This is a genomic window from Dyadobacter beijingensis DSM 21582, assembly GCF_000382205.1.
GTDB lineage: Bacteria > Bacteroidota > Bacteroidia > Cytophagales > Spirosomataceae > Dyadobacter > Dyadobacter beijingensis.
In genome coordinates this window covers 979232-1036902 of sequence record NZ_KB907787.1, presented here as the reverse complement: position 1 = coordinate 1036902, position 57671 = coordinate 979232, and the positions used below count along the sequence as shown (strand labels likewise).

The following is a 57671-nucleotide window of genomic DNA, read 5'->3' as shown; positions in this document are numbered from 1 at the left end:
AAATGCCCGCCGTGAGCGACTTCTCCACCGTCACTTCCAGCCCGTAACTCCGGCCTTTGCCGTCGCTCGTGAGTGAATCGCTGACAAAACCGCTGATCTCGTTCAGCTGCGAGTTGTGCAGCAAATAGGGCGTCGTGGTATTGGCTGGGCCGATCGGGATGTTATAATGGTGCTGGTAGTAACTTTCCGTGAGTATACGCCAGCTGGCCGACGGCCGGAATTCGTAGCCCGCCACCAAATGCGCGGATTTGGTCAGTTTCAGGTTTTTGTTAAGCAAATCCGTCTGATTATCCGACACTTTCACCTGGGCAAAATACGTCGAAATGGACTCCGTCTTGCTATGCAGCCCCGCCCCAAAACTTACCGTCGAACGCGGTGCAACCGCCCACCGCAACCCTACCCGCGGCTCGATCGACGAGCGGTTGTTCAATGCGAGTAGCATCCCGTGCAGGCCGGCATTCAAGGTAACGGTAGGTGTTAAACGCGACTTCCACTGCGCATAGGCCTGAAACAGCTGCGTGCTGCCGTTCCGGTTTACGTTGATCTCGTACGGACCGTCCTCATTGTCCTTATCGAATAAATTGAAATCCAGGTGATTGATGATCACGCCGAGCCGCACGGTATTGCGTGCATTGAGCTTGTAATTATATAAAGAGGAGAGCCTTAATGCCTGATTCACAAACTTTTGCTGGTACGTCGCGTCGATGTTTTTATCGTAAAAATCACCGGTCTGACTCGTTGCCGAATAAGAAACAATGTGCTCCATGTACGACTTGTTATTGATATACCGCAGGTAGTTCACGCCGATTATGCCCCGGTTCGATTTGAATGTTTCCTTCCAATCGTCGTCATCGACTTTCGAGGTGCTCATGCCGCCTAATCCCCAGACGCTCACCACGACCTTGTCGTCGTAAGGGATATATACTTTAAAAGCGCCATCCTGAAAATCGATCGAAGCATCGCCATTAAGATTAACCCCGATTTTATTAAGAACGGAAAGCGTAGAATAGCGATAATTGGCCAGATAAGAAGCGCCGCCTTTGGGGCCAATAGGCCCTTCGGCCGCGAAATCGAGCCCGAGAATGCCCGCCTGCATCGCATATTCGCGTTTTTCATTATTCCCTTTTCTGAGTTTGAGATCGAAAACACCCGACGTGGCATTGCCATATTCGGCGGGAAAAGCGCCGGTGAGGAAGTCGGAATTACCAAGCACGTTGGCGCTTAGCGCGCTGATCCCGCCGCCGCTCGCCCCCTCCTGCGCGAAGTGGTTGGGATTAGGAATTTCGACGCCTTCCATGCGCCATAGCATGCCCTTCGGGCTGTTACCCCTGATAATGAGCTGGTTGCTGCCATCGTCCGTAGCGGCTACGCCGGCAAACGACATCGCCATCCGCGCCGGGTCGTTCACGGAAGCTGCGAAGCGTTTCGTCTGGTCCACGGTAAAGGAGCGACCGCTCACGCTCACCATATCGTTCAGCGGCGCGCCACTCTCCTTCTGCGCTTTCACAACAACCTCATTCAAAGCACGAAACGACTCCGTAAGCTTGATATTCAGCTCCACTTCCTTCCCGGAGCCGACATTGATCTCCTGTAAAAAAGCATCGTCATAACCTACGCTGGTAATTCTGAATGAATGCCGGCCGACGGGTACTTTTTCAATGCGGAAATTCCCTTCGGTGTCGGTCACACCACCTAGAATAGGCGTCACGGAAGTAATGATCACATTCGCCCCGATCACCGGCTGCTGCGATTCGGCATCGACGACGCGTCCTTTGATGGTCTGCGCCGGCTGGGCAAAGGCCAGGGCGCTCACGGCCCCGGCCATCAAGGTCAAGATAAATTTTTTCATGGCTGGTTGTTTTGTACAATTCTGACAACTCAGCCGGGGGGTACCCTAAACTTTTGGGGGGAAATTTTTAGACGGGGGATTTTGACGACTGACGGCCGGCGCTCAGCGGTCGGCCGTCAAGCTCAAACCGCCCATCCTTCCGACCGGTAAGCACTATCCCAAAACACATATTCCAGTCTCGAAGCCGTCACATACGCCTCTGTCATCTTCTTGCGCGTAGCTTCCGAAGCTTGTCCGGCGAGTTGGTCGCAAATTTCGAGGGCTTTCTGTACGGAGTACGCGAAATCTTCTCCGGCGTAGGCGTTAATCCAGTTTTGATAGGGATTTGGCGTGGATTGATTGGCGTAAATGTAGTCGCCAACCTGCTTGTAAATCCAGAAACAGGGCAGCAATGCGGCTACGGTCACTTCGTAGGATTCGAAAGCGCTCGTCGCCATCAGGTAATTGGTATAGGCAAAACAACCCGGCGCTTTGCCCGATTGATAATCGATCACGTATTCTTTGAAATAGCTCAGATGCAATGCGCGCTCCACGAGAATGGCGTTCTGCGCAAATTGCAGGAAATCGAGCAGTTCATGGCTGTTGCCGGCCTTCGTACCCGCTACCGCGAGCGCACGGGCGAAATCGGCGAGGTAAAGAGAGTCCTGGTAAATGTAAAATTTAAACTTTTCGAGCGGTAATGTCCCTGTTTTCAATTCCTGATTGAACGGGTGCAGCTTGATTTGTTCGAATATCGGCAACGCTTCTGCCCAGAGCAGTTCGGTAAATTTCATGATAAAACTTGCATGGAAAGTGGTGAAAACGAGTGGTTCAATGGCCCCGGACCGTGCCCCGTCACCACATCGGCGCCGCAGCGAATGGCGCCGGCAATGTATTCCTTCGCGAATATGATCGACTCGGCGAGCGAGTTGCCCTTGGCTACGAATGTGGCAATGGCCGACGACAGTGTGCAGCCCGTGCCGTGCACATTCCGGCTGTCGATATAATCCGATTCGAGGATCAATGCCTCCTGCTCCCGTTGGGCAAGCACGTCGTAGATCGTCGGGCCGAGCAGATGCCCGCCTTTGAGCAGCACGGCCTTGCAGCCCCTTTCGGTCATTTCAAGGGCCGCCGCTTTCATGGCTTCCGCTGTCCGGATCTCGCCGCCAATGAGTATTTCGCCTTCGTCGAGGTTGGGCGTAATGAGGTTCACCCGCGGGAAAAGCTCGCTCCAGAGTACGGAAACGGTTTCGTCCTGGATCAGTTTCGATCCGCTGGTAGACACCATAACCGGGTCAAAAACGACGAAACGGGGCCTGAAACGATCGAGTACCTGCGCGATGATCTGCGCCACTTCCACGGTGTTCACCATCCCGATTTTCACGGCATCGATGGTAATGTCCTCGAAAACAGCTTCCAACTGTTCCTGCAAAAATGCCGGCGGTACCGGGTGGATCGCCCGCACGCCCTGCGTGTTCTGCGCCGTCAGCGCGGTAATGGCCGAGGTTCCGAAAGCGCCCAGCGCGGCGATCGTTTTGAGGTCGGCCTGGATGCCCGCGCCACCTCCGCTGTCGGAACCGGCAATGGTCAATACGGTTGGGTAACGGTTCATAGGTCAGTTATTAAGCGTTTTGAATGGTTCGGGAGTAGTAATAATGGTTTTGAGCTGCTGCGCCGCTTCCCGGGGCGACGGCGCGCTGCAAATGGCCGACACGACGGCAATGCCGCTGGCACCGTGCTGCAAGGCTTCCCGCGCGTTACCCGTGTGCAGCCCGCCGATCACTACCAACGGATGCCGGCTGTTCATCTCCGCCCATTGCAAGCCTTCCAGCTCCCAGGGCTGTTCGGTATCGGTCTTGGTGGGCGTCGCAAACAAGGGGCTCACGGCCAGGTACGACAGGTTCCAATGCTCCGCTTCGAGCACGTCCGACTGCTTTTCAGCCGACAATCCGATGATTTTACCCTCTCCCAACAACCGGTGGGCCGCTTGAAAGGGCATATCGCTTTGCCCGATATGCACACCGTCCGCATCCACGGCCAGGGCTACGTCGATGCGGTCATTAATGATCAAAGGGACATTATAAGTTTCCAAAAGGTCTTTCAAACGTTTCGCACGATCGATGAATGCACGGGTCGAAAGCGACTTCTCGCGCAGCTGAACCATCGTGACGCCGCCTTTAACGGCCTCTTCCACTACCCAGTAAAAGTCGCGACCGAGGCAGGAAGCCTCGTCGGTAACCAGGTAGAGTCCGAGGTTTGAATTCGTATGCATTTTGGTAGTTGTTACCATTATTCCAATCTGATTTTACTCAATTCGGCCAAATGTGCCGGGCTAATGTCCGCCAGGGTATCCAGAAAAGCGATCTGAAACGACCCGGGCAGCTTTGCATTCCGGTAGGCCAGCTCGCCGCAAACACCCATCGTAGCCGCCGCCGACACCGCCGCTTCGAACGGATCCGCACAAATCGCCGCAAATGCGCCGGCAATGGCAGTCGCCGAGCAACCCATCCCGGTTACCTTCGTCATCAGCGGCACGCCATTGGAAACCCAGCCGGTGCGGTTTCCCTGCACGATCACGTCCACGGCACCGCTTACGCTCACCACCGAACCGAAACGCTCGCTCAATGCGTGCGCAGCCCCGATGCTGCCGGTACTATCGGCCGTGCTGTCGACGCCCTTCGTTTGAATGCTGGCGCCTGCCAGGGCGAGGATTTCGGAGCCATTCCCACGGATAATCGTCGGCGGGGCCGTTTCCAGTAATTCGGCAAGCACGCGGTTGCGGTAAGGGGTCGCGCCGGCCCCTACGGGGTCCAGGATAATGGGCGTGCCCGATTCGGCAGCCTTTTTCATAGCCAATTTCATGCCATCGACCCACTGTGGCGACAATGTACCAATATTGACCACCAGCGCACCGGCAATCGTTACCATATCTTCCACCTCCTCTGCCGCATGCGCCATCACGGGCGACGCGCCTACCGCGAGCAATGCATTGGCCGTAAAATTCATCACCACGAAATTGGTAATGTTGTGCACCAGCGGTGCCGAGGCACGTAGTTTTTCGAGGTTTGCTTCTAATTGAATTACCATCTCTGTTTTTTTGGGAGAAAAAGAGGAAAGGGATCACCGACGAAAGTAGTAGTTTTGAATGGTTATCAAAAATCCATACACCACCCAAATCATGATCAAAGCAGCGATTTTCGACATGGACGGCCTGCTCATCGACTCCGAACCGATGTGGACCGAAGCCGCCCGTTCTGTCATGCAAAAAGTTAATTTCGAACTAACCGAAGCACTTCGTCTCCAGACTACCGGACTGTCCATCAAGCTTTTCCTCGATTTCTGCCACCAGGTCCAGCCCTGGAACACGCCTTCATTCGAAGAACTTGAAACTGAAATACTTGTAAAGGCGCACCATGCTATTCTGGCTAATGCGGAAGCCATGCCGGGTGCCATTGCGCTGGTGCAGGAGCTCAAAAAACAGGGCCTGAAACTGGCCGTGGCATCGGCGTCGCATATGGAGCTGATCGAGGGCGTATTAAAAAGACTGGAAATTATTGACTATTTTGACACCTGGCATTCCGGCGAACTGGAAAAATACACGAAACCACACCCGGCGGTGTACCTTACCACGGCCCAAAAGCTCGGTGTTTTGCCCAAGGAATGCATTGCCTTCGAAGATTCTCACGCGGGCCTGCGTGCGGCGCATGCGGCGGGCATGATCACCATATCGGTGCCGGCGGCGGAAGTATTTGAAGATAAAAAGTTTGATATGGCACATTACAAGATCCCGTCGCTCGAAAAATACATTTTGAGCGAGATGTCGGGTGTGCCGCAAAGTGTGATCGAAAACTAAACCTCGACCCTATCCCCGCTGACCCCGCATGATCGGACTCCGGCATTTCAGTATTATGATTATGATCAGGATCACAGTGATTGTCCTGAGCGTGATCGCCCTCGCCTGGCTGGCTTCCAGGCACACCAATGAAACGCTGGTGTACATTCTCGGCACCATTTTCATATTCGTGCAGGGCTCGCTGCTATACCAGTACGTGACCAATGTAAACCGGAAGCTCACCTACTTCCTGGAATCGGTAAGGTATTCGGATTTCACGATCAATTTCCGTTCGGACAACAAAATGGGCCGGACGTTCAAGGAACTCAACCAACAGTTCAACGAAGTATTGCACGCTTTCCGGCAGGCCCGTGCGGAGAAGGAAGCAAACCTGCAATACCTCAATACCATCGTCCAGCACATCGGTACCGGCCTCATTACTTTCGACGCCAACGGGCAGGTGAACCTGATCAACAATGCCGCATTGCGCATGCTGGGCATTTACCGCCTGCACCAGCTCTCCGAGCTCAAGGAAAAGCACCCGCGCCTGTACGAGCTGCTGTCCGACCTCGACAGCGGTGTACGGGACTTGTACCGCACGCCCAGCGACCAGCCGCTGGCATTGCAGGCGGCGGCCATCCAGCTGCGGGGAATGTGGGTCAAAATCGTCGTTTTACAAAATATCCAAACCGAGTTGCAGCAGCAGGAGATCGAATCCTGGCAAAATCTCACACGCGTACTCCGGCACGAGATCATGAACTCGATGACGCCCATCGTCTCGCTCGTAGGCACCATGCGCCTGATCGTGAATGAGGACATTGAGAAATCTACGAATGACCAGGAGGCAGTCAACGACCTGAAAGAGGCATTATCGACCCTCGAAAAGCGCAGCAAGGGCATGATGCAGTTCGTGAATGCCTACCGCGATTTTACCACCTTACCCAAACCCGTTTTTGCCAACCTGGAAGTAGCGGAGCTGTTGCAGGAAGTAATCCAGCTGCTCCAAACCGACCTCATGCAATCGGGGGTTCTCTGGAAACTATCGGTAAAACCGGAAACCCTCACCGTAAAAGCCGACGCCAGCCAGATCCAGCAGGTACTGATTAACCTCGTCAAAAACGCTTCGGAAGCATTCTCCAACCAAACCGACCGCCTCATTACCCTCTCGGCCTACCAGGTCGACGGGACGGTGATGATCGAAGTAGGTGATAATGGCGACGGTATCGAGCCCGAAGCATTGGAGAACATTTTCATTCCCTTTTACACCACTAAAAAGACCGGCTCAGGCATCGGGTTAAGCCTTTCGCGGCAGATTTTGCAGCAGCATAACGGCCAGCTGAACGTGGAGTCGCAGGTAGGAAAAGGGACGGTGTTTACGCTGGTGTTTTAAGATATAATGACGGCCGACGGCTGACCGCCGATCCGGATCACCACATCCCGGCGGTCATCGGTCGGCCGTCAGCCGTCAGCGGTCAGCCGTCATCGGCCAAAAACTACTTCCCCGCCAGCTTACTGCGCTTGTACCCGTAGCTGAAATAAATCACCAAGCCGATTGCGAGCCAGATGACGAAAATCAGCCAGTTGGAAGCGCCGAGTTCGGTCATCAGGTAAAGGTTTGTGAGGATACCGGCCACGGGCAGCAGGGAGAAATTATGCTGGTAGCTCAATATCGAAAGCGTACACCAGGTGATCCAGAAAATGATCGTCAGCAGCTTGTGCTCCATGATTTCGGCAAAGCTCATCAGCCGCCATTCCAGGATAATGGCCTCGCCGTAAGTCAGCAAGCCCACAACCGCCAGACAAAACAGCGCTCCTACCAGGAACTTGCCATTGATATAAGGCACCCGGAATTTCGATCGCGCAGAAATGCCTTTATGATCGAGGTAGAGCACGCCGCCGCACACGAGGATGAAGGCGAAGAATGTACCCACGCTCGTCAGGTCGACGAAGAAATCCATCTTGAAGAACAAGGCAGGGATACCTACCACGAAACCCGTAACGATAGTCGCAAATGAAGGGGTCTGGTATTTGGGGTGGACTTTTGAGAAACGCTTCCAGAGCAGGCCGTCGCGGCTCATGGTCATCCAGATGCGCGGCTGGCCCAACTGATACACCAGCAATGCACTCGTGATCGCAATCACCGAGCTGACGGAAATTACACCTGCCATAAAATCCAGGCCGTTCTTTTGGAATACAAATGCCAGCGGGTCGCTCACTTTCAGCTCCTTGTAATTCACCATCCCGGTGAGTACCAATGTGATAAGCACATATAATACCGTACAAATGACGAGACAGTAAATCATCGCCTTGGGCATATCCTGCTGCGGGTTGCGGCATTCTTCGGCGGTGGTGGAAATGGAGTCGAAGCCGATGAACGCGAAGAATACGGCCGCGACGCCGCTCAAAACGCCTTTCATACCGTTGGGTGCGAAGGGCGACCAGTTTTCAGGTTTTACATAAAATGCGCCGGCGAGAATGACCAGCAAAACCACCCCTACCTTCAAAACCACCATAATATTGCTGGCCGTCCGCGACTCGCGGATACCAATGTAGACCAGCGCCGTGATGAGCAATGTCACGAGCCCGGCAGGGAGATTGAGCAGGATATGCAAATCACCGATCGTGGGCGCGGACTCGTAAGCAGAAGCCGCAAAACGCTCGTAATCCGACAGGCTGGCAGCGCCCGATGCCTGCAATTTCAGAAATGCTTCCCGCGCCGATTCGCCGTTGATCGTCAGCCAGCCGGGCAGGGTAATACCGAAGCCTTTCAGCATGCTCACGAAATATTCCGACCACGAAATGGCCACCACCATATTGGAAACGGCATATTCGAGGATAAGGGCCCAGCCGATGATCCACGCGAACAGCTCGCCGAACGCTACGTACGCGTAGGTGTATGCGCTGCCCGACACGGGCACCGTACTGGCAAACTGCGCGTACGACAACGCTGTAAATACGCAGGCAATGGCCGTGAAGATGAACAGCAGCGAGACCGCCGGTCCGCCGTTAAAACTCGCCAGCCCGATGGTACTGAAAATCCCCGCGCCCACAATGGCCGCGATCCCGAGCGACACAAGATCGCGCACCCCCAGCACCTTGGCAAGTTCCCCCTCACCTCCCGAATGGGCATCTTTCAGAATCTGGTCGACGGTTTTTTTTCGGAAAAGAGGAGAATTTTGGCTCATGCAGGCGTCTGTTTAATGAGATGTCGGTTTGTGATATGTCGGGCTAAAAATAATGATATTCTAAAATCATCCCGGCATCGCTTGAAATTTTGTTCCTTTAATCCCAAAAAATCCGTAGAAAATTCTCCGATCGAGAAATCAAACCACCAAAGATTGCGTTATCGAACTGATTCCCCGTCAGAACACCACCGATCTCGTCCATGAAAAAATTTACCTTTTTCTTCATTAGTACTATTCTGTCCATTCAATTCGTTGCGGCCCAAAGCGTTAAGTCCTACTCCACCGCCCAGGCGCATTCCCACAATGATTATGAACGGGCACGTCCTTTTGAAGAGGCGTACGAGCAGCAGTTCGGATCGGTGGAGGCAGATGTTTTCCTCGTCGACGACTCGCTTTTTGTAGCCCATAACCTCAAAGACATTCGCCCTGGCCGCACGTTTACAACATTATACCTGCTTCCTATTCTCCAAAAAACCGAAAAAAACAACGGCAGTATTTACCCGCAGGACAATGTGCCGCTGCAATTGCTGATCGACCTCAAAACGGAAGGCGAAGCGACACTGGCCGCGTTGATCAAGGTTTTGGAACCGCATAAAAAAATACTCGCACCTGCCGGCAGCATCAGGATCGTCGTCAGCGGCAATGTGCCCGACGCTTCGTCTTTCGAGAAATATCCCAATTTCATTTACTTCGACGGCCGCCCCGAAAACGTGTATACACCTGCCCAAATGGGACATATAGGGCTCATTAGCCAGGCATTTCAGCATTATTCCAAATGGAACGGCGAAGGGCCAATGCTGGAAAAAGACAAAAAGAAGATCCAGAAGATGATCAACGACATGCACGACCTCGGCAAAAAGGTGCGTATCTGGGCCACACCCGACAATATCAACTCATGGAAAACCATGATGACGCTCGGCGTGGATTACCTCAATACCGACAAAGTACCCCAGCTTGGCGACTACCTCCGTACTGCGCCCAGGTAATTTTACAAAACAAAATACGGCTGGCGATATTTTTTCAATAGTATCAAATGGCTTTGGGACAGTTATAGACTATATTGTACTGCCATCAATTAGTCAAACCAATCCTGCATGTCTGCCGAAAACACCGCTGCGCTCAAAAAAGTCCTCAAACCGATCCACCTTTGGGCCATTGCCGTCGGGCTTGTTATTTCGGGGGAATATTTCGGCTGGAACTACGGCTGGGGCGTTTCGGGGACGATAGGCTTCCTCATCGCCACGCTGGTGGTGACGGTCATGTACGTGACATTCATATTCAGTTTCACGGAACTTACCACGTCCATTCCGCAAGCGGGCGGGCCGTTTTCGTACGCCTACCGCGCATTCGGCTGGTGGGGCGGACTCATTGCGGGCTACGCCACGCTCGTGGAATTCCTCGTAACCCCGCCGGCCATCGCGTTCGCGCTGGGCAGTTATACCCATTTTTTGTATCCCAATTTGCAGGTGCTGGAAGTCGCATTCGCCTGCTATGCGATATTCATTGTCATTAATTTACTGGGAATCAAAGAGTCGGCCACATTTTCGTTGGTGGTAACCATCCTGGCGGTGGTGGAGCTGCTGATTTACATCGGCATTGTAGCGCCGCATTTCTCCTATGAAACTTTCACCGCCGACCCGATGCCGTTCGGCTGGGCGGGCGTCTTCGCGGCATTGCCGTTCGCGATCTGGTTCTACCTCGCCATCGAGGGCGTGGCGATGGTGGCCGAGGAGGTCGAAGATCCCAAACGAACCATTTCGCGGGGATATATTTACGGCATCCTCACGCTCGTGGTACTCGCATTGGCTGTGATGATTTTTACGGGCGGCATTGCACCCTGGACGCAGCTCAGCGACATCGATTATCCCCTGCCCGCCGCGCTCGGCATCGTGCTCGGCCGCGACAGCGGGCTTACCCAGCTCTTCGCCAGCCTGGGCCTGTTCGGGCTTATCGCTTCCTTCCACGGAACGGTGATTGGGTATTCAAGACAAATTTTCGCGCTCGCGCGGGAAGGTTACCTCCCTTCTTTCCTCGGCAATGTGAATGCACGCTTCCAAACGCCGCACTGGGCATTGGTGGCCGGGGGCATCGCAGGGTGCATCGCATTGTCGCTCGGCACTACCGACCAGGTGATCATCCTCGCTGCATTGGGCGCCGTGGTAATGTATATGATCAGCATGGTGGCGCTCTTTGCCTTGCGGAGTAAGGAACCACAGCTCGAACGCCCGTTTACCGTGCCCTTATTCCCCTATTTTCCTGCCATCGCATTAGGCATATCAGGACTTTGCCTCATCGCGATCATTTATTACAATCTTACCCTCAGCCTCTGGTTTTTCGGCGGACTGGCGCTTGTGGCTATCTTTTTCGGGCTTACCGGTCGCCACAAAAACACCGAACCTACACCCCAATCAGAAGAAGAGCGTCACGCCTAGCTTGGCAAAGAACGGCGTGCCGGGCGTGAAATGGATTTCCTCTACCGGCTCGGTTTCGTTTTTCAGGCGGCTTTCCGTGGCGAACTGCGTTTCTTTCCATTTGGTATTGAGCAGGTTCTGTACGGAGAGGCCGATATTGTAGCGGCTTTGGGTGTAATTCAATTGCAGGTCGTTCACGAAATAACCCTTTGCGACAATCGAGTTATCCTCGTTCGCAGGCCGGTTAGCCATGTAGCGGTAACGGAGCGAACCGTTCAGACCATTCGGCATTTGCAGCGACAAGCCTCCGGCAGAGGTAAATACCGGCGCCAGTGGCAGGTAATTCGCACCCTCCATTTCACCGATCGCACGCGGTTTGGCGGTATTGAAGTCGGCGTCGAAATAGAGCGTTTTGGTGAGTTGGTAACGTACCGAAAGGTCGATACCCTGCCGCCGCGATTTGCCGCTCGGCTCGATCACGCCCGCGTCGCCCACGTACACGAACTCCTGTGCGAGCCATAGGTACCACGCCGCCGCATTGACCACCATTTTGGGAAACGGCTTGAAAATCACGCCCAGATCCGAGCCATACGCACCGGGCAGGATCTGTTTTCCGCCCTGCGGCACCACCACGCGCGTATCGTTGGAATGAAACCCTTTTCCGCTGTTCAGGTACAGTTGCAGGCGCGGGTTGAAGGTGTAGTACAAATTGAGTTTCGGCGAAACGATGGCGTCGCCCGCGTGCTGTTTCGTCACCGGCAGCGCCAGCAAATCCTCGTACTGGTCCCGGAAATAATCGACGCGAACGCCCGCATTCACTGAAAACCGGTCGGTCAGCCGCACCAGCTCGTCCAGATATACGGCTGCATTCAGCTCGTTGATATTCCCGAGTTTATATGGTTCGAGGGTTTCCGTGCGGTTCCTGGTGTGCGAAAGCTCCGTACCCTTGGTAAGATCGTGACGGTATTGTACGCCCAGCGTCGTGGTCCAGCTGGTTTTACCCATGAAAGATTCCTTTGAAATACTGCCGTTGTAACCGAAAAGGTTACGCCGTTCTTTCTGGCGGATCTGGTCGCCATTGAGCGAATCTTCGAGGAAAAACGTAAAGTTCGAATAGAGTTCGAAGTTGTAATTGCTGTAAAATACCTGGTTTTTAATAACATAATTACGCGGGGTGACCGTCACAAACTGCGCGTTGAAATTGGTACGGCTCGTTTCGCCGCCCTCGGTGGGGTCCACAGAACCATAGAAACCGACCAGCCCCGACTCCACCGCGCGATCCGGGATTTGTCCTGAGTGGTTCCATTTGCTCCAAAATGTCGAGGCCGTCAATGTCAGGTTGGTATTCGGCGTAATGTGCCCGTGGTATTTGCCGACGAGGTTCAGGCGATTGAAATTCTGCGGGTTGTCGAAGTAGGAATTAGTGAATGAATATTCCGAAGCAATGTACGCCGACTGGTTTTTGTCCCGCCCTTTTTGTCCCAGTAAATCAATGCCCGCCACCGCACGATAAGTATCAAACTGTCCGGCTTCCAGCTTCACGAACGACTTTTCGAGTGCGTCCTTCGTGCGGAAATCGGCCCAGCCGGCGGTGGAAAAGTTGCCTTTATCCGTTGTATAAGGTCCTTTTTTGAAATCCACTGCATTCACCAGCTCCGGGATCACGAAATGCAGGTCGGCATAACCCTGCCCGTGCGCGTGCGACACCATATTCACCGGCATACCGTCCACCGTGAGGCGAATGTCCGTCCCGTGGTCGATGTCGAAGCCGCGGAGGAACAGCTGCTCTGCCTTACCGCCACCTGCGTGCTGCCCGATAAACAAACCCGGTACAATACGCAGGATTTCCTGGGAGTTCACAATGGGCCGGAGCCGGATATCGAGGTTGCTGATCAGCTGCTGGTCATGTGCGCGCTGCGCTGAAACGGTAACTTCGCTGAGCTCGACATTGGCTGTGGCGAGGTCTGTTTTCAGGAAGGCCGTTTCATCGTCGGTCACTGTCACTTCCAGCACCTGTGCGCGGAAACTTACGTGCGAGAGTTCCACCTTGTACTTCGATGCAATGAGGTCGTCGAAGCGGTATTGGCCCAGCTCATTGGTGATAGTCGCCTTGCCCGTCCCCGAGAGCTGCACGGTGACGCCTTTCAGCGGCAGCCTCGTGGATTGGTCGTACACCACTCCCGAAATGCCGCCCAGGTGCGCATAGGCGTGCAGCCCGGCAAGCATCAGAACGAACAACAGTATAACTCTTTTCATATTCGTCAAATCATGGCGTGAAGGTTGTTTCAAAGCACAAATCTAGGGTTCGTTTTCTTAGCTTGTGCTAAAAGCCGGTTTCCCTGCACCTTGTCGCCGGTTGCGAGCGCAATGGCACCGGCCACCTGCAGCAGTTCCGGATCACGGCTACCGGTACGTAATGCCACCTCGATATGCTGTTTGGCCTTTTCATTATTTTTCTGTCCGAAGTAAGCCTCGGCCAATGCGTGGTTTACATCGATATTGTTGGGCCGGTGCGCATATTCCTTTAATCCATAAGCAATTGCGGAATCGAGCTGACCGGATTTGGTGTAGAGTTTACAAAGTTCGAGGTCCACGGCATGGCCGGAGCGGGCGTCTTCGTCCAGCATTTTTACTACTTCCCGGTACTTGTCGGCCGCCTCCTGTTTTTTGCCTTGCAGCAAATAGATATCCGCCATTTCTTCATGAAAAGAAAATTCCGGCATGATCTTCGCCGCATTTTCCAGGTTTTTCAAAGCGGCATCGTATTGTTTGGATTCCTTTTCAACCTGCGCAAGCCCGCGCAATGCGAATGCGTAGCTCGGGCGCATGGCGAGGATTTCCTTATATTGAATTTCAGCCTCTTTCAGCTGACCGGTAGTTTCGTATAAATGGCCCAGCGTCGTTTTTGCCCAGCATTGGGGTTCCGATCCGGGAAGGCCCGCCTCCACGGCCAGCTTCATGGCCGAGATCGCGCCGGGGTAATTTCCATGTATCTCACGCAGATACGAAGCGCGCGAATAGGCTTCGAGCGAAGGCTTCAAGGCCTGCATTTTGTCGGACATCGCCACCGCTTCGGCGTAGTTGCCCAACTCTACATTCGCATCCACGAGCACGCCGTACACATAGGCGTTGTTCGGATTGATTTTCAATGCTTTTTGCGCCAGCTCCCGTGCTTCGGCGAATTGGTGCTGCGACATTTTCACCGATGCCTTGAATGTGGTCGCCTCGAAATTCTGCGGCTCGATCGCCAGCACGTCGTCCAATATCTTCAGCACGGCAGGATAATAGTAGGGATGCTCGCCGGTAATGCGGGCTTCGGAGAGGTAAATGACGGCCACCTGCAGGCGCGGTTTCACGTCGGAAGGGTTTTCGGCAATTTTCTGCTTTAATTCTTTTACTTTTTCTTTGGTTTTGGGCCATTCTGCCGCATTGGCGAGTTCGCCCTGGCGCTCGTACAACGCCGGTATCTGGCTGGTAGCGACCTGTTTTTCTGATGTTTGCGCATTTTCCTTCTTTTCACCACAGCCGCACAGCAATGCCACCAGCGCCACAAGCATTATCGATTGAGAGATTTTCATGATTTGATCAGGTTTAATGCGGAAGGATTGATAAAAGCCGGGGCACTTGTCCCCGGCTTCGGGTTTTACCTATTTTCTCAAAACTTTTACTGTGTAACGGTCATTCGCCGTAGTGATCCGCACGAAGTAAATGCCCGGCTGGCCACTCAGCTTCACAACGCGCCTTTCATTGGCACTGGCTTTCGCGATCGACTGATGACCGATCACCTGGCCTTTGTTGTTTGCCAGATCGAGGCGGACGGATTTTCCGCCGGCACCGCGAATTTCGATCACCACTTCATCGCTCGTGCTGGGGTTACCCATCACGACCGCACTCAATGGCACGGCCTGCTCGTCGGCTTCCGACACGCCCTGGCGCCATGTTTTGCTGCCGCAATAAGCGCGGAAGTCGAATTTCATCGTCACTTCCGACGATGGGTCGCCTACGTAGCGTGCTTTGAGCCACAGTACACCGCTGCTATTGTTATCTTTGAACAGCTCCGGCTCCACCTTACGGCTCACCATCGTGCTCCAACCGCCATTTACGACGCCAGCCGCGGAATATTCCACCGTATTACCCGGTACGCCTCCTGTGTGGCCGAACATGAAGCTGCCGGTGAGACAGTCGAAATTGTTGATCGTCACAGCCAATGGCTCCATCGAAACCGGGCCGGGGCCTTCGTAGCTCGGGCCACGGAAACCTGGCCATGGGTTTTGCAGGTACGGGAAGCTGGATTTCAGCGTTGTGTCGTTTTTGGTCACACCTGCATTGAACGAAAGCACATTCACCAGTTGCGGCGTTACCGGGCTGGTGCTGGTCCCCGGCACGAAGTCGTCGTACCAGAGGCCCACGGCTGCGAGTACTACCCCGCCTACCGCTTGCAGCTCGATCGTCGTCACATCGTCTTCCAGGCGGCGTCCATTGGGGAAGCCGTCCATGTTGGGAATCCATTGCAGATCTTTGTTGCCATTGTAAGCCGGGTCGGTGAGGCCGAGTGCCGCTGCCTGTACAAGGCCCAGAGAGCTGAATTTCGGATCGTTACGCGGCGTGGCGGGAACGGCCATATTCAGCCGCAGCCAGTCGCCCAATGTCGGTAAAAAATTGTGAATGAATGGCTTACCTGCTGCCAACGGGTTTCCTGCCTTGCCGGTTGCCAACTGGTATGGCGGCAGGTTGGGCACGCCGGTGTAGAAGATCGGCAGGATATCCACGGCCCGCGGGCTGGTAGCGTCAGGCAGCAGCACGCTACCGAATGCGGCTTCCGACAATGCGGTACCGTCCAGCGCCGGGCTGCCTTTTAACCCATACAAACCTGCTTTACCATTGCGGAAGTCGAACGAACCCAGGGATTTGCTTTGAATACGCAAAGGGGCCAGGCCCGGTACGGCGCCGCCGAACTGCGAGTCGTCCATATACAATGCCAGCTCGGGGTTGGTGAAGTATTTGGCAAATTGCAGGTCATTAGCCGGCGAGGTCGCATTCCATTTGTCTTTCATGCCGATGGGGATCACCGCTTCGTTCGTCAGCGGCATGCCGAGGCGCGATACTTGTACCCATTCGCCATCGTAGCCCACGTCGCCGCCGCCGTAAAGTGTCGTAATTTTCTTCCGGCTCGAAGAAGCATATACGCCGATCACATAGTCGGGATCGAGGATATTGCTCGCTTCGGCGACGGTTTTATGGCTTTTTTGCAAAGTAGCCACCGGCACTTCGATCACGATCGAGTGACAGTTGAATTTGGCCACACCATCCCGCGCACCGCTTTTACGCACATTACCGAGGTCGAAAATACCGCCCAGGTCCACAAAGAACGGGTCGTCTACCGGACCGGCAAATATCTTCTCGCCCGTACTGGCGGTCATGATCGCCTTGTCCACCAATGCATTATACTCCGAACCCAATCCTACCGGTGTGCTCTTGATCGACCGGGGACCGATATTCGGCGGTGGTACAATGCCGTTGGACACGATGGTGGAGAAGCTGTGGCCGCCGTCGGTGCTGCGTTCGCAGGTGTAGGTGGTTTTCAGGTTTTCCTTGCCCAAACGGATCAGGAAGAATGTCGACGGATCTTCATTCATCTTCTTGAAAGTAAAGCGGTAGATAATATCCGCTCCGGGCGTGCCTGCATTGTTATCCACATGGATTTCGTAGCGGATGTTTTCACCGAACGAATACCAGTTGGGACCGCCTGCCGGGTGCTCGAACGGAATGTAGTTCGCCACGAGCACGATGTTTTCCTTGTTGACCGGGCTTTTGAAAGCGTACACGTCGGTGTTATCCGCCAACGGGTCGGTCGAAATAAGCGGGGCTTCCCGGTGCGACGATGCCATGGATTGCGTGCTCACGCCGCACATGATCGCCAGGACCCCTATCAGATACAGAAGATTTTTCATGTTGTTTTTCGATAAAAGTGTGGGATCAGAAGCGGGCTTTTTCGGGATAATCATATCCTCTCCACGGGTTCGCCAGGTACGGGAAGCTGCCTTTCAAAGGCGCGTCGTTTTTGGTAGGTCCGGCGGTGAATGTGAGTACATTCAGCAGCTGTTGCGAAACCGGTGCCTGCGGGGTAGCGTCGTCGTAAAAGAGCCCTACCGCTGCCAGTACCACGCCCGATACGGCTTGCAGCTCGATCGTGGTCACATCGTCTTCCAGCCTCCGCCCGTTGGGGAAACCATCCATGTTCGGTATCCATTGCAGGTCGGTGTTGCCGTTGTAGGCCGGGTCGGTAATGCCGAGCACCGCCGCCTGTACCAGCCCCAGCGGACTGAATTTCGGATCGTTACGCGGCGTGGCGGGCACTGCCATGTTCAGCCGCAGCATATCGCCGAGCGTCGGCAGGAAGTTGTGAATGAATGGCTTGCCTTTCGCCAGCGGATTATTTCCTTTTCCTGTCGCCAGTTGATAAGGGATGACGTTGGGCACGCCGGTAAAGAATATCGGCAACAAATCCACTGCCCTCGGGCTTGCATTGTCAGGCAGCAGCAGCGTACCGAATACGGCGTCGTCCAGCGCGGTGCCAGTCAACGCCGAGCTGCCTTTCAACCCATACAAACCGGGTTTGCCGTTCCGGAAATCGAATGCGCCGAGCGAGTTGGCCTGAATGCGCAATGCGCTCAGAGACGGCACCGCGGTACCGAACTGCGAGTCGTCCATGTATAATGCCAGCTCGGGGTTTTTGAAGTATGGGGCAAATTGCAGATCGTTACCGCCGTAAGGGGTTACCGAGTTCCACTTGTCCTTCATGCCCAGCGGGATCACGGCCTCATTGGTGAGCGGCATGCCCAGGCGAGACACCTGCACATACTGACCGTCGTAACCCACGTCACCGCCGTTGTAAAGCGTCTTGATCATCTGCCGGCTGGCCGATGCCCACACGCCGATCACGTAGTCGGGGTCGAGGATGCTGGAAGCCTGGCCTACGTTTTTGCCGTCTTTTTGCAGGAGGTTAACGGGGATTTTTAATGCGATTGTGTGCACATTGAAGCGGGCAAGGCCGTCTTTGGGGGCATTGGTACTGTTGCCTTCCGGCCGGAAATTACCCGCGTCGAACGCGCCCGCCAGGTCTACGAAAAACGGATCGTCGACAGGCCCGCAGAACACCTTTTCACCGCTGGAAGCCGTCGCGATGGCATTCTCCACGAGCGAATTGTAGTCCGGTGCTTCCAATCCCACCGTTTTTCCCTCGATCGAACGCGGCCCGATGTTGTTCGGAGGCACTACGCCGCTGGCGATGATAGTGGTGAAAGTCTGGCCGCCGTCCGTACTTTTCTCGCATTTATAGGTGGTTTTGAGGTTCTGCTTGCCCAGCCGGATGTTGAAAAACGTGGTTGGGTCTTCGTTGGTGCTGGAAAACGTAAAGCGGTAGGTAATATCATCGCCAGGCGTTCCTGCCTTGTTTTTGATGTGGATCTCGTAACGGACATTGGGCCCGAAATTGAAATAGTTGGGCCCACCCTCGGGCGATTCGAACGGGATGTAATTGGCGATAATCGTAATGGAATTGGGGTCATCGGGGCTCTTGAACGCGTATAAATCCGTGTTGTCGGCAAGCGGATCATTGGAAATAAGCGGTGCCTCCCGGTGACTCGAGGCCAGACTGCCCAGCGCGCAGGGCAGCATTAACAGGCACAGGAACAGGGTCCTGAACCTGCAAGGGTCCAACATAGAAACTTGCATGTGGTAGAAGTTTAAAACAGTAGCGTTAAACTGAAAAAGTGATCGTAAAAGCGAGAAAAACATCGATGCAAACCCCGTCGTGAAAAGACGGAATCCCGGGAAAAGCTGACCGCTGCCGGAAGTACGGCAGATTACAAGCAACTATTAACGAAGGGCACTGGTGGTGTTAACAACCATTCGGACAGATATACGACGGCCGGAGTGTGGCCGGATGTCTCAGAAGGAAAAAAAACATACAGGTAACAAAAGCGCCTCTATATCACTATCCGAATATTAAATTAAATATTTCAAATTAAAAACAAATTGTCGCAGTTAATGGATATAGATAAAACTATTGCTACAATTGCACAAACATTTGTGGAAGAGCCTATTTTGCCTTTAATTTAAAGCCTGGTTACTCCTATACCCTCTTCACAGCAGATAATTCGACACAGTCCCTCAATCGCTCTTTGCAATTAATTCGTATATTATCTTATTATTTGTATACCAAAATCGGACCGGTGCCGGAAATGCTCCTAAGCATTAACCATTTCACATCTCAATTAAAGGCGGGCAAGGCTGACTATTTATACCTAAAATGAACATTCTAATCGTTGAAGACGACTTTATCATTGCGAAACATCTCCAATTTCTGCTAAACGGCTTTGGCTACGAGGCAAATGATATCGCAACAGACTATACGGCTGCAACCGAAATACTGAACAGCAAGGTGTTTCACCTGGCCGTGCTGGACATCAACCTGAACGGCTACCAAACCGGCATCGACCTGGCGGATTACATTCGTGAGAATTTCAAAATCCCATTCCTGTTCCTTTCCGCCCACGAGGACATTGCGGTCGTGAATGCGGCGCTGCAGGCGGCCCCGCACGCATTTTTACAAAAACCTTTCCAGAAAATCACCGTGTACACGGCTGTGAAACTGGCTTTGAAGAACTATCGCCTGGCTGCATTGGCAGGTGAAACTACTTCGGAGGAAAAAGAGGACACGACGGTGATCAAGGACGCCCTGTTCATCAAAGAAAAACACCTGTTTACCAAGATCATGCTGACGGACATTCTCTATATCCGCAGCGACGACAACTACCTGGAACTGCATACCACCAAGAAAAAATATACCATCCGCGAGACGCTCAAAAACATGCTCCAGCAGCTCCCGAGCAACTACTTCTTCCGCGTCCACAAATCGTTTATCATCAACCTGAATGCCATTACGGGCATTGATTACGTGCATGTGATGATCAACGACATCGAAATTCCCATCACGAACGACAACCGGGCCGAGCTACTTAGTCGCATCAAAACTTTCTCCTGATAACTCGAACCGACCGCTAAAAAACGGTTACTTACACTTTCCCGGACTTCACCCCAAAAAACTTACAGTTCACCCCTTAGATTTGCCGAGGACCCACGTGCGAAGTAATTTTATAACACGTAAACACCCTCTTCTATTTAGTAACTATATATTTTACCCCGACAGAAAGCCTGGGCTTCATTCAATTTTGAGAAATTTTTCTGAGGTCCAGGCATCTGTTTTATCGCGACAAACGTAATTACGGTCGAATGAGCATTTGGCATGATACTGAGCATTATGCACACATCTGTTCCTCAGGCGCACACGACATAAAGAGTACAAACCTAAACTAAATCGCGTACCAGTTTTTAATTAAATATCGTTGAGAATAATTGAACATCCCCGGGAATTATCCCTGGGATGTTTTGTTTTCGGCCGCGATTAGTCAATTGTTGTCATTAATTGTTACTTGTAGTCAGGAGTGGTCAGCGGTCAGGGGTAGAGCAGATATTTCTTTCGCATTTCCTTGTACTGCCCCAGACCGGGCTCCCAGCTTTTGCGGATCTCTTCTTCGGAGGCACCGGCGATGATCTGCTTTTTAAGGTTTTCGGTGCCGGAAAGTTTGTCGAAGTTGCCCATTTGCTTGCTTTGGCTCATATCGAAAAACTTCTCCTTGTCGGGATAGGCATTGTAGAGTTCGATGAGCCATTTCAGGTTCAGTTTCCCCGATTTACGGATGTCCTTCAAATCGTATTTACGCAAATCGAGGCCGTAGCATTCCTTGTCCTGGTGCAGCGGCGTTTCACTCATGCCTTTGATGCTGTGCGGGGTAAATGAGAAGTCGTATTTCCCTTTCAGGAGCGGCGCGCCAAGTACTGTAAAAGGCATGTACGTGCCGCGTCCCTGGCTGAGAATGGTGCCTTCGAACGGGCAGATATGCGGGTAAAGCATCACTGATTGCTGCGTGTTAAGGTTCGGCGACGGCATGACGGGCAGCACGTAAGGCGTATCGTGGGTGTAATTCGCTACCTTGATGATCTTCAGTCTGCATTGCATCTTGTTGGGCAGCCAGCCTTCGCCGTTGATCATCCGGGCGAATTCAGCTATCGTGAGACCGTGTGAAATGGGGATTTTGTACATTCCGATCCCTGAATGCAAATGGTCTTCCAGCACCGGGCCGTCGACGAGGAAACCGTTCGGGTTGGGTCGGTCGAGGATGAGCATTTCCTTGTTGTTCTCCGCGCAGGCTTCCATCACGTGCCCGAGCGTGTTAATGTACGTGTAGAAGCGCGCACCCACATCCTGAATGTCGAAAATCATCAGATCGATAGCCGCCATTTGCTCTTTGGTGGGCTTTTTCAACTTGCCGTACAGCGAAATGGCCGGAATGCCGGTTTTCGGATCGACGCTGTCGCCGACCTTATCGCCATTGCTCGCCGTGCCACGGAAACCGTGCTCGGGGCCGAAAATGGTGACGATGTTCACGCCGAGTGCCACGAGGCTGTCCACGATCGGTTTGGTACCGATAATGGAGGTCTGGTTGACCAAAATACCTACTTTTTTCCCTTTCAGATAGTCGAGATATTGCGACGTTTGATCAGCACCGGTGGTCGGGCCTTTGGCTTTCAGCAGGTCTTCGGGCGCTGCCGACAGCGAATCGGCCATGGCCGGGCTTTTCTGGGAAGTGGTGTTAACGCAGTTGCTATTGAGGCCTAATGCGGCTGTAAGGCCTATGGCCAGGGCTATTGTTTTCATGGAGTCAGATTTAGGAATGGCAAATTAGGGTTTTAATGCCACGAAGGCACCGCAGCGGCATTAAAAACTAGAAAAGCCGCATCTGCCCGGCCCGCATAAACTGCGAAGTATCCAAAGGCGGCAGCTCCCGGCCGGCGAGGTATTTGCGGCAGCAATGATCGTGCAGCTGCCGGATATGCTCCGCGAAACTGCCCTCTCCTACCATTCGAATGCCAAACCGCGAATCGTTCACCGCCCCGCCGTGGCATTCTTTGATCTGGTTCAAAACCTTCGCCGCGCGATCGGGGAAATGGTGGTTAATCCACTCTTCGAACAAGGTTGAAATAGCCCCATTCAGCCGCACAACCGTGTAATGCGACCATAATGCCCCGTTTTCGGCAATGGCCTGGATGAGTGCGGGTATTTCCTGGTCGTTCAGGCCGGGGATGATCGGAGCCGTCATAACGCCTGTGGGAATTCCGGCTTCGCTGAGCGTCTTAAGTACCTGCAAGCGGCGTTTGCCCGTCACCGTCCGAGGTTCCAATGCGCTGCGCAATTCCTCATTCAGAGAAGTGATTGATAATGCCGCGTGTACGAGGTTTAGTCTGGCCATTTTTTCCAGTATATCCAGGTCACGGAGTATCAATGCATTTTTGGTGAGAATGCTGACAGGGTTCCGGTAGCGCAGGCATATTTCCAGCAGCTGGCGCGTGATGCGGTATTTTTTTTCGCCGGGTTGGTAGCAATCCGTATTTCCTGAAATGTGAATATGGTGCGGCACCCACTTTTTGGAATTGAAAAGCTTTTCCAGAAGCTGTGGTGCATTCTTTTTCACGACAATTTTGGTTTCGAAATCCAGCCCCGCCGAAAAGCCCCAGTACTCGTGGGAGTTGCGGGCATAGCAGTAAATGCAGCCGTGTTCGCAACCCCGGTAGGGATTGATCGAATGAAAATCAGGCAGATCGGGGCTGTCCGAAACGCTCATGAGCGTCTTGGATTCCTCTTCGATAAATTGCGTTTTGGGATTGACCTCCGGATCTTCCCACTGCTGCCAGTCTTCGGAGGTGTATTCGATTTCGTGCTTGAAGAATTTGTTGCGCGTGTTGATAGCGGCCCCGCGCCCGCGTGCCCTGTTGTCCATTGTTTTCCAGTAAGTTGATGAAGTTATGAAGTATCCTAACGAAAGGTGTGTGTTTAGCGGAGCTGCCATAACAGCCCCGCTAGTGCATTACTTAATGTAACGGAAATCCTCCCCGCCTTTCAGCGAAAGGAGTACGTCGTACATGAGTTGTATCACATTCTGCACGTCGTCCTTGGAAACCATTTCCACGGTCGTGTGCATGTATTTTAATGGTAATGAGATCAATGCGGATGCAATGCCTTCCGTTGAGTAAGCAAATGAATCCGTATCGGTACCGGTCGAGCGGCTTACTGCCTGGCGCTGGAACGGGATGTTTTTCTCCTCCGCCACGCGGATCAGCAGGTCGCGGACATTGTTTTGTACCGCCGGACCGTAGCAGATCACCGGACCATTGCCGCATTTTAGGTCGCCTTGTTCCTTTTTGTTATACATCGGCGACTGCGTGTCGTGCGTCACGTCGGTACAGATCGCCAAATCGGGTTTCAGTCGGCGGGAGATCATTTCCGCGCCGCGCAGGCCGATTTCTTCCTGCACCGCATTCACCACGTATAATGTAAACGGCAACTTCACATTGTTCTCGTGCAGCATACGCGCCACCTCCGCGATCATGTATCCGCCCATGCGGTTGTCGAGCGCGCGGCCGAGGTAATATTTGTCATTCAGCTCATCGAGGCCGTCGGCGAAAGTCACCACCGTGCCTACGTGAATGCCCATTTCGAGGACTTCATCCTTTTTGGCGGCCCCCACGTCGATAAACAGCTCGTGCACTTTGGGCACCTGGTCCTTGGCGGTGTCGCGCACGTGGATGGCCGGCCAGCCGAATACACCTTTCACCACGCCTTTGGCGGTATGCAGGTTCACACGCATGGATGGCGCAATGGCCGCATCGGAGCCGCCATTGCGGCGAACATGAATGTAGCCATCCTCCGAAATGTAGTTCACAAACCATGAAATCTCGTCGGAATGCGCCTCGATCACCACTTTGTAATCCTGGCCCGGGCCGATCACGCCCACGGCGGTTCCGTAGACGTCGATAATCTGTTCTTCAATATATGGCTTGATATAGTCGAGCCATATCTGCTGACCGGTTGATTCAAAGCCGGTAGGGGAAGCATTGTTGAGGTACTTATAAAGAAACTCTGTGCGCTGATCTGACATACTTTTAATTTAAATAACCACTAAAAAATGCGTCGTCAAAGGTACTTCCACCACGCACAAAAACGCCGTTTACGGAGGTAATCCAGGTCGCTTTCGTGGGTATAGGCCTCCCTTTCAAACGAAATATGAAGATATGCTAAATAATGGTTCCTGTATTGCAGGTACCGGATTAAATATTCGGTCAGATACCATACATAAAAGATAATCAGGCCCATTTCAAGCTGTTGCTTCAAATGAATACGCTCGTGATTGAGGAACACCGGCGAGGGCCCTTTTCGCTTGGCCAGAATGAACGGAAAGAGGGCAATACCATCCACGCGCAGCGACGGGACGGTGAGCAGGATGCCTTTGATTTTCATAGTATGTGTGGTGTTAAAAAAGTTGGGTTGCGGAGCACACTTTGCCCCGCAACCCAACCTGTGAATCTATCACTTGTTATTCTCCGTTGAAACGGCTGATATCCAGTACTTCGAACTCCATCATCCCGGCCGGAACCTTGATTTCTGTCGTTTCCCCCACTTTCTTACCCAGCAAACCTTTGCCGATCGGCGAGCCTACGGAGATTTTGCCGGTTTTCAGGTCCGCTTCTTCTTCGGATACCAGCGTGTAGGTCACTTCCATTCCATTCTTACGGTTTTTGATCTTCACTTTGGAAAGAACGGAAACCTGGGAAGTGTCCATTGTCGACTCGTCGATCACGCGCGCGTTCGACAGGATTTCTTCCAGTTTGGCGATTTTCATTTCGTGCATGCCCTGCGCGTCCTTGGCCGCGTCGTACTCTGCATTTTCACTTAAATCACCTTTATCCCGCGCTTCTGCAATTTGTCGTGCAATCTCCGTGCGGCCTTTGGTTTTCATCTCATTCAGCTCGTTCCTCAGCTTGTTTAGTCCTTCTTCCGTGTAGTATGAAATTTTAGCCATGACCTTAATAATGTTTTTAAGTCTTTTGATTTTTGAAATTCTGCATAAAAAAAAAGAACGGCTCGAAGACCGCTCTACAGGAGTTAACGATACTCTCGTAGAAGGCTAGAAAACCTTTTCTTTTCGGTTGCGATATGATTTTGTGTTCACCATAATTTGCTGTAAGGAACGACAAAAATAACAATATTTGTGAATGGTAACACCATTTTTATCCAAAAGCGACATCTTCTTATGTCAAATCCGTTGAGAATTATTTTTATGGGGACACCCGAATTTGCGGTCCCGAGTTTACAAAGTCTGGTCGAGAACAATTCTAATGTTGTGGCCGTCGTAACTGTTCCCGACAAGCCTGCGGGCCGGGGCCAGAAGCAGACGGCATCACCTGTGAAAATATACGCAGAATCGCGTGGTATCCCAGTTTTACAACCCGAAAAATTAAAAAATCCGGAGTTTCTGGAACAGCTCAGATCCTACAACGCCGACTTGCAGGTGGTGGTCGCATTTCGCATGCTGCCCGAGGTTGTGTGGAGTATGCCCTCGAAAGGGACTTTCAACCTTCACAGCTCGCTGCTGCCCCAATACCGCGGCGCGGCGCCTATCAACTGGGCCGTGATCAACGGCGAAACCGAAACCGGCGTCACCACCTTTTTCATTGAAAAAGACATCGACACCGGTAAGATCATCTTCCAGGACCGCGAACCCATTTTCCCCGACGACAATGCGGGCACATTGTACGAGCGCCTGATGCGCAAAGGCGCGAGCCTTGTCGTGAAAACCGTGCAAGCCATTGAAGCGGGCAGCTATCCTCAAGAACCCCAATCCGAGCCTGCAGATATCAAAGCCGCGCCGAAAATCTTCCGCGAAACCTGCGAAATCGACTGGGCCCGCCCGGCCGGAGACATTCACAATTTCGTACGCGGCTTATCACCCTATCCCGCGGCGTGGACGACGCTGAATGGTCTTTCGTGTAAGGTTTTCAAAACAAAACAGGTTGATTTTGAAGGCAATGCCGAGCCGGGTGCCTATGCAACGGACAACAAATCCTACCTGCATTTCCGCGCGGGCGATGGCTGGCTGGCGGTGGAGGAATTGCAGATTGAAGGGAAAAAGCGGATGGCGATCGGGGATTTTTTGAGAGGGTATAAATTGTAAGTGAGAGCAATGAAAATATCAATCATCGTAGCCGCCGCCGGCAATGGCGCGATCGGCAAGGACAATCAGCTTCTGTGGCGGCTACCGGACGACCTGAAACGCTTTAAACAACTGACACTCGGCCACCCGATGATCATGGGACGCAAAACGTTCGAATCGATCGGCAAACCCTTGCCCGGGCGTACGTCGATCGTGATTACACGGAATGCGGATTTTGCGTTTGAAGGTGTCGTGGTCGTGCATTCACTGGAAGAGGCGCTCGAAAAGGCGGAAGCAATTGACCCGGAAGAAGTTTGCATTGTGGGCGGCGGCGAGATCTACCGGCAGGCACAGGCTATCGCTACCGACATTTACCTGACCAAAGTGCATACGGACATCGAGGGCGATACCTTCTTCGAGATCGACCAACCAGGTGCGTGGGAAGAGACGGAACGCGTCACCCACGAGGCTGACGAACGTCATATTTTTCGATTCGAATTCATAAATTATGTCAAAAAAAGCTGATAAATAAGTACTTTTGTGGCCGTAACCCATAGTGACTCAATGAAAGTACAAGAGTAGAATGCAAGTAGAAGTTGACACCCTTACCATTGAACTAAGTACCACAACCCACGATAGCCGACCGGTTTTCATCACTGGCAATTTCTGCAAGTGGCTGCCCGACCTGGAAGCATATCGGATGACAATGGTAAGTCCGGGCAATTACCGGTACCAGTTCCCCGAAGACCTGGAATTGCCCGATCCCATCGAATACAAATATACCCGCGGCGGCTGGAACCAGGTGGAACTCGACCTCGCCGGCCGACCTTATGGCAACCGCCTGATCAAGGCAGGCGAGACTTTGGTGAAAGACCATGTGATCCGTTGGCAAACCGACATTTCGACCAAGGCGGACCTTTCCCCCATCGTCGAAACCGTTGCAGAAGCTTTTGAGATAGCGCAGTTCAGCCGTACCCGTCGTGTGCGCGTGCTGCTGCCGCAGGATTACTACGAAAATCCCGACCAGCGATACCCGGTATTATACATGACCGACGGCCAAAACCTCTTCGGCGAAGGCTCGGAATATGGTAACTGGGAGATCGACAAAAGCCTTGCGGAACTTGCGAAGGCGCACAAGGCAGGCGTGATCGTCGTCGCCGTAGACCACGGCGAGGAAGACCGCGTGCAGGAGCTTTCGCCTTATGACAACACGAAGCTGGGCAAAGGCCACGGCGCCAAATTCCTTCAATTCATCGCCGGACCGCTCAAAACGCATATCGATCAGAAATACCGCACCAAACCCGACCGCCTTAATACCGGTATCGGGGGCAGTTCGGTCGGTGGTTTGCTAAGCATGTACGCCGCGCTGATGTTCCCGCAGACATTCGGCAAATTCATGGTATTCTCGCCGGCGCTATGGATTTCAGAAAAAGTCTATTTCGACGCGATCCACTTCTTCGAGCCGTTCGAAACGCGCATTTACCTGTACGCGGGCGGGAAGGAAGGCACACACATGATCCCGAACGTGAACAAGCTCAAAGATACGCTCGAAACGCAAAGCTTCGGATATAGCCGCGTCAGGATCAAATCCGCCGTCGACGCCAAAGGCGAGCACGACGAAAAGCAATGGAGCAAGGAGTTCCCGAAGGCTTTTGAATGGCTGTTTTTTGAATAGAGGAGGAAAGGGAAGAAACTTTCCTCCCTTTCCTCCTTCCTCCCTTTACAAAATATACTGGCTCAAATCTCTGTTTTTCACGAGCGCCGACAGTTTTTCCTGCACCATTTCGGCGGTGACGGCTAGTTGGGAACCGTCGCCGATCACGTCGGGGATATCGAACATGAAGTCGTTGAGCAGGGAGCTCATCACGGTTTGCAGGCGGCGGGCACCGATGTTTTCCACTTCGCTGTTTACTTCGAATGCAATGCGGGCGATCTCGCGCAATGCACCGTCTTCAAATTCCAGCTCTACACCTTCGGACGCCATCATGGCGCTGTATTGCTTGGTCAATGCGTTTTTAGGGGCTTTCAGGATCTGGTAAAAATCACCTTCTGTGAGGCTGTTCAGCTCTACCCGGATCGGGAAACGACCCTGGAGCTCGGGAATGAGATCCGACGGCTTCGACACGTGAAATGCACCGGCCGCGATGAAGAGAATATGGTCGGTCTGGATCACGCCGTGCTTGGTATTCACGGAGCTTCCCTCCACGATTGGCAGCAAATCGCGCTGCACGCCTTCGCGGCTTACATCGGGGCCGCTGCTGCTCGACCGGCTCGATGCCACCTTGTCGATTTCGTCGATGAATATAATGCCGAGGTTTTCCGCTTTTTTAATGGCTTCGAGCTTCACCTCGTCCATATCGATGAGCTTGGACGCCTCCTCGTCGAGCAGCAGCTTGCGTGCTTCCTCAACGGTAACCTTGCGTTTTTTTCCGCGCCGGGGCATCATATTACCGATCATTTCCTGGATATTCATCATGGAAACGTCGTCGACCGCCCCGCCGATCATGCCTACATTCGGCATCTGGTTTTGCTGTACTTCGATTTCGATTTTACGACCGTCGAGCTCGCCGTTGCGGATTTTCTCGCGGAAGCGCTCGCGGGTACGCTGGTTCAGCTCGGCATCGCTGTGGGGCATTTCCTCGGAACCATTATCGGTAAGTGGCTTCGACGGTCCCGAACCATGCACGGGAGGGATCAACGCGTCGAGGATAATGTCCTCCACGGCCTGTTCGGCTTTGATTTTCACTTCCTCCTTTTTCTGCGTCCGTACCATCGCCACGGCCTGTTCCACGAGGTCGCGTACCATGCTTTCGACGTCACGGCCCACATAACCTACTTCGGTAAATTTGGAAGCTTCCACTTTCACGAACGGCGCGTCGGCAATTTTGGCCAGCCGGCGGGCGATCTCGGTTTTGCCGACACCCGTAGCGCCGATCATTAATATATTGTTCGGGATAATTTCCCGTTGAATGTCCTCGGGACTATTCATTCGCCTCCACCGGTTTCTCAAAGCGATCGCTACGTTGCGCTTTGCGTCATTTTGTCCGATGATATATTGATCGAGCTCGAAAACGATCTGACGGGGTGTTAGGCGGTTCAGGTGTTCTGTCATAGTGGATTGATATAGATTCGGAACTTAACCTCAAAAAGAATTATGCCGGTACAAAATGGCAGGGAATCGTACCGTTGGGAAATCTTTGGGGCTATTCCTTTTTGTTCTCTGGCCTTCGATTACTTTTGTCCCTGCATTTCATTTCCCAGATTCAATATATAAAAGAATTGTCCCCAAGATGAAAAAAATCCTTTCCTGCTTTTTTACCCTTGTTTTTGCCGCACAATTATCCTACGGGCAAGGCAACGGTAATCCCGTCGATTATGTAAACACGCTGATGGGTACGCAATCGAAATTCAGCCTGTCGGCCGGTAATACCTACCCGGCCATCGCCCTGCCCTGGGGAATGAATTTCTGGATGCCGCAAACCGGCAAAATGGGCGACGGATGGGCTTATATGTACGATGCCGAAAAAATCCGCGGCTTCAAGCAAACCCACCAGCCGAGCCCCTGGATCAACGATTACGGCCAGTTCGCGATCATGCCCATTACCGGCAAACTGAAAATTGACGAGGAAGCACGCGCCAGCTGGTTCTCCCACAAAGCCGAAACCGCAAAGCCGCATTATTATAAGGTATACCTGGCCGATTACGACGTAACTACCGAAATCACGCCGACCGAGCGCGCCGCGCAGTTTCGCATTACCTTCCCACAAGCCGATACTTCCTATGTACTGCTCGACGCATTCGACAGGGGTTCTTATGTAAAAGTCCTGCCGAAAGAGCGCAAGATCATTGGTTATACTACCAAAAACAGCGGCGGCGTACCGGCCAACTTCAAGAACTATTTTGTACTGGTTTTTGACAAAGCATTTACATTCTCGTCTGCATTCCACGGCAAAACGCTGGCAAAAGACACGCTGGAACTCAGCGCTGCGCACGTAGGCGCAGTGGTGGGCTTTAAAACCAAAAGAGGCGAACAGGTGGGCATCAAGGTAGCCTCCTCCTTTATCAGCCCCGAGCAAGCGGAGCTGAACCTCCAACGCGAGCTGGGCAACGACTCTTTCGACGCCACCAAGGCAAAGGGCGAGCAGGCCTGGAATACCGAGCTGTCGCGCATTAAAGTGGAAGGCGACGATATCGACCAGATCCGCACATTCTACTCCTGCCTTTACCGCGTGCTGCTGTTCCCACGCAAGTTTTATGAAATGGACAAAGCCAACAAAGTGGTACATTACAGCCCTTACAATGGCGAAGTGCGGCCGGGATATATGTTTACGGACAACGGCTTCTGGGATACCTTCCGCGCCGTGTTCCCCTTCTTTACGCTCATGTACCCGACCTTGAATGCGCACATTATGGAAGGCCTCGCCAACGCATACGACGAAAGCGGCTTCCTCCCCGAATGGGCCAGTCCGGGCCACCGCGATTGTATGATCGGCTCCAACTCCGCGTCGTTGATCGCCGATTCGTACATCAAAGGCATCCGCGGCTACGATATCAACAAACTGTATGAAGCCGTTTTGAAAAATACCCAGAATGCGGGCCCGGTAAGCTCGGTAGGCCGTTTCGGTCACGAGTATTACAATGAGCTGGGCTATGTTCCCTATGATGTAAAAATCAATGAAAATGCGGCCCGCACGCTGGAATACGCCTACGCCGACTTCTGTATCGGCCAACTGGCAAAGGAGCTGAAAAGGCCGCAATCGGAAGTGGATTTGTATTTAAAAAGAAGCCAGAACTACAAAAACCTGTTCGACCCGGAAACCAAATGGATGCGCGGCAAGAACAAGGACGGTCAATTCCAGAAGCCATTCAACCCTTTCAAATGGGGCGATGCATTTACAGAAGGGAACAGCATTCACTACACCTGGTCGGTGTTCCAGGATGTGAAAGGGCTTATCAACCTCGTGGGCGGACGTGAGAAATTCGTGCAAAAACTCGACACCGTGTTCACATTACCGCCGGTATTCGACGACAGCTACTACGGCTTCCCGATCCACGAAATCCGCGAAATGCAGATCATGAACATGGGCAACTACGCGCACGGCAACCAGCCGATCCAACACATGATTTACCTGTACAACTACGCCGGTGCGCCGGATAAGGCCCAATACTGGACCCGCCAGGTGATGAAAAGGCTGTACCAGGCCACGCCGGACGGCTATTGCGGCGACGAGGACAATGGACAGACTTCGGCCTGGTATGTATTCTCCTCGCTGGGCTTCTACCCCGTTACGCCGGGCACGACGCAGTACGTAATCGGCTCACCATTATTCAAAAAAGCGACTTTGACGATGGAAGACGGCAAGAAATTCACCATCGAAGCACCTGCCAGCAGCGATACCAACCTGTACATCCAGGGTGCAAAGCTGAACGGCAAGGCTTACGACAAGACGTACCTCGAACACGCCGACATTCAAAAAGGCGGAACAGTACAGTTTGACCTGACCGGCAAGCCTTCGAAAAGCTGGGGAACAAAGCCGGAAGCCGTACCATTCTCGCTCACGAAATAATGCCATGAAACGATTACTCACATTCCTCTCAGCCGCCATCTTCTGCGCCGCGATTCCGCGCGCGCAGGACGACGAGCTAGCGAAAAGCATCGAGCGCGGTAAGATGATCTATTCCGAAAACTGCATTAGCTGCCACATGGGCGAAGGTGAGGGTATCCCGGCCACATTCCCGCCGCTGGCAAAGTCGGATTACCTGATGAAAACGCCGGAAAACGCCATCCAGGCCATCAAATTCGGGCTCATCGGCAAGGTTACCGTGAATGGCGTCACGTACGACAATATGATGCCCGAGCCCGGCCTCGAGAACGAGAAGATCGCCGACGTGATGAACTACATCATGAACTCCTGGGGCAATTCTTCTGAGAAAAAGATGATCACCGTTAAAATGGTGGAAGAAGTGAAGGCGAAAGAATAGCCGTTTTTAAAGATCAGTTTCAGGCCGCATTGTCCGAATGGACGGTGCGGCTTTTTTTGTGGTAATGGTTTGAGTATAACCGGCTATACAATACTATTTTAAATAAATCTAAATAAAACCTTGCCTGATAAGAATTACAGCATGATATTTGCGGCTCGTTAACTATTTAGTCCAATTTTAAACAAAATGAAGAAATTTTATATTTTCATCCTATTCTTGCTGGCAGGCGCCTCCGCATTTGCGCAAAACGGCAGAATATCAGGACAAATACTGAGCTCGGATGGACAACCGGCAGAGCAGGTTTCCGTCGGAATCAAAGGAACCGCACGGGGCGCCGTATCGGACAATCAAGGAAAATTCACAATTGAGCGCGTCAAACCGGGAAGCTATACCCTGCTGGTGAGCTTCGTGGGTGTGGCTACCCAGGAAAAAGACGTGGATGTAACTGCCGGCGAGACCGTGAATGTCTCCTTCACATTGTCGGAAAGCGCTAACGAATTGCAGGAAGTTATCGTGAAAAGCGGCACTACCTACAAGTCGGACCAGTTTTCATCGAGCATGAAACTGCTCACGCCGATCCTCGAAACCCCGCAAAACGTGCAGGTGGTGACCGCCAAAGTGTTGGCCGACCAGCAGGTGATCAGTATGAGCGACGGTTTGATCCGCAATGTCAGCGGCGCCGTACGCCTGGAACACTGGGGCGATATGTATGCCAATATCAGCATGCGCGGATCGCAAATCCAGGCTTTCCGCAACGGGTTCAATGTCGTAAACTCCTACTGGGGGCCATTGACGGAGGATATGAGCTTCGTCGACCACATCGAATTCGTGAAGGGCCCCGCAGGCTTTATGCTGGCCAATGGCGACCCGAGTGGTTTGTACAATGTGGTTACCAAAAAACCAACCGGCCAGACGAAAGGCGAAGTTTCTTTCAACATGGGCAGCTTCGGCCTCTACCGCGGTACCCTCGACCTCGACGGCAAACTCAGCAAAGACAGCAAGTTCTTGTACCGCCTCAATGTGGCGGCGCAAAACAAGGGCTCTTTCCGCCCCTACGAATACAACAACCGTTACAGCATCGCACCGGTTGTTTCCTACCAGATCGACGAGAAGACCAAGCTGACGGCAGAATACACCTTGCAATATGCTAAAATGTCAGACGTAGGATCGTTCTACGTGTTCTCGCCGGACGGATATGCTTCTCTCCCACGCGATTTCACGACAATGCCTCCGGGCCTCGCTCCTACCCGCATCAAAGACCAGAGCGTATTTGTAAACCTTCAGCATAACCTCAATGCAGACTGGAAACTGACTGCGCAGGTAGCTTATTTCAATTACGGCCAGACCGGCAGCAGCATGTGGCCATGGGCAGTTAATCCCGACGGCAAACTGATCCGTGGCGTAGGCGTGTGGGACGCGAAGAGCGAAATGACCCTGGGCCAGGTATTTGTGAATGGTGATGTAAAAACAGGCGGCGTAAGGCACCGCATTCTCGGTGGCTTCGATGTGGGCAGCAAAAACTACTTCGCCGACTGGTCACAATCGTTCCCGCTCGACTCGGCAGGCGCCGAATTTGACCCTAAAAACCCTTACTACGGCACGCCGGTAATGGGTTACCCGGTATTTGACCGCAGCCAGAACCTCGAATCACGTGCGGCAGCAGGCGGCGGTTTGCAGGACCAGAACTACACCGGCCTTTACTTGCAGGACGAACTCGGATTCCTCGACAACAAAATCCGTCTGACACTCGCTGGCCGTTATACATATGTAAAACAATCGGCATACGGCGGTGCCGCGCAGGAAGCGAAACACTTTTCGCCACGTATCGGTTTGAGCATTTCACTCACCAAAAACACCTCGTTGTACGCCTTGTACGACCAGGCATTCATTCCGCAATCGGGACGTCTGGTAGGCGGTTCGGTGAAACCGATCACGGGTAACAACACCGAGTTTGGGGTGAAACGCGACTGGGCGGAAGGGCGCTGGAATACGACCCTCGCATTCTACCGCATTCTGAAAAACAACGAGCTGACCTCCGACCCGAACAGCCCGCCCAACTCAGGCCTCAGCATTGTACTCGGCCAGAAAAGGGCGCAGGGTGTTGAATTCGACCTTCGCGGTACGATCGTCAACGGCCTGAACCTGACTGCCAACTATGCTTACACCAATTCGGAAGTGACCAAAGTAGCCGAAGGCGTAACAGACATTAAAGTAGGCGACCTGATCCCGGGTTATGCGAAACACACCACCAACGCGTGGCTGAGCTACAAAGTACAGCACGGTTCGCTGAAAGGTGCGGGTGTTTCAGGTGGTTTCACCTATCTCGCCGGCCGCGCAACTACCAACTGGTCAACTACCAATACCAGCCTCAACCAGCCTGATTACTTCAAACTGGACGGCGGTGTATTCTGGGAGAAAAACAATGTCCGCGTAACGGCGAACGTGTTCAACATTCTCGACAAATACCTGTACAGCGGTGGTTATTACGACTGGTTGAAAGCCTACTACTGGCAGGCGGATCCTCCGAGAAACTACCGTTTGAGTGTTACCTACAAGTTTTAACAGCTAGTCAGATCGAAATCAAAAAGAGGCTTCCCATGAACAGGAAGCCTCTTTTTGAATACCAAAACCGGCTAATCAGACTGCATGAGCCAACATCAGCTGCGCACCTTTGCTGAATTTCTTGGCGAGCGCGTCGTATTGTTCGTGGGTCCTATTGTTTGCATCAAATTCCTTCCCCACCTGCGTGAATGCCGTCAGCTCGGAAAAATCCCTGGCGAATCCGAGCGCTTTCAGGCCCATCATGGCAGCCCCGACAGCACCGGTCTCGACGGTTTCGTTCAGTTTCACGGTCTTGCCAAAAACATCTGAAAGCATTTGCACCCAGGTGGCGCTCCGGGCGAAGCCGCCATTTGCGAAAATGGTGTCGATCGGTTGCATTTCCATCAGTATTTTACCAATGCTGTACAAATTCAGCAGAATCCCTTCCATCACCGCCCGTGCGAAATGTGCCCGTGTATGTGTGATATCGAGCCCCGAAAACCCGCCGCGAACGGACGAGCTCCACAGCGGCGCACGCTCACCAAGCAGATAGGGATAGAACAGCAGCCCTTCCGACCCTGGTTTAATACCCTCTGCCGATTTGAAAACAGCATCGTATTCTTCTTTGGGAAAGAAAGTGTTCATCAGCCATTCGAAAATCACGGCCCCGTTGTTCGACGGCCCGCCTACGATGTAGGTTTTCTCGTCGAGCACATAGCAGAAGGTCTGCATCAACGGGTCGGAGAATGGCTTGGCGGAGCAGATCCGCACGGCGGCACTGGTCCCGATCGTCACGGCCATCGAGCCGGTTTTGATGGCCCCGCTGCCCAGGTTCGCCAGGCAGCCGTCGCTGGCGCCCATAATGAGCGGAATGCCTTCCGGCAGTTTCGCATCATTGCTTTTCGGCAGCTTTACAATATGATAGGGCGATACGGTCCTGGGTAGCTTTTCGGCTTTCAAACCCAGCTTTTTCAATGTGTAGGCATCCCATTGCAATTCACGGATATTGAACATACCCGTGGCCGAAGCAATGGAATAGTCGACCAGAAATTCGCCCGTGAGCCTGTATACGATGTACTCCTTCACGCCCACGAACTTGCTGGCCTTACGGTAAATCTCCGGCTCATTCTTCTTCATCCACAACAACTTACACACAGGCGACATTGCGTGAATGGGCGTCCCGTTGTTGTTATAGATCTTCCTGCCCACCTGCGAAGCACGCAGTTTGATCGCCACATCGGCGCTGCGGTTATCGGCCCAGATGATGAGGTTCGTGAGCTGTTTGCCGTCTTTGTCCAGCGCCAGCACGCCGTGCATGGCGGCGCTGAAACTGACCCCGACCGGATCGCCCTTGCCCTTACAAAGCGTGATTACCTTTTTCAGCGTCTTGCTCGCAGCCTGGAAAATCTCTTCGGGGTCCTGCTCGCTCCAATCGGGTTGCGGGTGCTGCATTTCGTAACTTTCACTGTGCGAGGCGAGAATGGTCCCGGAAACGGTGTCGAAAGCAACCGACTTGACGTTTGTTGTGCCGATATCACAACCAATAATATAGGGCATTGGCAATTGTTTTAGAGGCAAAAGCCGCATTCCCGTACCGGAGAATGGCGGCCTGTGATTACTAAAACAAAAGTATGGATTTTGGGATAACGAACAAGCCTACAACGCCGTGGCCACGCGCTGCGTTTTCGTGGCTACCACAAACGACTGTACAAATTTCTCCTCGCCGTCCGTCAGCTCGAAGGTGTATTTTCCGTCGCGCATGATCGTGAGGTCGAAATTCTTGTGATAGCGCTTGTAAACCAATGTTTTTTCCACAAAAATCACATTCTGTTCCTCGTCCCTGATACGGACGAGCACACGGTCGGTTTTGGGATATTTGTAGCTGAGCTCGAATTGCATCGGCTTCACCTGCATGACGTAGAAATCGGCGAAATAGGCGTCGTGCTCCGCATTATTGACGGTTTGGGCGTGGGCGGAGAGGGCACCGAAGAAAAACAGGATCAGGAAGGTGTAAAGGATTTTCATAGGAGTGAGAAGTTAGGTTTTTCAAAATATTATTCCGAAAATCAACACCTCAAAAATACTTTATATCGAAATATGATTCAATAACCAAATACATAACTGTTTGAAAGTTATTTGAATCGCCACTTCCGTTCTTGGCAGGATACCACAAAAATGTACAGCACCATGCACTTTGTTTAAATAATACAATTTCATGCTGACTATCAGCACCATGCATCTCTTTTGACCAAACAATGCGTTGAATCGCCGAAAGAAGAAGATTGACCCGCACGGCTAAAAAACGGAAGTGAATGCGAGAAACTTAGGCGCGATTTATTATTTTCGCAGCATCGAAAGCTATTAATTCATTCCGAATATGTCTGATACAACCCATACTGAGCCTCAATCGCTGCCTACGTTTGCTTATATCGCAGCATTTATCATCCTTTTTGTTATCCTGGCCGTGTTTGCCGACCTGTTCGTATTCATTCTCGGAACCATCGGTCTGATCGTGACTTTCGCCGCCTTTTACAGAGACAAAAGCCACGACGATCACCATTGACATCCCGCCCGCAAGGGCCTGATCATATTTTTCGAACGGCCAGTTCAGGCAGGACGCTTTCAAGCTTCCAACCGAGCTGGCCGTTCTGCTTGTTTACCGTCCAGCTCTCCTGCATCACGATGGTATCGTCCAGGTCGCGGTATTCGGCCACGAGTTTTTCGTTGCGCAGCGCCAGCCGCACAAATCCATTGTAACCCAGCGCATGGCCCTTCATTTCCTTTCGAACGCGGGTATCGTAATAATCGATTTTATAGGATTCACCGGCATCGGGCGGCTTGATCTCCACCGGCAGCCCGCCGTGGCCGATGCAGCGCCCGTAGGCCATCGGCCCTTTTCCATTGCGGTCGAAACGGTAGGCTACCAGCCGGTGATCGTGCCCCCAGATCCACACGACCGGCCGCTGCGCGTCGCCCAGGAGCTTTTGCAGTTGCTCGCCCGGCCGTACATATTCCTCGCGGAACGCCGAAATATAAGGATGATGGCTCAAAAACATGATGCCGCGTGTATCGGCAGGGTCGCCGAGGCGCACGACGTCGCGGAGCCAGGCCACTTGTTCCTTTCTCAGATGGCAGTCAGGCGGTGACAGGATCTCGAAAAACGGACGCCCTACCGAAGTATAGCCGGTATCAATGCCGATAATGCGCCAGTAATTATTTTCCAGGCAGAAAAACCCCGCCTGCTGCGTCTTGCGCACCTCGCCCACCTGCGCGTACATGGCGGGAAGCAAATGCTGAAAGAATGCATTGCCGTTCGAATACATCTCGTGGTTGCCCGAAAGCGCGAGGCTCCCCGACAGGCCGTAATACCACGAGGCGTAAGGCGCCGTGAAGTTCTCTTCGACCTCTTTCGGCGTTCCTACAAAGTAAATATCGCCCATATGGATCGTGTAATCGGGTGCGTGGCGCGCAACCAGGTTGGCGACCGCATCGGATTCCGCGGTGTCGCTGGCCCAGTCGGACAGCAATGCGATGCTGATTTCCTCCCGCGATGCGACGGACGATTGCAGCGGATAAATGCCCGTATCGTCATTGCGCGGGTAAGCCTGGTACGGGTGGCGCGCGCCGAAGCGGCTGCGGATGTAGTGCCACGCGAAACCGAAGAGGTTGGTTTTGAAGAACTCGGAAATGACGTTGGTCACCGAAGAGGTCTGCTGCACACGCTTTTCGTATAGTTCCAACTGGGTTTTCGCGTGGTTTTCGGCTTCGCTGTGGCCCAGGTCCAGGTATTTCTGGGCGCGTTCTTCTGAGCTTCCGGGCATAGGATTCGGTTCAATGGTTGGTGCAAAAAGTAAATAAAGAAATATGCCGCTTAACGTCAACCTTACGGCCCGATTTTCTTGACGCTCAGCACCGGCAACAGGTAACCGGAGGCCACATTACCGTTGCTTAAATATTTCCCCCGGTTGTTGACAATCGCATTCCTTCCCGCTACCTTTCGCAAAATATATCAACCACCAAACACAAAAATCGAATGAAAAGAATCGCTATTATCTGCATGTTTTTACTGGCCGGCAAAGTTGCCTCTGCCCAGACCACCGTTGCCAAGCAGATCGCCGACTGGGAACGTGCCAAAGCATTTACCAAGGAATACCTGGACGCCATGCCCGAGGATGGTTACGCATTAAAACCGACCACCGAAATCCGTTCGTTTGCCCAGCAGATGGACCACCTCGCCGATGCCAATTATGCATTCATTTCGGCTGCCACCGGCAAGAAAAAACCGATGGAAGGTTCTCTGGAAAAAATGGCTGACCAATCCAAAACAGCCGTAAGCAAAGGCGTGTTGGACAGCTACGACTACGTGATCGCATCGCTGAAAGGTATGACCGACGCCGACTTCGCGAAAGACGTGAAGGTATTCGGAATGGACATGAAGGCCGGTACTGCTTTCGAAAAGGCATTCGAGCACCAGACTCACCACCGCGGACAAGCTACGGTATACATTCGCCTGAAAGGCGTGAAACCACCGCAAGAGAAGCTGTTCTAAAACACAAAAAAGGCCATTTCGCATTGAAATGGCCTTTTTTGTTGCCATCAATTCTGTCAGGACGCCCTGCTTTTCAGGTTATATAGGTTGATGGCGAAGAAACTGTATATTTTCATAAAAACCGGCGGGATGATGAAGTCCCGGATCACCTCTTTCTTCCGCTCCGGCGAGGGGTCCGCCATCGAGAGGTACTTCACCGCATATTTGACCCGCGGCCAGTACGTATCGCCGTACTCTTTCGAAAACAGCATTTTATAGTAGTAGGTTGCGATGTTCTTCGTCAGCAGATCATGGTATTTGTATTTCAATTCCTTGTCGATATTGGTATACATTTCAATGCGATTGAACAGGAAATCGGCGCCGTAATGGTTGTCGGCGAAACTGGCGCCGCCGCGTTGCTTCCGGTAAACGGACATTACTTCGTCGATATAGCCGATCGGGCCGCGCGTGGCGAGCATGATGTTGCGGGGGATATCCCCGCTCGTCGATTTGTTCGTCCATTCCGGGTCGGGATTCTTCGCAAAATCCTCGCGACGGAACATTAACGCGGAAGTTGCGATGAAGCAAAGCTCGTCCTCACCGATGAGGTCATCGACGGTAAATTCTCTCTTTTTTAATGAATTCACCAGGTAGGGCGGCGCGGCATTGTCGTCGAAAATAACCCTTGCATTGTGGAAGCAGGCGGAGTAATGCGGGTTAGCATCCATCATTTCGACCTGCTTTTGCAGTTTGTCGGGCACGAGCAGGTAATCGTCACCGTCAAACTGCGCAATGTACTCGCCTCTGGCAGCCGCGAAGGTGGCTAATGCATTGAACTTTCCATTCAGGCCCATGTTTTTGGGGTGCAGCAAAAGCCTGATTTTATCGGGGAAACGTTGCTGGTACTCGGTTAATATGGCTCGGGTGTTGTCTTTGGAGAGATCGTCCCCGACTACAATTTCGAAATCAAAAGTAGTCTCCTGCATGAGGATCGAATCCAGCATTTTGGCTACAAATTTTTCGTGGTTGTAGGTGACTACACACACACTCACTTTTATCATAGTTACACGTTCATTGATTGAGCGGTATCGCCCGGCACAAATTTAGCTGAATTATACGCAAAATTCGCGCCCGGCTATTTTACGGTTCCATTGCGAAACGCCGCCGGGCAGATAACCCCGTTGGTATAAAATAAATTCGGCCCGAAATGTTTCGCGCAGCGCGATCGTTTAATTTTGGTACTCATTTCCTTTAAAAAACAATTCGAATGCTCGCTTCCCCGACGACAGACCAGCGTCCCATATTCCGCAAACCAGCCATTTTTAATCCATTTCCCGAACTGGTAGCTGCCGAAAGCACACGCCACGGCGGAGTGAGCACGGGGCACTATCAATCCCTTAACCTGGGCGGCTCGCAGGATTCGCAGGAAAATATCCTGCAAAATAACCGCATTTTCTTCGGCTCGCTCGGCATTCCTTTCGAACAGGTGGCCAAAGCACACCAGGTACACGGGACGGACATCGTGGTCGTGACCGAGCCCTCCCGTTTCGAAGGCTTCGACGCCCTCATTACCAATGTTGCGGCCATTCACCTGGCCGTGACCGTGGCGGATTGCACGCCGATCCTCATTTACGACCGCATTACCGGCGCTGTGGCAGCCATTCACGCGGGCTGGAAGGGAACGGTCGGCGGTATTGTGGAAAAGACCGTGGCCGCAATGCGGGCACACTACGGTACAAATCCGGCCGACTGCCTGGGCTACGTGGGCACGTGCATCGACGAATGCAGTTTCGAGGTAGACAACGACGTGGCGCAGCATTTTACATCTGTTTATAAGCGTTGGGACGAAGCTTCGGGGAAATTCCTGGTAAACCTGAAAGCCTCCAACCGCGATCAACTGATCCGCAGCGGCCTGACGCCTGAAAATATCGAAGTATCGCCCTATTCCACCGTCATTCACAACGACGATTACTTCTCGCACCGGGCAGAAAAAGGTTTGACGGGCCGCCTGCTCGTGACGATAGGCCGTAGAGCATAAAACAAGACGGCCAGCACCGGGTACCGATGCTGGCCGTCTTGGGTATTTGCCGGAAACGATTAAGCGTTTTCGGGGGCAGGAGCTTCTGCTGCGGGAGCCGCGGCAGGTTTGGCTGCCGGTCTGGCAGGAGCTGCCTTCGGGGCAGCAGGTTTAGCAGGCGCTTTCGGCGCGCTGGCTTCTTTGCCAACGGTTGGCTTGGCAGGCGCCGCTACGGGCGCTTTCGATGAAGCTGCTGCTACCAGTGCCGCTACCTTTTCAGCTTTCTGCGCTTTGCTCTTTTTCCCGTCTTTTTTATCCTTTACTTTCTTTTCCGCGTTTTTAGCGTCCTTGGCTTTTTTCTTAAGCGTTTCTTTTTCGAATTTGGCTACTTTCTTCGCCAGTTTGGCAGCCGCTTTCTCGATCGATCTCTTTATTTTTTTCGAACCGGCAGATACTGACTCGATTTTTCCGGTAAGTGTCTCAGCAATTTCTGTCGATAACTTCTTGGTAGCGGATTTCATAAACCTGATATTAAGAATTACAGTGATGATACATGACGCCTGGCTCTGAAAACGAGGTACGAGACGTCCGTTTTGTCGTCAGACAATAACCTACAAATACCCATTATTAATTTATAAATAGCAAATTTTCGATATTATTTTTATATTATCTTTTTACGGATATAATCCCAAAGCACGATACCTGCCGACACGGAAACGTTGAAAGAGTGCTTCGTACCAAACTGGGGGATTTCCAGGCATCCGTCCGACGCCGCAATGGCCTCGTTACTTACGCCTTCCACCTCATTCCCGAATACAAACGCATGTGCAACGCCGGGCTCCGGCTCGAAATGCTGCAACAATACGCTGCCCTCCGCCTGCTCCACGCACCATACCTTGTACCCCTGCGATTTCAGCGATTCCACAGCTTCCCTTGCGCCGGGCGACTTCTCCCACGCCACCGCCATCTCAGCCCCAAGCGCGCTGCGCGTAATCTCGCGGTGCGGGGGCGCCTGCGTGTACCCGCAAAGCACGATTTTCTCCGCCCTGAATGCGTCGGCTGTACGGAAAAACGACCCTATATTGTTCAGGCTCCTGATATTGTCCAGCACGATCACCAACGGAAATTTGTCGGCCTCCCGGAACTGTTCGACCGACAGGCGGTCCATTTCGTCTACACGCAGCTTACGCATGAATTACTCGTTTAATGTCATAAAAAAGGGTTTCTGCACCTGGTACAGAAACCCTTTTTCGATATGGTAAGAAAAAAATTACTTGATCTTGGTGATCAGCTCTACGATGTTCTTTACGCCCAGCTTTTCGAAGATGCGGGCTTTGTAAGTACTTACGGTAGAGAGCTGCAAGTTCAGTTTCTCTGCAATTTTTGCGGTACCCAACCCCTCCTTCAGAAGGTTCATCACGTCGGTTTCCCGCGGCGAAAGGCTCACGATCGGGTCCGGCATGTATTCCTTCGGGTTGATGAGACGATTGATATTCATTTGCTGCATATCTTCGCTCATGTACTTTTTGTTATTCAAAACGCTCATTACCGCAGTTTTGAACTCTTCTTCGGGTGCATCTTTGGAAAGGTAACCGTCGGCACCTGCTTGGAGGTACATCAGGCCGTAAAGTTGCTCGTCGTAGCTGGAAAACATCAGTATCCTGATACCCGGTGATTTCGCGCGAATGGTTTCCACCATTTTGGTAGTGTTACCGCCGGGAATATTGATATCCAGGATCAGGAGGTCATAAGCCTTCGTCTCGAGTTCCTGAAGAATTTTATCAAAATCGTCGACATCCGAAATGGTAGAGTCCGGAATCAGTGATTTGAGGAGGTGTTTGGTACCGATTCTTACCACGGCGTGGTCTTCGGCGATCAGTATGTGTTTCATGGATGGGTTGGGTCCGATGGGTGTAAAAAAATACTGGTGTCAAATTAATCCGGGCAATCAGTTTCCAGCTTTGTGATTGCCCTTTGCAAGACTATCCTGATTACCAACCAGTACAATTTTGTACATTCTCATTGAACTGATTTGATGAATTAACAAAAATAGTAATCAGCATTGTATTAAACATAAAAAATATCAAATTAGTATACCAAATATTTATCAAATTCCTTGATCTGAGCAGATTTAGTACACATCTTATAACTTTTGGGCCCGGTCAGTAGTAATATTACACACACTTCACGCTGCTCATGGACTAATGCCGACGCCGATGTCGCGGTATTTCCATTGGAGCAGGCACCATTTCCTTCTACCGCCCCCTGGCTGTTCTTCCAAAGAGCGCAACTCGGCGCACACTCTTCTGACGTAATTTATTCATTTATTCTAACTTCCAAAGCCTCTGGTGGCATTTTGGCCGTATTTCACTGCTTACGAGGCTCTCCGGACTGGATTTCACCTCCCTGCGCTCCATTTGGAGGCATTATGCCGTCGGAAGGTTGCTCCCGATCACAACTGTTGTTCCTGCTCGCCTGCATCCGTGAATGGGTATCCGGACAAGGCGGCCGCACACTGGTCGTTAAAACGGCCCCTTCCTGCTACGCTCCTTCCGCGCACGACTTGTGCCACGAATGCTACCTCGTTTCCGGTTTTTTACCCAATCATACTTATTCTAACCATTATATTCCAATTGGTAATGAGGATTTTGGGCTAATAATTGAGCCTGCGGAGCGGCGGCGGTTAGTGAAAGGCAAAAAGGCCGGACTGGAAATGAGCTGGAAAACAGGCCCGATCGACGAAACTGTCGTCGGTTTTTTGCGGCGATGCAGCGCCGCGCACGGCTACGAATGCGCCGAATCGCTCGAAAAACTGGCAAATTCCACCAGTCTCAATCCTGGAAATTACGTGATTCTAACGGCAGTACTTCACGACAAGCCCGTTGCGGCAGCCGTGATGGTGCGGGTGAGCGATACGATACTGTACCATTATACATCCGGTTATTTGCCCGAATACCGCTCGCTGAGCCCCTCGCTGGTACTTTTTGAAGCGGCTTTCGCATACGCCCGTCGTGAAAACATGGCATTGCTCGACCTCGGCATTTCACTCGATCATCGCGGGCATGGCAAGCCTTCGCTCAGCCGTTTCAAGGAGCGCATTGGCGGGAAAGAATGCGTGAAAATCGTTTACAGGGCCGTCTTGGCCTAAATGCCCAGACAGTTGCCGTCACGGTAGAACACGCTGGTGCAGGTTTCAATACCCACAATCGGCGCCATACCGATGAAATCGAGGCGGCGGTAGCCTTTTCCGGCCAGATATTCCTTGGCGCCGGTGTACCAGTCGCGCTCGGAATTATCGAGAATGAGCACGCCTTCGGGCAGGAGGTAATCCACAGCGTACTTGGCGCATTTGACGCGGTTACGACCGTCCACGACCACAATATGGTACTTCACGCCCGTCGATTGTACGGATTTGACATAGCTGTCGCCCAATGGACGTTCCAGTACCTCGGCATTCGACGGCAGTTTCGGTTTGATCTGCGCGATCCACTCGCGGTCGTGCTCCACGGCGGAAATGTGCTTGACGCGGGCGGCATACCAGCGGGTGGAATTACCGGAACCATATTCAAAAACCTCGAATTCAGGCTTTAAACGCGGTTTTAAGAAAAGTATAAAAGGATAGGTATACCAGGGAAGCGGGTCACCGTTGATATCAATCGATTGTTTGGCGTGGAAGCTTTTAAACCAGCCGTATTGTTTCAGCGCGCCGTCCAGGTACAGCTGAACGCTACCACCGAGGCCTGTCTGGTTCAATAGGCCCCAGGCAACACTTTTTATCCTTTTGAGCATCGTAAATTCAGAGCGTGAGTCATCTACTGCACAAACCTACGAATTAATGTATTTTTCTCTCAAAATATTCGCGATCCGATCTGCCGCAAGCCCGTCCCAGAGCGGAGGGATACTTGCTTCTTTTCCTTTGTGCAATGCAAATTCCAGTATGTTCCAAACCTTTTGCGCATTAAAATCGGGCAGCAGGTAATTGGTACCACACGCGATGGTAACCGGCCGCTCGGTACTGTTGCGTAAGGTGATGCAGGGGATTTTCAGAAAGGTAGTCTCTTCCTGCACGCCCCCGGAGTCGGTCAGCACGGCCGCGGCGTGGCGAACGAGGGTCAAAAACTGTATGTAGCCTTGCGGCGGAAGCATGGTAACGCTGCGCATGCATTCCAATTCTTGTATTAATCCAAATTCCATCAACCTGGAATGCGTGCGCGGGTGCACTACGAAAACTACCGGCCACCGCTTGCTCACCACGGAAAGTACAGCCAGGATGTTCCTCAACCCGCAGGCGTGATCGACATTCGCCGGACGGTGCAGGGTCACGAGCAGGTACTGCCCGGCAGTGATTTCCCATTGCGCCAGGATAGCCGGATCGTCGATCCGTTCCCGCATCATCCGTAGCGAATCGATCATCACATTCCCCACTAAATGAATGCGGGCGGGATCGACACTTTCGCGCAGCAGGTTTTCCATCCCCGCTGCCTCGGTCACAAACAGCTCGTCGGCCATCGCATCGGTGAGAATGCGGTTCATTTCCTCGGGCATCGTGCGGTCGCGGCTGCGCAGGCCCGCCTCCACGTGCGCGAGCGGGATGCGCATCTGCACAGCCGCGAGCGCGCAGGCGAGCGTGGAGGTCACGTCACCCACCACGATCACCAGGTCGGGCGTCTCTTCCCGGATTACCGTTTCGAATGCCCGCATGATCTCGGCCGTCTGCGTGGTGACCGATCCGAGCCCGACGCCGAGGAAATGGTCGGGCGGCGGAATGCAAAGCTGCTCGAAAAATATCCCGGACATCGCAAAGTCGTGGTGCTGGCCGGTGTGCACGATCCGCGAATGCATATCCGGGTAGCGGAGGAAAGCGCGGTGCAATGGCGCTATTTTCACGAAATTGGGCCTGGCACCCACTACATTCAGGATTTTCATGTTATTCTGCCGCTTTTTCTCGTACTTCGTCCCGTAATCAAGTGGTGCCTCAATGGGGATTATTGTACGTCAGGGATTTAAGAGTTCCATTGTTTCATACGTCGGTGTTGTCATCGGAATTTTCAATATCCTGATCCTTTACAACCAGTATATGACCCAGGAACAACTGGGTTTGTATGCCTCCACCCTGCTCACGTTCCCGGTCATTTATATGTCTTTCGCATTGCTTGGCGTGCCTTCCGTGGCCGTCAGGTTCCACAGCCGGTTCCAGGACGAGGCCTCGCGCAGGCAGCTTTTTACATTCATCATCATTACGCCGCTCGTCGGGCTCACGGCATTTGCGCTGTTATACCTGCTTTTCAAGCCATTATATCTCAAATTTTACCTCGACCACTCCCCCATGCTGGTCAGGTACTATTATGTATTCATTCCCCTGACGGTGGGAATGGTGTACCTGCTCGCGCTGGAATCCTATTCGCGCATTAACCTGCGCATTGCCGTGCCGTCGCTGATCCGCGAGGTGGGCCTCCGGCTGGCAAACAGCCTGTTGGTATTGCTGTTCGGTTTCAAAGTGATCACTTTCGATACGATGGTGAACCTGACCGTCGTCAGCTATGGCGTTGCGATCGCGGCCATGCTCGTATACCTGCGCTTCCAGAACCGCCTTTTCACCTCCCTCGATTTCGGCTTTATCAGACATCCCGCATTCAAGGAAATGTACCGTTACGGGCTGTGGGTGCTGCTCGGCGGCGCGAGCGCGGCATTGCTTCCGCACATTGAAAAAGTACTCCTGCCGGCATTCGAAGGCGGACTGGGCAGCACGGCGATTTTCGATATTGCCTCGCGCATTGCCCTGGTGATCTCCATTCCGCGGAACGCCATTGTCATGATCAGCGCACCCATTATTTCAGAAGCTTACGTCCGGAACGACATCCCGCATATCGATACCATTTACAAGAAATCGTCCCTTAACCTCTTCATCATCGGCACGTTCCTCTTTCTCGGTATCTGGTGCAATATCGACGCGATTTTCAGCCTCATTCCCAAATCCGACATTTACGCGCAAGGCAAATGGGTAGTGCTCATGGTGGGCATCTCGCGCATTGCCGATATGATGACCGGCTTGAACACCGAAATCCTCACCAACTCCCGCTTCTACCGCTACGACATCGTTTTCATGCTCTTTTTCACCGTACTGATCCTGACGGCCAGTCAATTCCTGATCCCGCTTTACGGCTACAACGGCGCGGCAGCGGCAGCACTCATCGCGACGGTTACCTACAATGTGGTCAAGCTGTTTTTTATCAAAAGTAAAATGGGGATTCAACCCTTCACGGCAGGTACGGCCAAGGTTTTGTTATTGGCAGCGCTCACTTATCTGACGGTGCATTTCATCCCGGCACCGGCAAGCCGCGCATTGGTGCCCGTACTGATCGACATGGCAATACGGTCGGTGATCGTCACCGTGATCTTCGGCGGCGGCATTCTGGTGTGGCGGGTTTCCGAGGACATTTCGGCCGGGTTTACTATGGGATGGGCAATGGTAAGGTCTGTTGTTTTCAAGCGAAAATAGGGCAACCCGGCCCGAAGCAGACGATTACGGCCCCGTACTGCCCGCTGTCATTTCAACTTTTGCTATCTTTGGCCACGTAACCGTACCGATTACCCGTAACGGCTCAACATTTCCGGATTCACGATGTCTTTAAAACAAAAAATAGTAGCAGGCCTTCTGAAAGAGCCTTACAGCCGTTTTCAACTAACCAGCTACGACCGTACCAAGCCCGTCAAACTGGTGGTAGGCTCTATGTATTCGCTTTTCAAAGGCTGGATACATTCCGACATCGAGACATTGAACCTGCTGAAAAAGAGCGACTGGCAGCGGTATTTCCTCGAAGATTCGATAGACCGCATCCTGGCCGAGCACGTGTGGGAGCACCTCACGCCCGAGCAGGGCCAGCTGGCATTTGCCAATTGCTATACTTTCCTCAAACCCGGCGGCGTACTCCGCGTGGCCGTTCCCGACGGTTTTAATCCCAGTGAAGAATATATCGAGTATGTAAAACCCGGCGGGACGGGTAATGGGGCCGACGACCATAAGTTGCTTTATAATTACAAAATCATGTCCGGCTTTCTCGAAAATGTAGGTTTCAAGGTAAACCTGCTCGAATATTTCGACGAGAATGGTCAGTTTCACAAAGCGCCCTGGAATGCGGAGGACGGCATGATACGCCGCTCGGCCGACCATGACGAGCGCAACAAAAACGGGAAGCTCGGCTACACTTCCCTGATCATCGACGCAATCAAAAGCTGAAAATAGATTTGTCAGGTCCGATCGCACCCATTGTTTTGTTTTGCTACAACCGCCCCGGGCATTTGCAGCGAACGGTAGAAAGCTTACGGATGAACATGCTGGCCGCCGAAAGCGAGCTGTACGTGTATTCCGACGGCCCGAAAAGCGAAAGCGACCGGCAGCAAGTCAGTGAAGTGCGCGCATACCTCGCAAAGGTTACCGGCTTCCGGCAGGTACATGTTATAGAGGCTGAAAAAAATAAGGGCCTGGCGCGTTCGGTGACCGAAGGGGTAAGTGCTGTACTTTCGAGATACCCGAAAGTGATCGTCCTCGAAGACGATATGCTCAGCACGACCGATTTCCTGACATTCATGAACAATGCGCTGGATACCTATGCGGAGCGCGACGATATTTATTCGGTAACGGGCTACACGCCGCCGCTCGAATTTCCCCAAAACTACCTGCACGATGTGTACCTCGTGCCGCGCGCGAGCTCGTGGGGCTGGGGCACCTGGGCGCACAAATGGGCGAATGCGGATTGGCAGGTAACCGGTTTCGACAAGTTAAAAAGCGACCCGTTCCAACGCGAAGCATTTACGCTCGGTGGTGAGGACCTCTGGCCCATGCTCGCCAAGCAGCAGAAGGGCATCATCGATTCGTGGGCTATTCGCTGGACGTATTCGCAGTTTACCCATCAGGCCTACGGGCTCTATCCGGTCCGTTCGAAGATTAAAAACATCGGGACGGATGGCAGCGGCACTAATTTTACGTTCACTTCGGCAGAATACGGCCAGGAAATGGCCGAGGGTAATGTGGTGATGCCGCCTGACCTCACACTTGACGGGAGTATGATCGCCGCATTCCGGAGATATTACCGGTTGCCATTTCTTTTAAAAATTAAAAACAAGGTCAAATACGGCATTTGACCTCCCGACAATATGTACTGGCTTCGTTACCTGCTTAAAGAACCTTATCACGCGCTCAGTTCCGCCCGGAACCGGGAGTTTATGGCATTGCTGCTCAAATACGGGAACCGCGCACGTTACCAGCTGACCGACGTAGCATTCGGTGCATTCAGGCTGAAAGTCCCCGATGTGATGTCGTTCCTATGGCAGCATAAGGAGATTTTCGCGGACGAGTTTTACCATTTCGAAACGAGCCAGCCGCAGCCCGTCGTTTTCGATTGCGGTGCGAATATTGGAATGAGCGTTCTGTATTTTAAAAAGCTATATCCCAAAGCACGGGTGCTGGCATTTGAAGCGGAACCCGCCATTGCGTCGCTGCTTCGGCAAAACCTGGAAAGCAATGGGGTTCAGGACGTTGAAATCGTAGACAAGGCCGTCTGGACGAACGAGGATGGCATCTGGTTCGGCAGCGAATCGGCCGATTCTTCTTCCATTTATTCCACCTCTCAAAAGAGGAAGATAGCGTCCGTTCGCCTGAAAGATTACCTCGAAAACGAGGGCCGTATCGATTTTCTCAAAATGGACATTGAGGGTGCTGAAATCGACGTACTGAATGACTGCCGCGCTTCGCTGGGGAATGTGCAGAACCTGTTTGTAGAATTTCACTCCTATATCGGCAATGCACAGGGGCTTGCGGATGTGGTGAAGGTGTTTGAAGAAAATGGCTTCCGCTATTATGTGGATACCAACCAGCACCGCCTGCGGCCATTCACGAACCATCGCTACCGGGGCAACGATGTGATGGACCTGCAACTAAACATCTTCGGCTGGCGCGAATAACCGGCATTGGCTGCCAATATGGGCTGCATTTACAGCCGCGAGTCGACCATTTCCTGCGGCAACACCGATTTTAAATCGAATATCACCGAATCCGGGCCGGTGAATTCACTGAACTCCATTACCCGGAATTCCTGATGCGCTACGGCCAGGACCACCGCTTCGTAAGAACCCACAGGCCTGTTCAGCAAGGCAACATGGTATTCGGCCAGTACCTGCTCTTCCGATGCCCACGGATCGTAAACTTCTACCTGCATGCCAAAATCAGTGAGCTCGCGGTACACGTCGATCACCCGCGTGTTGCGGATATCGGGGCAATTTTCCTTGAACGTAATGCCGAGGATCAGTACCCGGCTGCCTTCTATTTTGTGGCCTTTGCGGATCATGAGCTTTACCAGTTTGTTGGCCACGAAAACGCCCATCATATCATTTACCCTACGGCCGGAGAGAATTACTTGCGGGTAATACCCCAGCGACTCTGCCTTGTACGCCAGGTAATACGGGTCCACGCCAATGCAATGCCCGCCGACGAGCCCCGGTTTGTATTTGAGGAAATTCCATTTGGTACCAGCGGCTTCGAGCACTTCCGTGGTATCGATATGCATCCGGTCAAAGATTAATGCGAGCTCGTTCACAAAAGAAATATTCACGTCCCGCTGGGCATTTTCAATGGCTTTGGACGCCTCAGCCACCTTAATGCTCGAAGCCAGGTGCGTTCCAGCCTCGATCACCGATGCGTACAGATCGTCCACAAACCGCGCGATTTCGGGGGTGGAGCCGGACGTCACCTTCCTGATTTTCGTGAATGTATTGACCTTATCACCCGGGTTGATGCGCTCTGGCGAGTACCCGCAGAAAAAGTCTTTATTGAATGTCAACCCGCTTTCGCGTTCCAGCACCGGTACGCAATCGTCTTCGGTACAGCCGGGGTACACGGTCGATTCGTAAATCACTACGTCCCCGCTTTTCAGCATCTGCCCGATCATCGTGCTGGCTTTCAGCAAATGGCTGAGGTTAGGCTTTTTGTAGTGATCCACAGGCGTAGGAACGGTCACAATGAACACATTACACGCCGCCAACTCCGTCGGATCCCACGAAAATGTAAGGTTTACCGCCTCCCGCAGATCCTGCCGCGAAATTTCTTTCGTCGTATCGTAGGCGTCTTTCAGTTCCTGGATACGCCGCCTGTTGATATCGAACCCGACCACCGGATATTTCCCGCTAAAAGCCACTGCCAGCGGCAAACCGACATAACCAAGCCCGATAACGGCAATCCTGACATCTGGTAACATGGAAGGTAATCTATTAATGTTTGGGCATAAAACTAGGCATATTTCGCCTATCGAAAAATTCCGCCCGATTCGGTGACCAAAGTGAAATTGTTACGTATTCCATATAGTAGTCACATCTACATACACTAAATTTTATGGAATTACAGGTGATGTTCGAACTAACGAAGGAAGAGTACGCATGGTCAAAGGTCACAATTTGTGACCTTTGACCATGCCGCAATCCAGCACAAACTCAATGCGCGTAGGGGTTCGGCGGGAAAATGTGCACCTGGAAGCCTTCCGCCTGCATGGCTTTCATCACCTGCTCGGATGGCAGCTTTTTGAAAATCACCGCACAAAGCACTTGTGAAGGCATGAGCGATGCTTTTACCAGAAAATCATGGAATGCGAGCTTGCGCTTGATCTTCCGGAATGCCGGCGACGAATCGTCCGCCTTTTCCTGGGCGTAGGATGGATGATAATAGTTGTTGTTGATGCCTTTGAAAGCGACCGCGGGCAGGCCCATACCGTTGGCGAGCTTGTCCATTTCGCGCTCCGAGAGTTTGAAAACATAGTTGCCGACTGTTTCAAACGAATACCGGTTTTTCCAGTATTTCTGCAATGCGCTGGTATCGAACCGATCGAAAATATTCCTTAATGCCAGCAGGAATGGCATTTTGGAGATCGGGTCGTGCGGCTCGATGAGGATCACGGCCTCGCGCGCCACGCGTGCCATCTCGTACACACCCAGGTACGGGCGCGGAAAATGGTGGTAGGCTTCTTTGCAGAAAACGTAGTCGAAACTATTGTCCGCGAACGTCAAATGCTCCACATTTTCGACGGCGTAATGCTCGATGAAGCCCCGTTCTTTCGATAATGGCAGAAATGTGCCGGCAATGTCGCTGGCGGTGGCGTCGAGCCCTTTTTTATAAAAAAAATTCGCATCGAAGCCGTAACCGTCGCCCACCGTCAGCCACGATTTTTTTTCCTGTACAAACGGGTTGGTCAGTTCCAGCTGGCGTTTGTGAATCCAGTTGTTGATCGTCTGATGCGCATTATCATACTCCCACAGTTCAATGGCCTTATTTTTAGCCTCCTGCGTTGCATATTGCAATTCATACCATTCCGAATGCGCCTCGTGGCTCCGTTTTTCGCTTGACATCTCGTCGGGTTACTGATTTGGCAATAAAGATAGTTTCATCGAATAAAAATTATTTAAAGGCAGAACTATTAATTTTACCGCCATGGAATGCCGTCGGACTTCATCATTCTGCCAAACACAAGTTATCACAGCGATCAAATGGTACTTCAACTAAGTACTTTTCATTGGGAAGGAGGCGCCGGGGTCGCTGCGGCAAGATTGCACGAGGCATTGCTCCAAGCGGGCGTCGATTCGCACCTGATGGTTTCGGAAATATCCCGCCCCGGCCCAAACACCGTCGCCTGGGCCGACAGCCCGTGGAGATCGAAGAAAGCCTGGGGAAATTTCGTGCTGGAAAGGCTCTGGTTCCTGCCGCACGAGAAGGACCAGTCCGTGCGCTTCGCATTCTCGCCCGCCGTGGCGGGCGCCGATATCAGCGGGCATCCGCTGGTAAAGCAGGCGAGTATCATCCATTTGCATTGGGTCAATTTCGGCTTCCTTTCGCTGCCATCGCTCGAAAAACTCTTCGCGCTCGGTAAACCGATCGTGTGGACGCTGCATGATATGTGGACGTTCACCGGCGGCTGCCATTACAACCGCGGCTGCGATCACTATTTGTCGCATTGCCATTATTGCCCCTACCTCCGGAAACCCGGTGAATACGACATTTCTTTTGCACAATTCGAGCAAAAACAACGCATCTACGCCCAGGCACCGCTGACATTGGTTTCGCCAAGCCGCTGGCTCGACGGTCTCGTGCAAAAAGCCGCGCTCACGACCAGAATACCATCCCGCGCCATCCCGAACTGCATTGATACCGATTTTTTCAAGCCCGGCGACCGCATAGCCGCGCGGAACGAATGGGCCTTGCCAACCGATAAAAAGCTGCTCCTTTTCGCAGGGGCTAACACGCAAGACCCGCGCAAGGGTTTCGCCTACTTCCGCGAGGCCATGCAAGATCCGGCGCTGGCCGGTACGGAAGTGATGATTTTAGGAAAAGGCGAGCCTGAAAACTTCCGCGATATGCCCGTTAAAGTGCATTTTTTAGGCAAAATCTCCGACCCGCGCCAAATGGTAAAGGCCTACAATGCGGCCGATGTACTCATTGTACCCTCGCTGGAAGACAACCTGCCGAATACCATCATGGAAGCTATGGCATGCGGAACACCGGCAGTCGGCTTCGATACCGGCGGGATTCCCGAGATGATCGGGCACCTCGAAAATGGTTATGTGGCCAAAACCAGATCCGCCTCCTCGCTTGCCGAAGGCATTCAATGGGTGCTAAACCATAATGCGGCCGGCGCCGTTTCCGGACTTGCACGTGAAAAAGTCCTGCAACATTATTCCCGCGAAGTGGTGGCCGGGCTGTATTCCCAACTTTACGATTCCCTGCTGCATGGATAACAGCCCGCTCCTGTCGATCGTCACCATCACTTTCCAGGCCGAACGCTTCCTCGACCGCACGTTAAACAGTGTTCAAAAAGCATTGAAGCACGTCGGTGACCCCATGCAGGTCGAATACCTGATCATCGACGGCGGCTCTTCGGACAGCACCTTGCAAATAGCCGACCGGTACGGATCGATGATTTCCCGGATAGTTTCGGAACGGGACAATGGCCTTTACGACGCCATGAACAAGGGCATGCAGCTCGCCACAGGCCGTTATCTGTGGTTTTTGAACGCAGGCGACGAAGCATTTGACGAATATACCCTCCAAAACCTGCTCCAATCTTTCGAAACCGGCGCCGATGTCTATTACAGCGATGCCATGATGGTTCGCGACGATGGCACGGAAGTCGGGCTGCGAAGCCGGTTTACGCCCCATACCTTACCTCAGAACCTCCGCTGGCAGGACTTCGCACTCGGCATGAAGGTCTGCCATCAGGCATTCATTGCCCGAAAATCCATCGCCCCGCTTTACGACGACCAAAACCTCAGCGCCGACATCGACTGGGAGATAGCATGTCTCAAAAATGCCCGGAAGGTGCAATATGCCCCATTCGTCATCTGCCGCTACCTGCTGGGAGGACTGTCCGTCAAAAACCACCGCCGGTCGCTCATCGACCGCTTCAAAGTGCTGCGCAGGCATTTCGGACTTCTCCCAACCATTTTTGACCATTTACGAATATTCTGGCGGGGTTATCGCTTTGCGAAGCGCAACGGCAAATACTGGTAAAACGTCGACAAAATATTATATTTTTTCCAGTTATTTTATCAAAATATAACTTAGGTTATTTCGAATAAATTCATAATAAAATTTGGTTATTTCTACAACAACAATATATTTGTTTGCAATAACCTATAATAACCAAACCTAACTGTTATGAACAAATTTTTCCCGCTAATGCTGCTGGGATGGGCACTGCTATGGCTTCCCGCCGCTGCCCAGGGCGTCAGGATCACCGGAAAGGTCACGACCAGTGAAGATGCCTCTCCCCTGCCTGGTGCTTCCATCCAGCTAAAGGGTTCGAACGTCGGTACGCAGACGGACTCCGAAGGTGCCTACGCAATCGACGTGCCTTCTTCCAATTCGGTGCTTGTATTCAGTTTTGTGGGCATGGTGGCCCAGGAAATTGTTGTGGCCAACCAGAGCGAGATCGACGTGAAGCTCGTGAGCGACACGCGCAGCCTCTCCGAAGTAGTGGTGACGGGCTACGGCTCGCAGATCAAGCGCGACCTGACGGGAAACATTGCCCAGGTAAAAGGGACGGAAATCCAGAATATGCCCGTTGCGAGTGTAGACGCGGCCATTCAGGGGCGTGCGGCGGGTGTGTATGTGAACAGCGGCACAGGCAAGCTCGGGCAGGCCATCAACGTGCGCGTGCGCGGGAACTCGTCCATCAGCGCGAGTAGCCAGCCGCTTTACGTAGTCGACGGGATGCCTGTCACGACGGCCGACCTGAGCAACAATGGCGGTGCTACCAACCCATTGTCCGACATTAACTCCAACGACATCGAATCGATCGAAATCCTGAAAGACGCCTCCGCCGGCGCCATTTACGGTTCCCGTGCGGCGAATGGCGTGGTACTCATCACCACCAAACGCGGCAAGGCGGGAAAAACCAACGTGAGCGTCAACTACCAGCTCGGCTCCTCCGAAGCGACCCGCCGGGTGAAGTTCCTCAATGCGGATGAATACGTCAAGTTCTACACAATGGCGGCCAACAACCGCGACCGGATCGACGGTACCGATACGCAAGACCCGGATTCATATACCCAATACATGCTCGGCGAAGGAGGGTTTCTCGACTATTATAGTCTGGGCACCTACAATACGCCCCAGCAGCAGAATTATTCGTGGCAGGACCAGGCGTTCCGGAAAGGCCCGATGCAGCAGCTCGACCTGCAACTGAACGGGGGGAATGAGAAGACCAAATTCTTTCTTTCGGGACAGTATCTTGACCAGACAGGCACCCTTGTCGGCAATGACCTCCAACGCATTTCCGGCCGTATGAACCTCGACCACCAGGCCAACAAATGGTTGCAGATCGGTCTTTCGATGGGATTGGCAAGGACTATCAATCGCCGCCTGCCGGGCGACAACGCATTCTCGAACCCGCTCCAAATGGCAGCCCTTACCCCGCTGACGCCATTTACCGACCCGGAAACGGGCCTGCCGACCGGAACACCGCCGGGCGACGTGAACGTGCCGCTCTATTTCAACCCGATGATCGCGATCAACTATGCGAAGTTCGAGGCGACGTCGTTCCGTAACCTGACCAATGCATTCGCGCAGATCAATATCCTGCCCGACCTGAAATTCCGCAGCGAGCTGGGAATAGACCTTTTGAACCAGAACGAGGAAGGCTATTACCAAAGCCAGAACGTGCGCAACGTGAGCACCGCCAGCAGCGGGTTGGGCAACACCTATGCGACGTTTGTCACCAATTACAATACCAACAACTTTTTTTCCTACGACAAAACGCTCGGCAGCCACAACATCGGGGCGACTTTGGGCATGTCGTACCAGCAGTCGCAGCGCAAGCTGAGCTTTGTGGAAGGCACGCAATTCCCTTCCGATTCGTACAAGAAAATCGCCAGCGCGGCGACCAAATCGGACGGCAGCACGAGCGAGACGAACTTCCGTTTCCTCTCCTATTTCCTGCGGATGAACTACAAGTTTGCCGACAAATACCTGCTTTCGGCCAGCGCGCGTATCGACGGCTCTTCGCGTTTCGGGGTCAATTCGCGCTACGGCTTCTTCCCGTCGGTGTCGCTGGGCTGGGTGCTCACGGAAGAAGGTTTTCTCAAAAACAACAATGCGCTCAGCTTCCTGAAACTTCGTGGGAGCTATGGTTCGACGGGTAACTCCGAAATCGGCGACTTCCCGCAGCTGGGCCTTTTCTCGGGCGATGCGGGTTATGCAGGCTCGGCCGGTCAGCGTCCGTCGCAGATTGGCAATCCCGATTTGAAATGGGAAACGACCCGCCAGGCGGATTTCGGCATTGATTTTGGCTTGTTCAACAACCGGATCAGTGGGGAAATCGATTATTATGTTAAAAAAACCAATGGCCTTTTGCTGGAAGTGAACGTGCCTGCAACGTCGGGTTTCTCGGTACAGTTCGCCAATGTCGGCAAGCTGGAAAACAAGGGTTTTGAATTTGTATTAAATACCCAAAACACGGTCGGCGCATTCCGCTGGAACACTTCGTTCAACATCGCGAACAACAAGAATAAGGTAACCGACATCCAGGGCCAGGTGATCGAGGGCGGTATCCGCAGCATGAGCCGTGTAATGGAAGGCCAGCCGGTCGGTGTTTTTTATACCGTGGAATATGCGGGCGTGGACCGTGCCAATGGCAATGCATTGTTTTACAAAAACACACCGAACCCCGACGGCTCCGTAGACCGCTCGACTGTCACCAAC

General features: G+C 52.7%; 49 protein-coding genes (2 of these 49 running past the window's edge). 22 read left to right on the top strand and 27 right to left on the bottom strand.

The features are described from left to right. From H144_RS0111555 to thiM, 5 genes are all read right to left on the bottom strand, one after another. Positions 1-1849, bottom strand: the 5' portion of a protein-coding gene (locus H144_RS0111555; RefSeq protein WP_019942224.1) for a TonB-dependent receptor. 467 nt of this gene lie to the left of the window's left edge; only the first 1849 of its 2316 coding nucleotides appear in the window; the start codon lies at positions 1847-1849; its stop codon lies off the left edge, out of view. 122 nt (positions 1850-1971) lie between these two features. Beyond that, the gene (gene tenA / locus H144_RS0111550) at positions 1972-2622 is read right to left on the bottom strand and encodes a thiaminase II (protein WP_019942223.1); all 651 of its coding nucleotides are present in this window, start codon (positions 2620-2622) and stop codon (positions 1972-1974) included. Next, positions 2619-3440: a bifunctional hydroxymethylpyrimidine kinase/phosphomethylpyrimidine kinase gene (gene thiD, locus H144_RS0111545; protein ID WP_019942222.1), complete on the bottom strand. Its 822-nt coding sequence runs from the start codon at positions 3438-3440 to the stop codon at positions 2619-2621. Before thiD ends, tenA begins: the two co-directional genes overlap by 4 nt. 3 nt (positions 3441-3443) lie before the next feature. Continuing rightward, positions 3444-4100, bottom strand: coding sequence for a thiamine phosphate synthase (gene thiE / locus H144_RS0111540; RefSeq protein WP_033402593.1), 657 nt, complete (start codon positions 4098-4100; stop codon positions 3444-3446). A 17-nt stretch (positions 4101-4117) separates the two neighbouring features. Further along, entirely contained in the window at positions 4118-4915 is a 798-nt protein-coding gene (gene thiM, locus H144_RS0111535) for a hydroxyethylthiazole kinase (protein ID WP_019942220.1), read from the bottom strand. A 91-nt stretch (positions 4916-5006) separates the two neighbouring features. On the opposite strand from thiM, the gene hxpB reads away from it, so the two are divergent. Together hxpB and H144_RS0111525 are read left to right on the top strand one after the other, a co-directional pair. Further along, on the top strand, positions 5007-5681 hold the full coding sequence (gene hxpB / locus H144_RS0111530; RefSeq protein WP_033402591.1) for a hexitol phosphatase HxpB: 675 nt from the start codon (positions 5007-5009) through the stop codon (positions 5679-5681). Positions 5682-5736: 55 nt separating this feature from the next. After that, the gene (locus tag H144_RS0111525; protein WP_019942218.1) at positions 5737-7050 is read left to right on the top strand and encodes a sensor histidine kinase; all 1314 of its coding nucleotides are present in this window, start codon (positions 5737-5739) and stop codon (positions 7048-7050) included. 103 nt (positions 7051-7153) lie between these two features. Here H144_RS0111525 and H144_RS0111520 read toward each other — a convergent pair whose 3' ends face one another. Continuing rightward, positions 7154-8845: an amino acid permease gene (locus tag H144_RS0111520; protein WP_019942217.1), complete on the bottom strand. Its 1692-nt coding sequence runs from the start codon at positions 8843-8845 to the stop codon at positions 7154-7156. Between the two features lie 200 nt (positions 8846-9045). On the opposite strand from H144_RS0111520, the gene H144_RS0111510 reads away from it, so the two are divergent. After that, a complete protein-coding gene (locus tag H144_RS0111510) occupies positions 9046-9831 on the top strand; it encodes a phosphatidylinositol-specific phospholipase C/glycerophosphodiester phosphodiesterase family protein (RefSeq protein WP_019942215.1) in 786 nt (261 codons plus the stop codon). A 108-nt stretch (positions 9832-9939) separates the two neighbouring features. Then, positions 9940-11277 (top strand): ethanolamine permease, encoded by a 1338-nt coding sequence (eat, locus tag H144_RS0111505; RefSeq protein ID WP_019942214.1) that lies wholly within the window; start codon positions 9940-9942, stop codon positions 11275-11277. On the opposite strand, the gene H144_RS0111500 is transcribed toward eat, so the two are convergent. The 4 genes from H144_RS0111500 to H144_RS0111485 all read right to left on the bottom strand — a co-directional run bounded on the left by H144_RS0111500 (position 11254) and on the right by H144_RS0111485 (position 18933). Beyond that, positions 11254-13512 (bottom strand): TonB-dependent receptor, encoded by a 2259-nt coding sequence (locus H144_RS0111500; protein ID WP_019942213.1) that lies wholly within the window; start codon positions 13510-13512, stop codon positions 11254-11256. The two genes, eat and H144_RS0111500, sit on opposite strands and share 24 nt — an antisense overlap. A 29-nt stretch (positions 13513-13541) precedes the next feature. Continuing rightward, positions 13542-14834: a tetratricopeptide repeat protein gene (locus tag H144_RS0111495; RefSeq protein WP_229207883.1), complete on the bottom strand. Its 1293-nt coding sequence runs from the start codon at positions 14832-14834 to the stop codon at positions 13542-13544. 69 nt (positions 14835-14903) lie between these two features. Beyond that, the gene (locus H144_RS0111490) at positions 14904-17207 is read right to left on the bottom strand and encodes a DUF4331 family protein (RefSeq protein WP_019942211.1); all 2304 of its coding nucleotides are present in this window, start codon (positions 17205-17207) and stop codon (positions 14904-14906) included. A 25-nt stretch (positions 17208-17232) separates the two neighbouring features. Beyond that, the gene (locus H144_RS0111485; RefSeq protein ID WP_033402588.1) at positions 17233-18933 is read right to left on the bottom strand and encodes a DUF4331 domain-containing protein; all 1701 of its coding nucleotides are present in this window, start codon (positions 18931-18933) and stop codon (positions 17233-17235) included. A 634-nt stretch (positions 18934-19567) separates the two neighbouring features. On the opposite strand from H144_RS0111485, the gene H144_RS0111480 reads away from it, so the two are divergent. Next, entirely contained in the window at positions 19568-20302 is a 735-nt protein-coding gene (locus tag H144_RS0111480) for a LytR/AlgR family response regulator transcription factor (RefSeq protein WP_019942209.1), read from the top strand. A gap of 471 nt (positions 20303-20773) precedes the next feature. Here H144_RS0111480 and H144_RS0111475 read toward each other — a convergent pair whose 3' ends face one another. From H144_RS0111475 to greA, 5 genes are all read right to left on the bottom strand, one after another. Further along, a complete protein-coding gene (locus H144_RS0111475) occupies positions 20774-22036 on the bottom strand; it encodes an exo-beta-N-acetylmuramidase NamZ family protein (protein ID WP_019942208.1) in 1263 nt (420 codons plus the stop codon). Between the two features lie 67 nt (positions 22037-22103). Continuing rightward, a complete protein-coding gene (locus H144_RS0111470; RefSeq protein ID WP_019942207.1) occupies positions 22104-23156 on the bottom strand; it encodes a PA0069 family radical SAM protein in 1053 nt (350 codons plus the stop codon). Between the two features lie 87 nt (positions 23157-23243). Beyond that, complete coding sequence (locus tag H144_RS0111465; RefSeq protein ID WP_019942206.1) at positions 23244-24314, bottom strand: M42 family metallopeptidase; 1071 nt, start codon at positions 24312-24314, stop codon at positions 23244-23246. Between the two features lie 35 nt (positions 24315-24349). Beyond that, positions 24350-24673 (bottom strand): hypothetical protein, encoded by a 324-nt coding sequence (locus H144_RS0111460; RefSeq protein ID WP_019942205.1) that lies wholly within the window; start codon positions 24671-24673, stop codon positions 24350-24352. A gap of 76 nt (positions 24674-24749) precedes the next feature. Beyond that, positions 24750-25235 carry a transcription elongation factor GreA gene (gene greA, locus H144_RS0111455; RefSeq protein WP_019942204.1) on the bottom strand — a complete coding sequence of 162 codons (486 nt, stop codon included), beginning with the start codon at positions 25233-25235 and terminating at the stop codon, positions 24750-24752. Positions 25236-25466: 231 nt separating this feature from the next. On the opposite strand from greA, the gene fmt reads away from it, so the two are divergent. From fmt to H144_RS0111435, 3 genes are read left to right on the top strand one after another with little or no spacing between them, the layout of a single operon-like run. Continuing rightward, positions 25467-26387 (top strand): methionyl-tRNA formyltransferase, encoded by a 921-nt coding sequence (gene fmt, locus H144_RS0111445; RefSeq protein ID WP_026350614.1) that lies wholly within the window; start codon positions 25467-25469, stop codon positions 26385-26387. 9 nt (positions 26388-26396) lie between these two features. Beyond that, positions 26397-26891, top strand: coding sequence for a dihydrofolate reductase (locus H144_RS0111440; RefSeq protein WP_019942201.1), 495 nt, complete (start codon positions 26397-26399; stop codon positions 26889-26891). A gap of 58 nt (positions 26892-26949) precedes the next feature. Then, positions 26950-28041 (top strand): alpha/beta hydrolase, encoded by a 1092-nt coding sequence (locus H144_RS0111435; RefSeq protein WP_026350613.1) that lies wholly within the window; start codon positions 26950-26952, stop codon positions 28039-28041. Positions 28042-28086: 45 nt separating this feature from the next. Here H144_RS0111435 and hslU read toward each other — a convergent pair whose 3' ends face one another. Further along, positions 28087-29478, bottom strand: a complete 1392-nt coding sequence (hslU, locus tag H144_RS0111430) for an ATP-dependent protease ATPase subunit HslU (RefSeq protein WP_019942199.1) — start codon at positions 29476-29478, stop codon at positions 28087-28089. A 178-nt stretch (positions 29479-29656) separates the two neighbouring features. On the opposite strand from hslU, the gene H144_RS0111425 reads away from it, so the two are divergent. The 3 genes from H144_RS0111425 to H144_RS0111415 all read left to right on the top strand — a co-directional run bounded on the left by H144_RS0111425 (position 29657) and on the right by H144_RS0111415 (position 34910). Beyond that, positions 29657-31933, top strand: coding sequence for a GH92 family glycosyl hydrolase (locus tag H144_RS0111425; RefSeq protein WP_019942198.1), 2277 nt, complete (start codon positions 29657-29659; stop codon positions 31931-31933). A gap of 4 nt (positions 31934-31937) precedes the next feature. Beyond that, positions 31938-32348 carry a c-type cytochrome gene (locus H144_RS0111420; protein ID WP_019942197.1) on the top strand — a complete coding sequence of 137 codons (411 nt, stop codon included), beginning with the start codon at positions 31938-31940 and terminating at the stop codon, positions 32346-32348. 186 nt (positions 32349-32534) lie between these two features. Continuing rightward, entirely contained in the window at positions 32535-34910 is a 2376-nt protein-coding gene (locus tag H144_RS0111415; RefSeq protein WP_019942196.1) for a TonB-dependent receptor, read from the top strand. A gap of 75 nt (positions 34911-34985) precedes the next feature. Here H144_RS0111415 and H144_RS0111410 read toward each other — a convergent pair whose 3' ends face one another. Further along, positions 34986-36446 (bottom strand): gluconokinase, encoded by a 1461-nt coding sequence (locus H144_RS0111410; protein ID WP_019942195.1) that lies wholly within the window; start codon positions 36444-36446, stop codon positions 34986-34988. A gap of 99 nt (positions 36447-36545) precedes the next feature. Then, positions 36546-36914 (bottom strand): hypothetical protein, encoded by a 369-nt coding sequence (locus H144_RS31725; protein ID WP_019942194.1) that lies wholly within the window; start codon positions 36912-36914, stop codon positions 36546-36548. A gap of 352 nt (positions 36915-37266) precedes the next feature. On the opposite strand from H144_RS31725, the gene H144_RS0111400 reads away from it, so the two are divergent. Next, the gene (locus tag H144_RS0111400; RefSeq protein ID WP_019942193.1) at positions 37267-37452 is read left to right on the top strand and encodes a hypothetical protein; all 186 of its coding nucleotides are present in this window, start codon (positions 37267-37269) and stop codon (positions 37450-37452) included. A 22-nt stretch (positions 37453-37474) separates the two neighbouring features. On the opposite strand, the gene H144_RS0111395 is transcribed toward H144_RS0111400, so the two are convergent. Further along, positions 37475-38710, bottom strand: a complete 1236-nt coding sequence (locus H144_RS0111395; protein ID WP_019942192.1) for a metallophosphoesterase family protein — start codon at positions 38708-38710, stop codon at positions 37475-37477. Between the two features lie 212 nt (positions 38711-38922). Between H144_RS0111395 and H144_RS0111385 the strand changes: the two genes are divergently transcribed. Next, complete coding sequence (locus tag H144_RS0111385) at positions 38923-39438, top strand: DinB family protein (protein WP_019942190.1); 516 nt, start codon at positions 38923-38925, stop codon at positions 39436-39438. A gap of 56 nt (positions 39439-39494) precedes the next feature. Here the strand turns inward: H144_RS0111385 and H144_RS31720 are convergent, their stop codons facing one another. Then, the gene (locus tag H144_RS31720; RefSeq protein ID WP_033402496.1) at positions 39495-40478 is read right to left on the bottom strand and encodes a glycosyltransferase family 2 protein; all 984 of its coding nucleotides are present in this window, start codon (positions 40476-40478) and stop codon (positions 39495-39497) included. Between the two features lie 206 nt (positions 40479-40684). Here H144_RS31720 and pgeF point away from each other — a divergent pair, with 206 nt between their 5' ends. Continuing rightward, positions 40685-41455 carry a peptidoglycan editing factor PgeF gene (gene pgeF, locus H144_RS0111375; RefSeq protein WP_019942188.1) on the top strand — a complete coding sequence of 257 codons (771 nt, stop codon included), beginning with the start codon at positions 40685-40687 and terminating at the stop codon, positions 41453-41455. A gap of 59 nt (positions 41456-41514) precedes the next feature. On the opposite strand, the gene H144_RS0111370 is transcribed toward pgeF, so the two are convergent. From H144_RS0111370 to H144_RS0111360, 3 genes are all read right to left on the bottom strand, one after another. Further along, positions 41515-41955 carry a hypothetical protein gene (locus H144_RS0111370; protein WP_019942187.1) on the bottom strand — a complete coding sequence of 147 codons (441 nt, stop codon included), beginning with the start codon at positions 41953-41955 and terminating at the stop codon, positions 41515-41517. A gap of 140 nt (positions 41956-42095) precedes the next feature. Beyond that, positions 42096-42626, bottom strand: a complete 531-nt coding sequence (locus tag H144_RS0111365) for an RNA methyltransferase (RefSeq protein ID WP_019942186.1) — start codon at positions 42624-42626, stop codon at positions 42096-42098. 78 nt (positions 42627-42704) lie between these two features. Further along, positions 42705-43325 (bottom strand): response regulator transcription factor, encoded by a 621-nt coding sequence (locus H144_RS0111360; RefSeq protein ID WP_019942185.1) that lies wholly within the window; start codon positions 43323-43325, stop codon positions 42705-42707. A 537-nt stretch (positions 43326-43862) separates the two neighbouring features. Here H144_RS0111360 and H144_RS33850 point away from each other — a divergent pair. Beyond that, entirely contained in the window at positions 43863-44582 is a 720-nt protein-coding gene (locus H144_RS33850; protein ID WP_084599941.1) for a GNAT family N-acetyltransferase, read from the top strand. On the opposite strand, the gene H144_RS0111350 is transcribed toward H144_RS33850, so the two are convergent. Then, the gene (locus tag H144_RS0111350) at positions 44579-45223 is read right to left on the bottom strand and encodes a hypothetical protein (RefSeq protein WP_019942183.1); all 645 of its coding nucleotides are present in this window, start codon (positions 45221-45223) and stop codon (positions 44579-44581) included. The genes H144_RS33850 and H144_RS0111350 overlap by 4 nt on opposite strands. Positions 45224-45259: 36 nt before the next feature. Beyond that, entirely contained in the window at positions 45260-46360 is a 1101-nt protein-coding gene (gene wecB / locus H144_RS0111345; RefSeq protein ID WP_019942182.1) for a non-hydrolyzing UDP-N-acetylglucosamine 2-epimerase, read from the bottom strand. A gap of 52 nt (positions 46361-46412) precedes the next feature. Here wecB and H144_RS0111340 point away from each other — a divergent pair, with 52 nt between their 5' ends. From H144_RS0111340 to H144_RS0111325, 4 genes are all read left to right on the top strand, one after another. Beyond that, complete coding sequence (locus H144_RS0111340; protein ID WP_019942181.1) at positions 46413-47933, top strand: lipopolysaccharide biosynthesis protein; 1521 nt, start codon at positions 46413-46415, stop codon at positions 47931-47933. Between the two features lie 123 nt (positions 47934-48056). Then, a complete protein-coding gene (locus H144_RS0111335; protein WP_019942180.1) occupies positions 48057-48671 on the top strand; it encodes a class I SAM-dependent methyltransferase in 615 nt (204 codons plus the stop codon). A gap of 8 nt (positions 48672-48679) precedes the next feature. Next, complete coding sequence (locus H144_RS31715; protein ID WP_033402495.1) at positions 48680-49576, top strand: glycosyltransferase; 897 nt, start codon at positions 48680-48682, stop codon at positions 49574-49576. Between the two features lie 12 nt (positions 49577-49588). Then, positions 49589-50395 carry an FkbM family methyltransferase gene (locus tag H144_RS0111325; RefSeq protein WP_019942178.1) on the top strand — a complete coding sequence of 269 codons (807 nt, stop codon included), beginning with the start codon at positions 49589-49591 and terminating at the stop codon, positions 50393-50395. 29 nt (positions 50396-50424) lie between these two features. Here the strand turns inward: H144_RS0111325 and H144_RS0111320 are convergent, their stop codons facing one another. Both H144_RS0111320 and H144_RS0111315 read right to left on the bottom strand, forming a co-directional pair. Continuing rightward, a complete protein-coding gene (locus H144_RS0111320; protein WP_019942177.1) occupies positions 50425-51684 on the bottom strand; it encodes a nucleotide sugar dehydrogenase in 1260 nt (419 codons plus the stop codon). Positions 51685-51916: 232 nt separating this feature from the next. Continuing rightward, positions 51917-52825: a class I SAM-dependent methyltransferase gene (locus tag H144_RS0111315; RefSeq protein WP_019942176.1), complete on the bottom strand. Its 909-nt coding sequence runs from the start codon at positions 52823-52825 to the stop codon at positions 51917-51919. 138 nt (positions 52826-52963) lie between these two features. Here H144_RS0111315 and H144_RS0111310 point away from each other — a divergent pair, with 138 nt between their 5' ends. From H144_RS0111310 to H144_RS0111300, 3 genes are all read left to right on the top strand, one after another. Next, complete coding sequence (locus H144_RS0111310; RefSeq protein ID WP_026350611.1) at positions 52964-54208, top strand: glycosyltransferase family 4 protein; 1245 nt, start codon at positions 52964-52966, stop codon at positions 54206-54208. Beyond that, positions 54201-54980, top strand: a complete 780-nt coding sequence (locus tag H144_RS0111305) for a glycosyltransferase family 2 protein (RefSeq protein WP_019942174.1) — start codon at positions 54201-54203, stop codon at positions 54978-54980. The genes H144_RS0111310 and H144_RS0111305 overlap by 8 nt, the downstream gene beginning before the upstream one ends. Before the next feature lie 147 nt (positions 54981-55127). Then, on the top strand, positions 55128-57671 hold the 5' portion of the coding sequence (locus H144_RS0111300; protein WP_019942173.1) for a SusC/RagA family TonB-linked outer membrane protein. 561 nt of this gene lie beyond the right edge of the window; only the first 2544 of its 3105 coding nucleotides appear in the window; it begins with the start codon at positions 55128-55130; the stop codon falls past the right edge of the window.

Coding starts and splice junctions, on each gene's coding strand:
- H144_RS0111385 (WP_019942190.1), top strand. CDS start 38,923: ATGAAAAGAATCGCTATTATCTGCATGTTTTTACTGGCCGGCAAAGTT.
- H144_RS0111305 (WP_019942174.1), top strand. CDS start 54,201: ATGGATAACAGCCCGCTCCTGTCGATCGTCACCATCACTTTCCAGGCC.
- thiD (WP_019942222.1), bottom strand. CDS start 3,440: ATGAACCGTTACCCAACCGTATTGACCATTGCCGGTTCCGACAGCGGA.
- H144_RS0111480 (WP_019942209.1), top strand. CDS start 19,568: ATGAACATTCTAATCGTTGAAGACGACTTTATCATTGCGAAACATCTC.
- H144_RS0111410 (WP_019942195.1), bottom strand. CDS start 36,446: ATGCCCTATATTATTGGTTGTGATATCGGCACAACAAACGTCAAGTCG.
- H144_RS0111490 (WP_019942211.1), bottom strand. CDS start 17,207: ATGAAAAATCTTCTGTATCTGATAGGGGTCCTGGCGATCATGTGCGGC.
- H144_RS0111415 (WP_019942196.1), top strand. CDS start 32,535: ATGAAGAAATTTTATATTTTCATCCTATTCTTGCTGGCAGGCGCCTCC.
- fmt (WP_026350614.1), top strand. CDS start 25,467: ATGTCAAATCCGTTGAGAATTATTTTTATGGGGACACCCGAATTTGCG.
- H144_RS0111435 (WP_026350613.1), top strand. CDS start 26,950: ATGCAAGTAGAAGTTGACACCCTTACCATTGAACTAAGTACCACAACC.
- H144_RS0111310 (WP_026350611.1), top strand. CDS start 52,964: ATGGTACTTCAACTAAGTACTTTTCATTGGGAAGGAGGCGCCGGGGTC.
- H144_RS0111425 (WP_019942198.1), top strand. CDS start 29,657: ATGAAAAAAATCCTTTCCTGCTTTTTTACCCTTGTTTTTGCCGCACAA.
- wecB (WP_019942182.1), bottom strand. CDS start 46,360: ATGAAAATCCTGAATGTAGTGGGTGCCAGGCCCAATTTCGTGAAAATA.
- eat (WP_019942214.1), top strand. CDS start 9,940: ATGTCTGCCGAAAACACCGCTGCGCTCAAAAAAGTCCTCAAACCGATC.
- pgeF (WP_019942188.1), top strand. CDS start 40,685: ATGCTCGCTTCCCCGACGACAGACCAGCGTCCCATATTCCGCAAACCA.
- greA (WP_019942204.1), bottom strand. CDS start 25,235: ATGGCTAAAATTTCATACTACACGGAAGAAGGACTAAACAAGCTGAGG.
- H144_RS0111320 (WP_019942177.1), bottom strand. CDS start 51,684: ATGTTACCAGATGTCAGGATTGCCGTTATCGGGCTTGGTTATGTCGGT.
- H144_RS0111510 (WP_019942215.1), top strand. CDS start 9,046: ATGAAAAAATTTACCTTTTTCTTCATTAGTACTATTCTGTCCATTCAA.
- hslU (WP_019942199.1), bottom strand. CDS start 29,478: ATGACAGAACACCTGAACCGCCTAACACCCCGTCAGATCGTTTTCGAG.
- H144_RS31725 (WP_019942194.1), bottom strand. CDS start 36,914: ATGAAAATCCTTTACACCTTCCTGATCCTGTTTTTCTTCGGTGCCCTC.
- H144_RS0111525 (WP_019942218.1), top strand. CDS start 5,737: ATGATTATGATCAGGATCACAGTGATTGTCCTGAGCGTGATCGCCCTC.
- H144_RS0111400 (WP_019942193.1), top strand. CDS start 37,267: ATGTCTGATACAACCCATACTGAGCCTCAATCGCTGCCTACGTTTGCT.
- H144_RS0111340 (WP_019942181.1), top strand. CDS start 46,413: ATGGGGATTATTGTACGTCAGGGATTTAAGAGTTCCATTGTTTCATAC.
- H144_RS0111465 (WP_019942206.1), bottom strand. CDS start 24,314: ATGTCAGATCAGCGCACAGAGTTTCTTTATAAGTACCTCAACAATGCT.
- H144_RS31720 (WP_033402496.1), bottom strand. CDS start 40,478: ATGATAAAAGTGAGTGTGTGTGTAGTCACCTACAACCACGAAAAATTT.
- H144_RS0111365 (WP_019942186.1), bottom strand. CDS start 42,626: ATGCGTAAGCTGCGTGTAGACGAAATGGACCGCCTGTCGGTCGAACAG.
- H144_RS0111420 (WP_019942197.1), top strand. CDS start 31,938: ATGAAACGATTACTCACATTCCTCTCAGCCGCCATCTTCTGCGCCGCG.
- thiM (WP_019942220.1), bottom strand. CDS start 4,915: ATGGTAATTCAATTAGAAGCAAACCTCGAAAAACTACGTGCCTCGGCA.
- H144_RS0111520 (WP_019942217.1), bottom strand. CDS start 8,845: ATGAGCCAAAATTCTCCTCTTTTCCGAAAAAAAACCGTCGACCAGATT.
- H144_RS0111370 (WP_019942187.1), bottom strand. CDS start 41,955: ATGAAATCCGCTACCAAGAAGTTATCGACAGAAATTGCTGAGACACTT.
- H144_RS0111315 (WP_019942176.1), bottom strand. CDS start 52,825: ATGTCAAGCGAAAAACGGAGCCACGAGGCGCATTCGGAATGGTATGAA.
- H144_RS0111335 (WP_019942180.1), top strand. CDS start 48,057: ATGTCTTTAAAACAAAAAATAGTAGCAGGCCTTCTGAAAGAGCCTTAC.
- hxpB (WP_033402591.1), top strand. CDS start 5,007: ATGATCAAAGCAGCGATTTTCGACATGGACGGCCTGCTCATCGACTCC.
- H144_RS0111460 (WP_019942205.1), bottom strand. CDS start 24,673: ATGAAAATCAAAGGCATCCTGCTCACCGTCCCGTCGCTGCGCGTGGAT.
- tenA (WP_019942223.1), bottom strand. CDS start 2,622: ATGAAATTTACCGAACTGCTCTGGGCAGAAGCGTTGCCGATATTCGAA.
- H144_RS0111350 (WP_019942183.1), bottom strand. CDS start 45,223: ATGCTCAAAAGGATAAAAAGTGTTGCCTGGGGCCTATTGAACCAGACA.
- H144_RS0111440 (WP_019942201.1), top strand. CDS start 26,397: ATGAAAATATCAATCATCGTAGCCGCCGCCGGCAATGGCGCGATCGGC.
- H144_RS0111500 (WP_019942213.1), bottom strand. CDS start 13,512: ATGAAAAGAGTTATACTGTTGTTCGTTCTGATGCTTGCCGGGCTGCAC.
- H144_RS0111475 (WP_019942208.1), bottom strand. CDS start 22,036: ATGAAAACAATAGCCCTGGCCATAGGCCTTACAGCCGCATTAGGCCTC.
- H144_RS0111325 (WP_019942178.1), top strand. CDS start 49,589: ATGTACTGGCTTCGTTACCTGCTTAAAGAACCTTATCACGCGCTCAGT.
- H144_RS0111470 (WP_019942207.1), bottom strand. CDS start 23,156: ATGGACAACAGGGCACGCGGGCGCGGGGCCGCTATCAACACGCGCAAC.
- H144_RS0111360 (WP_019942185.1), bottom strand. CDS start 43,325: ATGAAACACATACTGATCGCCGAAGACCACGCCGTGGTAAGAATCGGT.
- thiE (WP_033402593.1), bottom strand. CDS start 4,100: ATGCATACGAATTCAAACCTCGGACTCTACCTGGTTACCGACGAGGCT.
- H144_RS0111395 (WP_019942192.1), bottom strand. CDS start 38,710: ATGCCCGGAAGCTCAGAAGAACGCGCCCAGAAATACCTGGACCTGGGC.
- H144_RS33850 (WP_084599941.1), top strand. CDS start 43,863: ATGCCGTCGGAAGGTTGCTCCCGATCACAACTGTTGTTCCTGCTCGCC.
- H144_RS0111495 (WP_229207883.1), bottom strand. CDS start 14,834: ATGAAAATCTCTCAATCGATAATGCTTGTGGCGCTGGTGGCATTGCTG.
- H144_RS0111485 (WP_033402588.1), bottom strand. CDS start 18,933: ATGCTGCCCTGCGCGCTGGGCAGTCTGGCCTCGAGTCACCGGGAGGCA.